The organism is Arsukibacterium sp. UBA5043 (genome assembly GCA_002415085.1).
Classification (GTDB): domain Bacteria; phylum Pseudomonadota; class Gammaproteobacteria; order Enterobacterales; family Alteromonadaceae; genus Alishewanella.
The window spans coordinates 436,355-494,025 of sequence record DIBV01000006.1 but is presented as its reverse complement, the minus strand read 5'-3'; the positions used below and the strand labels follow the sequence as shown (position 1 = coordinate 494,025).

Below are 57,671 nucleotides of genomic sequence, written 5' to 3'. Positions count from 1 at the left end.
TTGTTTGCACCAACTTTAGTTTTTGCAACTGAGTGGCATCGACCCCTAAATTATTTAAAGCGGCCAGTTGCTTTGCATGCTGGGCACTTAAGCTCAGCAGGCTGATACAGAGGCTGACTAAGGCAATGGCGAGAATAAAGCCATTCAATACTTTTGTGACCTTAAACGTGTCGTTAAATAGCCTGTTGGCGATTTCTTTAAAGCGTTTGTTCTCAGTGATATAGCTGCTATCAATCTGGTAATCGTTAATCAGTCGCTCGGTCAGTTGCGCTACTGTGATCTGCTCATTTAACGTGACCGACAAACCATACACTTGCCAGTGCAATGGGCTCGCTCGCAGTGTTTGTTCCTCGGTAATAAGGCTTAAAGCCGTGTTACCATAATCGTAGGCAAAAGCCGAGATCCGACATTCAAAGGTATGCTGGTTTTGGTGAAACGCCACTATGTCACCTACCTGGTGCTTATATTTGATGCGGGCTTGCTCGTTAGCAATACAGCCATTGTTGGCAAAGTGTCCGGCATTAACCGCGTCACCAGAAGTCAGATTAATGTGGGAAAAAGCCTGATATCCTGTACCAAAACTAGCAAGCGTTGCAGGTATTTGATTTACATAACCATCGGCAGCCATATAGATGCCAACCTGCTTGATGACAGGATCTGCCTTCAGACGTGCCCGAAGATCCGGCTGATACTGTTCGACCTGAATATATATGTCTGCGCTTAATTGTTGTTCCAGATGAGCATTAAGGGTGGTACTAAAGCTTTTAACCATAATCTGCATGCCAATGGCACTGCCAAGCGCTACCAAAATGGCCACTATGGCAATCCGCAACTCTTGCAACTGCAATTTACTGTCAGCATACAACCATTGCCACAGCGGATCCCCGAACGGGTTGTTGCAGCTAAGTAAGCGTTGCAGACATGTTGGTGTGATCAGCACAAACAGCAAGATAATAAAGAAACAAAGTAACAGTGCCTCGAATTCCGATTGAGCATTGAAATAAAAGTAGCCAATGGCCGCCATGACAGCAGCTAAAACTGAGTAAAAGACTAAGCGACTGTTATTTTGCAGACTGTTTTTTGGGGTCAGTAGATTTTGGGCTAACAGATTTTGGGTCAGTAGCATTAGTACCATAGTGGCGATATTGACCACAAAACCCAGCGCCAGAGTTTGCCATTGCCAGCTGATAGTAAGCGCTTGTTCCAGTTGATAAAGCCCCACCAGGGTACGGTTGATATCAAGCACCAGGGCATTGGCAATAACAAACCCCAACATGCTGCCCAGTAGCGCCGTTAAAAAGCTCATTAAGGTAAACTCGATAACGATAGCTATGCGAATGGCCTGGGGCGAACAGCCTAAAATAGTAAACTGCGTAAGGAGCTTTTTCCGACCAGCAATAGCAAGCTTAATGGCGTTAAAACTTAAAAAAGCCGCCACAATGTAGCCAAGCAATGCCAGTGCGGCGAGGTTAAAAAAGAAAGCCTCAGATAAGGCATCAAAATCCTGCTCCTGAGCGGCAACTAATCTTGCATCATAAGCCAGAATGGTTTCGATTTTGGGGATTTGCCCGGGCGTCAGGCCAACGAATTCGATAAAGCTGATTTGGCCGTTAGCCTGAAGCAGCATATCCGCATAAGCAATATCGGTAATCGACCAGATGCCAATGTCATCCACCAGACTAAACTTAGGGGTATGCGGGCTATGGGCAAGCTGCAGCGTGTTGCCATTAAGCGCTAATCTGGCGCCCGTTTTGCGGTCTATCATGATGGAGTCAAAAGCAAAACCTGCATCGCTATTATTATCTGATTGAGGGGCGCTTACCGGTACCTGTTGGGTCAGCCAAATCAGGCTATCTATGCCTTGCAGAAACAGGGTTTTGCCGGAAGCCAAGGTTAGCTTGCCGCGTAAAACCGGTTGGGCGTTAGTGATGCCCTGCTGGCGCAGCGCTATCCATACTTTACCGTCGATATATTGCTGGCCCATTGGCGGTTTTGCAATATGACTGACTGCCGCCTCGGTAAGCGCCGAAGACTTCTGGTGACGATTTTTGGCTTCCTGGTTAAGCCCGGCAATGGCGGTAAGTAATGCGCTGCCTAAACTCAAGCCAACGATAAACAATAATAGTAACCAGAGATGACGTCGGAAATAGGCAACATGCGTGGTTAAAATGAGCTTAATTTCAGTCATTAAACTGGCCGTTAGCCAACACTTTTACGCTATCAAAATAGCGGGTTAACTGTTGTGAGTGCGTCACCATAACCAGGTTAATTTGGCGTTCTTTACACAAAGTTGTCAGCATTTCGACGACCTGGTGCGAGCGGGCCTGATCAAGATTGCCGGTGGGTTCATCGGCTAAAATCAGTTTTGGTTGATTAAGCAACGCTCTGGCAATACCAACGCGTTGTTGCTCGCCCCCTGAAAGTTGGCTGGGTAATTTATTTAGCTTGTTGCTTAACCCAAGTTGTTCAACCAGTGTGTCCAGCTCTGCAGGGGTTTGCCGGGGGAAGTTAAGCTTATATTGAAATAAAATGTTTTGTTTAACACTGAGACATTCAAGCAATTGATAATGCTGAAAAATAAGCCCTATTTTACGGCGATAATGGGCGAGCTGTTGCTCGTTGTAAGCAGAAATAAGCTCGCCATTGACCTCAATTTGACCACTATCCGGGCTGAGCTGGCCAGCTAATAAATGCAGTAAGGTCGTCTTACCCGAGCCACTGTCGCCAAGCAAGGCAACTTGCTCTTGCGCTGCGATGTTAAAACTAAAGCCATCAAACAAAGTGTGAACTTGATCGCCATCTTGTCGACGGAAGCATAAATCGGTCACGCTTATCACTGCAAATCCTTGTTGTACCTACTACAACTACTTAGTTAGTCCACTTAATCTGAAACTCAATTTCCTCACTATCACCGTCGCGCTCATGTTCAATACTAAACACGGCGCGTACCGGCACATAAACACGCTCGCCTGCTATCTGGATCTCGAACTTTTCACCCTTTTCAATGGCATCCGCTAAACGCCGCAGCTTTTCTACAAATTCGTTGTTGGGATAGGTTTTTTCGATATCTCGTTCAGCTTTCATGTTCGATCCTTATTAGGGTTACTTCTTTGGGCTGCCTTGGTCAGGCGTTTTCTATTGGTCGACAAATAACAGCATAATCGAAGGGCGAACCAGTTGCTATTATCGTGCCTATTTCTTTCGCGGGGAGATTTTACTGAGGACCAATTTGCATGTGTGCAGATAATAGAATGTTGGTTGCCACTAGGGCGTTGTTAAAGCCAAGCTAACGCTTGCCCAATAAACGCCCCGGCAGCTGGTAGAAAATTATTTTTGTCTTTTACGAGAGCTAAATGCGATACCGGCTAGCGCTAACATAAATAGCGAAAACGTAGCAGGAGCTGATACCTGCAGCGCGTTATTTGCAGTGGTCGAGAACGTTACATTATCAATACCCTGAAAGATTGAAAATTGCTGGTAGCTAATAGTCGTTAACAACGAACCATCAGTTGTGGCAATACCAAAAAATGAACCATTGGCATTTAGGCCACTTTCAAAACCCTGAAGACCGACGTTGCTGGCACTGGCAAAATACGGATCAGCATAGTCGAAACCAAAAGCACTGATACCAAAGTTAAAATTGAAATTGCCACTATTGTAAAGCCATAACCAGTCGTTTCCGCCGCTAACAAATGGATTGCCTGCGCCATAACCGTTACAACCGCTGCTGTTTGGACAGCCGTAGTCACTCATTGTCCAGCTGAAGTCAGGCCGCACGCGGCCGGTAGTGCCCTGGCTTAATCCTTCTAAGTCGTCAATAACAAATTCGGCTACAAACTGTTCAAACAATACACGGTCATTAAACGTAATAATGCTCGCCCAAAGGTTCGTACTAACAAATAACAAAGAGGTTACTACCAGAAATTTTACTGCTAACTGCTTCATTCAAAAATACCTATAGGTTATAGCCGACAATTCGGTTTGCGCTTTCAAGCAATAAATGAGCCATGAAAATATCACTATATAATTCATAATCTTGTAATTGGCCGCACTAACAAGCATTAGATTATGTAAATTTAGCTGACACTTTATTGATTTTTTTGCGAGGCATACCCGGCCCTCTGCATGCATGTCATTGGGTGCAAGAAAAGAAGCCTTGCATAGTGGCCCTGGCGAGTGAGCAAGAGTGTTGTATTCGGCAAAATTATCTGGCAGGGTTTTATCATGACAAAATTGATCCGCCCCGTCCTGCTTACGCTGTCAGCATTGCTTATTGTGGTGGTCGGTTACCTGTGGCTGACCTTTGTCAGCCCCTTTGGTTACCAGCCAACCGTTGAGCTACCTGAAATAGACGACAACGCCAGCTATTCGGTGTTTGTTTACGGTACCCTGAAAAAACCCTGGGTGCGCGCTCTGGTGATGGGCCGCGCCGGCAAAGGCGTGCCGGCAGCCCTGCCCGGCTATCAGCAAGAAGCGCTGGATATAACGCCTGCCCCCGGCGAAGTTACTGAAGGCCTCGTTATTACCGTAAGCGGCACCGAGCTTAGGGCGCTGGACCGCTATGAGCGGCTGGGTGTGCGTTATGAGCGGGTAGAAGTAATCCTGCAAAATGGTGAGACAGTCTGGGTGTACCAACTTATGAACCCGCTGGTGCAGGAGCTGGCAGATGAGCTTGCCAATTAAAACGGCAGGCGCGCTGGCTATACCCGCTGCAATCGGGAGGTTAATCCCAAAGTCAGGCCGGTAGTAAATAAGCCGGCTTCCAGCATGGCGCTGATTACGCCTGCGATACTGAAGCCTTGTGCCGGACTGAAAGCATCCAGCGCCAGCAAGCTACCAGCGGTTGCATTTGGAAATTCTGTCGCCAGTTGCGCCAGACTGCCTGCCAACAATACTCCACCGCCAAGGCTGATTAGTAAACCTGCCAGCAAACCGGGCACCGCGGCCTGAAACACAGCAACACAGTTAAAACGCTGCCGGCTGGCAGCGCGACGCGCAGTTAACAGTAACCAGTAACTTATGCCTGCTGCCAGGCCAATTATTAACCCCTCGGTGGCACCGGTAATATGCGCCGGGCTGCGCCCCAGAAATAACAAAAAGGTTTCCTGCAGCAATAAGCTGACAAAGGCACCGATTAGTAAGCCAGCGGCGCCACCACCAAGTAACAGATAGCCGAGTTTTTTGAGCTGCAGCTGCTTTTGCTGCTGCCCCGATGGCCGGATCAGCCACATTTTCGCCAACGCCAGGCCGGATGACACCGCGGCCCCGGCCAGTATTGCAATCAGCGTGGTAACCGTTAGCATCACCAGCAACACCGAAAGCGCCTGGCTACCGGTTGCCAGCGCCTGTGCTGCGCCAACCAGCCCATACAGCCCGCCGCCAATCAGCCCGGCTACAGCAGCCCCTAATGCCCCCTGCCCGGTTAAATGCCAAAGCAGCTGGCGCCGGCCCGGCTGCCCAGAGGGGTGTTCGACTGCTGCAGCCGGGCTTGAGCAGCTTACCGCGGCAATAAAGCGATAACCATGTTTGGGTACGGTTTCGATAAAACGGGGGGCGGAGGCGCTGTCCTGCAACTGACGGCGTAAATTGCGAATACACTGGGTAAGTGCTTCGTCAGTTACCACCGTGCCCTGCCAGACTTCATCAAAAAACCGCTGTTTGCTGATTAGCTTGCCCGCTTCCTGCACCAGTAATACTAACGCATCCAGATAACGGGCATTCAGCTCCAGTTGCTGGCTACCACACAACAACTGGCGCTGTGCCGGATCCAACACAAAATCGGCAAAATAATAACGCTGTGCCGTCATAAGACAATACTACTCCCGGCTTATGCAGCCCGATGGGCTACATTACAATGGCGTTATTATGCATCAGAAGCCGCGTTTGCGGCGAGTATTGTGCCGGCATTTCGTAATAACCCGGCTGCCAATAACCATAACAGCGCAAAAGCGGCATTGATAACCGGCGCAGCACCCAGCCCACCGACCTGGATTATTGCCTCTACTGCGATTTGCAAACCGGCAGTAAATAGCAACACATAACTCATACCCTTAGCTTTAAAGCGCACCAATAATCCGCCCAGTGGCACTGACGCAAGCACTGCCAGATACAGCAGATTCGCCGGATTATCTTCGCTACCAATTATGCCCACTGCCAGGTTTATCCAGATCAACAGCAACGAGGTTAATACGGCTACTGCCCAACCAGCGCGACCGGCACCACTGCGGTTAAAACGATAGCCAAGTTCAATTAATAAGCCGGTGCCAGCAAGCAGGATTCCGGCGGCCACAAAGTCGAAGCCGGTCCAGTTTACTTGTGCGGTAAATTGCATAGCGATTAGCGGTAGCAGCAACAAGCAGATAATCAGCCCCCAGCCTGCTATACGCCACGGGTTTTGCCAGAATGGTTTTTTAGGTGCAGATGTTTGCATCGCGTATTTCCTGATGATTGCTAAAGCTGCAGCATGACCTGACCAGACTGAAAATACATGAGCAAAAGATGAGGAAGTGCTGAGATTTAAAGGAAAAGTGTTGGATCCGGCAGATATGCTACTTAACCAGAACTAAGAGTTAAGCAACACCCACCAGGTCAGACCTGACACCACCAGCCACAGCAGCGGTATAATGGCGCTTAGCCACAATAGCCAGCCTCTTAGCAGTATCAGCAGCAGGCCCAGGGTGGCGATAGCGGTAGGATCAGCATAAATGCCAAACACCGCTGCCTGATACCAGGAGTCGCCGCTTAACAGGCCAATAAAAGGCCAGCCCACCAGACCGGTTAAGGCTAATATCAAACCGATAATGACCGCTGGCCGTTTGTCGGCTGCTGTTTCAGCAAGGCCTTTACCGCTTAGCGCAATACCCAGCAGCAATACCGCCTCGGCGATAAAAGCATAGCCAATATAGTTACCGGCCCAGTTCAGCTCAGCATAGTGGCGGAGAAAAAACGCCACGCCGACAACCAGCCACAGTGGTGCCAGCAGCATACTGCCGGCTCGGGCTTGATGTCGCAGTGCCAGCAGCAGCACTAATACACCCAGCAACAGCGTCGCAATATGCCAGGGCCAGTAAGTTTCACCAATCCGCTCTAATAGCCGCAGATAAACATCATGGCTAAAGGGGATAAATTGCTGCAACTGGTAGCCTGCACCGCCGCTCATAGCGTCTCCATTTATAAGGCAGCAACGTCGCGCTGCATCCGCTGCCGGCCGCTCGCTGACGGCATCGCTCCGCTACCCGCCCCCATATTTTCCCGCATATGAGCTACTTGCGTTGTGGCCGGAATGGCGCAGGTAATCGCCGGGTGGCTGACAATAAATTTCAGTAGAAAATCGGCCCAGGTAGTGCAACCGCACTCCGCCCGGGCCCAGTCGGGCAAGCGCTCGCCACGGCGTTGAATGCCTTTAATCAAACTGCCGCCATCAAAAGGCCGGTTGGCTATCACCGCTATGCCTTTTTCCTGCGCTAATGGCAGTAAACGCTGCTCCGCTTCGCGGTGCGTTATATTGTACGTCAGCTGGATAAAGTCGATATTCTGCGCTGTCATAATCTGTTCCAGCTCCCGATGGCGACGGCCATGCGAGGTGGTTATACCAATATAGCCAAGCTTACCTTCTGCTTTCATTTGTTGTAATGCGGCCAGATGCTCGCGCCAGTCGGTCAGGTTGTGCACCTGTACCAGATTAAACCGCCCGACCTGCCAGCGGTTTTTCAGCTCAGCCACCTGCTCACGCGCTGAGCCACCCGCCGGGCTCCAGACTTTTTCGGCCGAAAACAGGCTATCGGGTATGCCAAGCTTTTGCAGGGCATAGCCCATAACGTCCGGTGCCGAGCCGTACATTGGTGACGAGTCCACCAGGCCGCCGCCGTGCTCAAAAAAGGCTTTAACAACCTGGGTTCTGGCATCCAGCAACACCGGATCGCTACCAACATTAAAGGTGCGCCAGGTACCCATACCGATAACCGGCAGGGTGGTGTCAGCATTGCCAAGATTTTTTTTCAGCATAGGGTTATTGCCAGACTCAGACGGGTTTGCCAAAACCGGTGCGCCGATAAAAGGCAAAGAGGGCAATAAGCCCGCAGCGACTGCTGCTCCCAGTAATTTTAAGCTTTGCCTGCGGCTTAACCGAGTACGCATCATATGCCCCCTGTCCGATTGTCCCGGGTTGTTAGTGTGAAAATTTCAGTAAAGCATAACAGTCCCTGCGCAATGTCGCCAAACCAGCGGCAGCAAGCAACCGGCGTAGACAGATATTTCTGCGCCAAGTACACTGGGCCGGAATTTGACTAATTTATAAGGCAAGGCACGTGAGTACCGAAACATTAACTGAACAACAACAGGCAGAAATCAGAAGCGAATTTGAGTTTTTTGACCGTGATGGCAATGGTCAGATTGATATCACTGAGTTTATTGAACTGCTGACGGTACTGGCGCCGAAAACCAAAGCCAGCCATGTCGATGAAGGCTTTAAACTTATTGATAAAAACGGCGATGGTTTTATTGATTTCACCGAGTTTCTGCAGTGGTGGCAGCAGTGTTGGTGGGAGTATTAAGCAACCAGCCTGATTTTTCTTTTATAACATTCAGGTAATGCTGATAGCCTGCAGCATTAAAAGCGGCTGATGGCAGGTTCATAAAACCGTGCTGGTAGGCCGTTTTGCAGGCATTAACTGATGGTTTTTGCGACAACAATTGCAGCATGCTATCAACGTTAAAATGCGGCTCACTGGCGCCAAATATAATGCTCGCCGGAATGTCGGGTGTCAGTTTCAGATGATGATGAATTTGCCCCGGATAAAACAGCATCGCCTGTTTGATGTTGGCTGCCGCCGGCGTAGATAACGCCCGCCACAAGGCACTGGCGCCGGCGCTAAAACCAATGGCTAAATCAACCGGCTGCTGGATAGCTCTGGCCACAATACTGGCATAATTATCATGGCCACATTGCTCACTGTAAGCAGCGTAAGCCTGCTGTTCATCGCTAAAACTCTGAGTTTGCTGCTGATAGGGGTCAATAACTGTGATATTTAGTCTGCTGGCTGGCGTCTGATGGTGACCCATTTCTGCTAAATCCTGCAACAGCTGTTCCAGCCCGCGGCAATGGCCAAAAATGTCAGTAACAATCCCTATCTGCTTGCTCACCGCAGCTCCTTACTCAGAAAAACCCCGACAACACCATTCAGAAGAACCTCGACCAGGATAAAAATGCTGACACACCACTGTCACGGTCGGTTAACGGACTGTCGCTGATACTGCTGTCGTACCAGTGATGTTCGACACCCAACCGGGCCATGCCTCCCAACAACGGATTGCTCAGGGAGAGTCCGGCGTTATAGTTAACAGCTGATCCAGCACGATATGCCATGCGTTCAGCGGTCGCTTCATTCAGGCGAACGCCGTAGTAGTAATCCACCAAATTGCTGTCAGCATAGCTGACACCTAGTTTTGGCTCTAGCAGCAACGGGCCAAACCGAACATTATAGCCGACTGCCAGTTTTGATTCCTGACCTTTTGAATTTCCAAGCAGATCGACTACCGTCTCAGCTTCAAATAACCAGGATTGCTGGCGGAACTGCACAGCGATCCCGCCATCAAGCGAACTTTTGCGTTTCGCCATACCGGAAAACACGTTGCTGTCTGATTCGTCAAAACCGGCAAAGCGCGGCGCAAGCTTGGCGCTGACGCTAAAATTGCCTTGTTGTAACAGCTGATAGCTGACAAAAGGGCCATAAACCGACAGTTTCTCACCACGGTACCCAACCAGAGGTAGCGGAATAGTCCGTCTTTTGTAGCCACGATAAATCTCCTGGTTGATGCCGATACCCACGCCGTAAAGAAAGCCCTGTGGCGGTTGTTGCGCCGGTTGCCGCTGGCCTTGCTGAGCCTGAACCACACCACTTGTCAGCACGGTAAAGGCTAAAATCGTCGTTAAAACAAATCTGAATAGATGCATTTGCCAACCTTTAAATATTGGTTTACCTGAACTTGCAGCGAGTAACACTGTCAGGCTTATTACTGTAGCCAGATATACCCCGATCAGCCAGCTCGCTGCAAAGTTCTTCGCTAGTCTGGTATTTTGCCAGAAAAGGCAGCATTTTATAGGGCTGATTTGCGGTTACGCCGTGTAAACTAGGGAGAAATACTGCAATTAAGCCAGCACATTCTGCTACATTTTGATTAGTATGCACGCTTGCTTGCGTGTCATTCCCTGGGCTAGCGTACTTAGGGTCAGCCTCCATTTTGTTAAGGGTGAATTATGTTATTTACTGGTAATTTAACTACCGAATGTCCTATCAGACAGAAAATCCGTGACTACTACCGGATTGATGAAAACCAGATTATCGACATGCTGTTACCGCTGGCTGAAGTGGGCGTGAAAGCCCGCAGCCGGGCCTGGGAACGGGCACGGCAAATTGTTCTGAATATCCGTAAAGATCAGGATGGCCAGGGTGGTATTGATGCCTTGTTAAACGAGTTTTCCCTGTCCAGCGAAGAAGGCGTAGTGCTGATGTGTCTGGCCGAAGCTTTGCTACGGGTACCGGATAAAAAAACCCAGGAAGTGTTGATCCGTGACAAACTGGCTAATGGCGATTGGAGTTCTCATTTAGGTAGCAGCGAATCGCTGTTTGTTAACGCCTCATCCTGGGGTCTGCTCGTTACCGGTAAAATGGTCAACTACTCTGATAATAATAAAGCGGAACAATTTGGTATTCTGAAAAAAACCCTGGGCCGCTTAGGCGAGCCGGTTATCCGCCGCTCGGTTAATTATGCCATGAAAATTATGGGCAAACAGTTTGTCATGGGCACCACCATTGACGATGCCATCGATCGCGCTGCAGACACTGAGAAAAAAGGCTACGTTTATTCTTACGACATGCTGGGTGAAGGTGCCCGTACCATGGCCGATGCCGATCGTTATTATCAAAGTTACTTAACGGCTATTCATGCCATTGGTAAAGCCGCTAAAGGCCGTGGTCCGATTAAAAGCCCGGGTATCTCGGTAAAATTATCAGCGATCCACCCCCGTTATGAATTCAGCCACCGTGATCGGGTGATGTCTGAGCTGGTACCAAAATTAAAAGAATTAGTATTGGTCGCCAAAAGTTATAATATTGGCTTTACAGTCGATGCCGAAGAAGCTGACCGCTTAGATATTTCTCTCGATATTATTGAAGCTGTTTTCAGTGACCCGGATTTAGGTGACTGGACCGGTTTTGGCTTAGCCGTGCAGGCCTACCAGAAACGCGCTATTTTTGTCATTGAATGGCTAACTCAATTAGCCCGTAAAGTGGGCCGCCAGATCATGGTGCGGCTGGTTAAAGGTGCCTACTGGGATACCGAAATTAAAACTACCCAGCAAGACGGCCTGGATCATTTCCCGGTATTTACTCGCAAGGCTTCTACCGACGTGTCATACAAAGCCTGCGCCATTAAAATGCTGGAAGCCCGTGATGCCTTGTATCCCCAGTTCGCCACCCACAATGCGTACACTGCCGCCACCATTTTAGAGGTCGCCAAGGGCGATAACACCGGTTTCGAATTCCAGCGCCTGCACGGTATGGGCGAGTCGCTGTTCGATCAGATTGTTACTGAAGAAAAAATTCAGTGCCGGGTATATGCCCCGGTAGGTGAACACGAAAATCTGTTAGCGTACTTAGTACGGCGCTTACTGGAGAATGGCGCCAACTCGTCTTTCGTCAATGCTATTGTCGATACAACTCAGCCGGTAGAAGCGTTGCTGCCGGATCCGGTAGAAACTCTGCAAAGCCTGCGCAATAAATATAATACGCAAATTAAAATGCCGTTGGATTTGTACGGGGCTGAGCGCGCTAACTCCAGAGGTCTTGATTTGACCGACATTAATACCTTAGTGCCGTTCAAAGCGAACCTGGACCGCTGGCTGGAAGAAAATCTGCTAAGTGAAGATAGCCTGCCAGAGGGCGCTGTTGCGGTAAGAAACCCCGCCAATCATCAGGAGATTATTGGTCACGTTACTATGCACAACAGCGAGCAGATGCAGCAACTGCTAACTAATGCTGATGAAGCATTTAAAAGCTGGTCGGCCACTCCGATTGCGCAGCGCGCCAACCTGCTACGCCGCATCGGCGATATTTTAGAGCGGCACAATGACGAGCTGGTTGCTATATGTATTAAAGAAGCCGGCAAAGTGGCACAGGATGGCATAGATGAAGTACGTGAAGCCGTCGATTTTTGTCGCTATTATGCTGCCAGAGCAGAAGAGCTGGCAAAAGATGAACGTTTTGAGCCGCGCGGCGTGATTTTATGTATCAGCCCGTGGAACTTCCCGCTGGCCATTTTCTTAGGCCAGGTGGCCGCAGCTATTGTTACCGGCAATACGGTTATTGCCAAACCGGCAGAACAAACCAGTTTAATTGCCCTGCGGGCGATTGAGCTGATGGGTATCGTCGGCTTGCCAGAGCATGTAGTGCAGGCCGTGATTGCCCGCGGCAGTGACGTTGGCAAAACCATCGTGCCTGACAAACGGGTTCAGGCGGTGATGTTTACCGGCTCTACTGACACCGGCACCCTGATTTCGCAAACCCTGGCTAATCGCAACGACATTCAGGTACCGCTGATTGCCGAAACCGGTGGCCAGAATTGCATGATTGTTGACTCTACCGCGCTGCCCGAGCAGGTGGTAGACGATGTGATCAGTTCCGGTTTCCAAAGTGCCGGCCAGCGCTGCTCAGCGTTAAGAGTATTATTTATTCAGGAAGATGTTGCCGATGGCATTATCGCCATGCTCAAAGGTGCGTTAAAAGAATTGCATGTTGGCGATCCGGCCCTGCTTAGTACCGATATCGGTCCGGTTATTGATGCAAAAGCACTGAAAAACCTGAATGAGCACGTTGAGTATTTAAAAGACAAAGCCACTTTGCACTATGAATGCAAGATTCCGGACAATAGCAACAATGGCGCGTATTTCTTCGCCCCACGCTTGTATGAAATTAAAGATCTATCGGTGTTAAAGCGGGAAGTGTTTGGCCCGTGCGTGCACATTATTCGCTTTAAAGCCAAAGATTTAGATAAGGTTATTGACCAGATCAACGGCACCGGTTACGGCTTAACCATGGGTATCCATTCCCGGATTGAAGAACGCTGCGAATACCTGGCCAGAATGTCGCGTGCAGGCAACGTATACGTTAACCGCAACATGATTGGCGCTATTGTCGGTGCCCAGCCCTTCGGTGGTCGTGGCTTATCAGGCACCGGACCCAAAGCCGGTGGCCCGAACTATTTGCTGCGTCTGGTAAAAGAGCAAGCCTCGCCAGAAAATGTACAGATGACTAACCTGACACCGGATGAGCTGGATTTACACCATACTGCCGATGCTGACGCTCAGGTACAGCAGCTGATGGAAAATTCACTGCGGGACGAAAAAAAGTGGCGCGCCACCAAGCTGAATGACCGGGTATCAGTGGTTCGCCAGTTGCTGGCAAAAATTGCCACTGTTGATATTATTGACGAGCTGGCTGACGATCTGGGTTCAACGCTCTCTGATGCCCGAGCCCAACTGAACCGGCTGGAAAAACATATGCGTAAAGCCATTGTATTGCCAGGGCCTACCGGCGAATCGAACACCCTGCATTATGAGCCGCGTGGCTGTGTTGTGTGTTATGCCGATAAGAGCACGTCGTTTAATTTCTGGACCTTGTCGATTATTACTGCTTTGGCAGCGGGAAATACGGTTATTACTGTCGCGTCAGAGCTTTTTTATGACGAAGCCCAGGCGTTTCGCGATAAGTTTATTGCAACAGGCGTGGCCAAAGGCGTATTCCAGGTGGCACGGCCGGATCAGTTACAGTCTATTCTGGCCCATCCGCATTTAGCCGGTGCTGTGGTAGCCGCCCGTTCATCGCGGCTGGGTTACTTCAGTCAGCAACTGGCCAAACGTGAGGGGGCGATCCTGCCGGTAATTAGTGCCGAGTATTACGATACCCTGATTAAACGCTTAATCACCGAAAAAACCATCAGTATTGATACGACAGCCTCTGGCGGTAATACCTCACTGATGACCATGGTGGAAGACGACGAGTCATAAGGGGAATCTGCCGCTGATACCCGCTCAGCGGCAATCAGACATACTAGCAAAGCATGGTGGCTGGTGTACTTACGCAATAGCAGCCCAATAGCAGCATAGATGCTGCGCAGGCCGAAGGGGCACAGGGATGTGCTTGTTGAAGCCGGTGCAGTAAGTATTCCCCACTGCCCTGACATCTGCATCCTGTCCTTATCTATGCGTATTACCCTACCTTTATATTTTAACGCTACCGCTGGCTTTTTTATGTGCAAGCTCGATTTGCTGTTGACAAGCGCCAGCCAAGAAAACAAAATGCATCAATATTTAATAAATAGTTAACGATTGCCATATTGGCAGTGAAATAACACAGGCGCCACGGATGGAAACAGAAATCCCTGAAGAGTTAAAACCTCTTTTATTCGACGGTCAGCTGTTTTATGGCAAATGGGGCGAGTTGTTTTTTGCCAGTAAAAATCTGCTTACCTATGCCGATTTAGGTGAGTCCTCTCAGGTAAAGTCGGTACGGGACAATATATACGGCCGCTACTTTTTGTCTGACATAGAGCCAAAGTGGCAACGTGACAGCATCATGCGTGACCTGTACCGCTACGCCAAACCCTGGTTAACCGATTTATCAGGCCTGGACAGCCAGGGCTTAATCAACGAGCTGCTCACCATTTTTCAGCAAGACGCACTGCGGGTATGGCAGCTTACCGATGGTTGGGCTACCCCACCCGAACCTGTAGGCGGCAACGAATACCGCCCGGCAGGCAGCAGTTCAGATGCAGGCAATTTGGGTAGCGCAAGCTCAGGTGGCAGTAATTCAGGTTCTGGCAGCAAAGCCAGTAAGGCCAAAGGTGGTGGGGCCACTACCACTCAGCCGGTAGCCGCAACAACAGCCGGGCATGAGACTGGCAGCAACTCAAATACCAAACCGTTAATTCCGCCGCAAAGCCTCGCAGACTGTGCAGCGTTACTTAAAATCGCGGCTGATGACTTAGCAACCAACGGCTACGTGCCTAAATACTCAGCTGCAGAGCTACGAGCCATGGCAGCAGCCGGCACGCTGCCAAATGACCGCTTTCTTGTTAGGTTCAGTCCGACAGCGGAGTCTGCGGATCAACCTATTGGCCATATGCGGGATTCGGGACGTCACCCTTTGTGGATGTCTACTTTTGATATGCTGGAACGGGCAGATTCAGACCCTGCGCTTATTGCTGATGTATTTGGTACCAAATACGATCCAAATAAACAGTACACGCTATACATCATAGATCGGGGGCAGGATTACCTTACTGACGGTTCAGATACTTTTGTGCCAACGTTCGCTAACATGAGGTCAAAATTAAAAAAAGAGTTCGCCGGAGATATCGAGCCAGGAGTCGTTGATCAGGTAATGACGCCTGAATATGCCGGGGAATTCCGCAGGCATTGGCAAGCTTTTAACGCTGATGTCATTGCCAATGGCAAGAGCTGGCAAGCAACGTTTGACACCGACGAAGCTGAACAATTTGCGGTAAGACACTTTTCTGATACTAATGAACAGGAAAAATTTGTCGCCCGGCAAAAAATTCTCTCGGAAATTGGTGCATGGGAAATATTTACCGGTGATGGTGTAACAGAAATGTACAGTAAAAAAGGTGCACCGGGTGCGTTAGAGGTATTAGACATTCAACACAAGCCAGAGACCCTCAGAATACTAGAGTCTCGCGACACAGTTAAAGCTATCCGCCTCAGCGGGAAATAATGAAACTATGAACAACATGATGCTTTTAAATACGGTTACAGCACAAGCAGCATATCGTCATCTGATGGACGAAAAGCTGGATGACAGCGACAATAAATTGGTTCAGTATTTTGCTGACGATACAATGTTGATTATTTACCGGATCAGCAAAGGCAAGCTGTACGACACGGAAAATCAGCTAGAACTGCCTCTTGCTGCTTTACCCTGGCTTCATGACACCATTATTAACGGCTTTTGGCGTCTGCCTTCAGCAGGCGGCTTGCCGAAGGATCAGCATAGTGTGTCCGCCACTTTTGACGGAGAGGATATCTTGCTGGGCCGCAGCATGAACGCAGGTGACTATGGCAAAACAGGCTTTAAAATTGTAAATAAAAGCCGCAAGTCGCACATTATGACATCGCGACCACAAGAGTTTCAGATAACAGATGACCGGGTCGAGCAAGTACTGCTTCCACTATTTAACCAATTAGGCGTCGGTTAGTGTAGGCCCAACCACAACCAAACGGCTGAAAATACGTCGCAGGCTTCAAGGAGTACATCCTTGTGCCCCTTTAGCGTGCGAAGCACGCCATGCGTTACTTTAATACCTGCAGTAAATTACTGCGCTGATCTGTCCAGCTTACTTCGGGGTTAAGCGGCAGCGGCCAGGAGCTGAGTGCCTGTTGTATGGCCGGTTGCCTGACAAAGCGCTGATTGTTGGTTAGCAATACCCACTCGGCGGCCGGGCTGCTGCCCTCTGCCTTACTGGCAATAAAGTATGCCTGCAAGCCTAGCGTTGCCGCCTGATTACGCAGCAAGCTGGTCAGATCCAGATAATTATTTGATACATGTACCGCCAGCACGCCATCGCTGTGTAAATGCTGCCAATACAGCTGCATGGCTTCGATGGTCAGCAGGTGCTGTGGAATGCTGTCGCTGCTAAAGGCATCCAGTACCAGCACATCAAATTGGGCGCTATTCTGGGTTAACTGCTCTGCCAGGGTAAGACGGGCATCACCGGCGATAACCTGGATCGTTGCCGCACTGTCCCTGAGATAACTGAAATACTCAGTAGCCACTTTAATAACGGCCGGATTAAGCTCGTAAAACTGCATGCTGTCACCTGGCTTACCATACACGGCCAGTGCGCCCGCACCCAGGCCGACCAGGCCAAAATGACGGTGGCGTAACTGATTAATATTACGGGAAGGGGCCGCCGGCAAAAAATACTGCATCGCTAACGCAGCGCCTGTGCCAGGGCGGTAATAACTTTGTGCCACGTTCGACAAAGGCGGCTCCAGGTACTGGGCTCCATGGCTGGTAGTGCCGTCGATTAGCTGACGCTGTTGCTGACCATCAATTGCCAGATCCCGCACCACCAGGCTGCCGTAAAAATTACGTTCGCTGTACACATTATGCTGGCCTAACTGCCATTCAAGACCAACAATACTCAGACTAAAAAGCACGGCGCCACTTAGCCACAACCCTTTTTGCCAGGAGGGCCTGGCCTTGCCGTCAGGCCAGAGCATTAACAGGTATATTGCCAGCAATACCAGTAAAAACTCCCAATACTGAGCAAACAGCAGCGGGGCAGCTAAGTTTACCGCAGCGCTGCCCAACACACCGCCGGTTGCCAGTAACAAATAATAGCCGGTTAAGTATTGTGGTTCAGGTTTTAAGCGCGCCAGCTCGCCATGACATAGCATGCAGCCGCTGAATAAAATGGTCAGGTACAGCAGCAATTGTGAAATAAGATCGAACTGGCGCCCCAGATAAAACAGCAGCAAACCAAATACCATACTAAGACAGAATACATACAGCCAGAGGCTGCGTTGATACCAGGCTGGCTGATTGAATACCACAATATAACTGATTAAATATAAGCAGAGCGGCAGCACCCATAAAAACGGCACCGGCGGCACATTTTGGGTAAGTTGCTGGGTGACGGCCAGCAACACCACCACGCCACAGGCCGACAGGGCCAGCCAGTGCAACGCAAAGCGTTTATTGACCCGGGCACTGACCGCCCGGATAGCCGGCGACAACTGGCCAAGCTCACGCCACATCAGCAGCAAACAGCAACAGGCAAACACGGCAAAGCCCAGCACCCAGTACTGGCGCTGTTCGCTCAGATTGAATAACGGCTCCATGATAAACGGATACGCCAGCAAACCACCCAGCGAGCCGGCATTAGACAACGCGTAGAGCCGGTAGGGTGAGCGTAACGGAAACCGGCCAGCAAACCAATGCTGTAGTAACGGCCCGGTGGCAGACAGCAGCAAATATGGTAGGCCAACCGTCATCGTTAACAGCAGTAAAATGGCAGCCAGGGGACTAACCGCGATCTCAGGGTTGATATTTGCCCGCCACAGCAACGGCAAACAAAGCAGTGCCAGCAGCAATAAACTGCTGTGCACCAGCCTTTGTTGTTTAGGCGTCAGATAACGACTAAGCAAATGCGCATAACCGTAGCCGGCCAGCAACACGCTCTGAAAAAACAGCATACAAGCGGTCCACACCGCCGCACCACCACCAAAATAAGGTAGCAATTGTTTTGCTAGCATCGGCTGCACCAGAAACAGCAACGCGGCACTTATCAGAATCGTCAAAGGAAACAAGGCCAAAGCAGGCTCCACAAAATACAACAGTGTTAAAAGCCGCCAAGCCTATACAAACGCAAGCCCACAGGCAAGTAGCAGCATAGGATGGAGCGTCGCAGCGAAAATTTGTGAGCCGGCCACGCTTGCGGTAGACTCCCGGGTTTTACATCAGAATAACGCTGCGTAAACCGCACATTTAATAAGCAATATTTTAGTTATGGGAATAATAAACCATGGGAAAATTTAAAGTACCTCATACCCTCACCTTGCTGTTTTCGATGATGGTAATCGCGATGATTGCCACCTGGATAGTGCCGCAGGGCTCATTTGAAATGCAAACCCTGGAGTCTGGCCGGCAGGCGGTGGTACCCGGCACGTTTACCCTGGCAGAAGATAAAAACTATCTGACGCCGTGGCAGTTATTGACTGCCATCCCGCGCGCTTTTGCCAGCGCTCAGGATGTTATTTTCTTTGTGATGATCTTAGGCGGCGTATTGTCGATTGCCCGGGCTACCGGCACGGTGGATGCCTTAATTGGCCGGATGCTGGAACGCTTTGGTGAAAAGCCGCAGATCTTAATCTTTATGGTAGTGTTTTGCTTTGCCATGGCGTCCAGTTTTATTGGTACCGCCGGCGAATATATTCCCTTCGTATTAATTCTGGTGGCGTTATGTAAGGCAATGCGGCTGGACGCGATGACAGCTGTAGGTATGACAGTAGCGGGTTATGGTATCGGCTATGGTGTTTCGGCGGTAAACCCTTTTACAGTTTTGATTGCTCAGCAAATCTCTGAGATCCCGCCAATGTCGGGTAATTGGTTGCGCTTTGCTATATTTGTGCCATTTGTACTTATTGGTTTTCACCATGTCTGGAGCTATGCCAAAAAAGTGCTGGCCAACCCGGCAAACTCAATGGTCGCCGATTTACCCTGCCCGCTGGGAGATGCAAAAGCCGTCGATTATCCCAGGTTGGTATTAAAGCACAAACTGATTTTAGCCAGCTTTGTCGCGACCATCGGCCTGGTAGCCTATGGCATAAAAATACATGGCTGGTATTTGTATGAACTTAGCGCCTGCTTTATTGCCTGGGGCCTGGCAACCGTGGTGATCAGCAGACTTGGCGCCGATGTCGCAGCTAAAAAGTTTATAGACGGCGCCATGGAACTGACCACCACCGCTATCCTGATCGGAGTTGCCCGCGGCATATCTCTGGTCATGGAGGATGGTCAGATTTTACACTCGCTGGTGCATGGTATGTCGCTGCCGTTATCTTATGTTGGCGCCGAAATTGCGGTAGTCGGCATGCTGCTGATTCAGACCTTACTTAACTTCTTTATCCCTTCAGGTAGTGGCCAGGCCTTTGTCACCATGCCGTTAATGGTACCGCTGGCAGATTTGCTGGAAATTCCGCGTCAGGTGGCCGTGCTGGCTTATCAGTTTGGTGATGGTTTTTCTAATATGATCATTCCAACCAATGCCATTTTAATGGGGATTATCGGCATTGCCGGTATTCCTTACGGCCACTGGGTGCGCTTTTGTCTGCCGCTTATTGTTAAATTGATGCTGGCGGCATCACTGGTGCTGGTGCTGGCTGTGGTATTTGGTTATGGTGATGACGTCCAGCCACCTACCGCGCAGGTGGTCAGCAGCAACCAACACTAACTGAGTACCGCTATGAGCCAGACCCGGCAAATTGCTGAAATGATCCTGCGGGGCTTTCGCAAACACTTTCAGCTGTTTCAGAAAGTGACAGCCAAAGCTAAGCAACGGTTTGAACAAGCCGACTGGCGAGCTTATCAGCAGGATAGCTCAGAGCGGATTTCGTTTTATGATCAGCGGGTTGCCGAAACGGTAGCTGAACTGAAGCAGGCCATGCCATCGGATTGTCTGAACGAGTCACTTTGGCAGCAGGTGAAACAGCAGTATTTGCAATATCTGCTGTTTCACCCACAAGCAGAACTGGCAGAAACATTTTATAACTCGGTGTTTTGCAGGCTGTTCGCCCGCAAGTACTACCACAATCAGAATATTTTTGTTGAATCAACGCTAAACCAGCAGCATCTGCCAGCGCCGATCTCATCGGTATATCAAAGCTACTTTCCGGCAGAGGATGGCTTAAAACAAAGTATCCGCCGAATTGTCGCCCACTTTGCTTTTACCACCCCTTTTATTAATCTTGAACGTGACATTCGCTACATTGTTAAGAGCTTTATTCATCAGTCAGAGCATGGCCGTTATCCGGTACACCAAATTCGCTTTGATATGCTTAAATCTGTGTTTTTCCGCAATAAAGCGGCTTATATTGTCGGCCGGGTGGTTACCCCCGATGGCCAGCAGCCGTTTATTATTCCGCTGTTGCATCAACAAGGTGCTGGCTTATACCTTGATACCCTGCTGACCGATCCGCAGCATATGAGTATTATATTTGGCTTCTCCCGCGCCTATTTTATGGTGCAATGCCCTGTTCCCTCCGCACTGGTGCATTTTTTACGGGAATTACTGCCACATAAAACCCTGGCCGAACTCTATGCCAGCATTGGCCTGCATAAACAAGGTAAAACCGAGTTCTACCGCGAGCTGTTAAGCCATTTAACCAAAAGCAATGATCAGTTTGTTGCCGCCCCAGGTATTCGCGGCATGGTGATGATGGTGTTTACCCTGCCCTCTTTCCCTTATGTTTTTAAAGTTATCCGCGATAAGTTTGCCCCCAGTAAGGAGTTTGGTCGTGCTACGGTCAAAGCGCGTTATCTGCTGGTTAAAAAGCATGATCGGGTAGGTAGAATGGCAGATACCCTGGAGTATTCTGATGTAGCCTTGCCAAAAAACCGATTTACCCCGGAACTATTGCAGGAGTTAATCGCCACAATTGGTGGATCGCTGCAAATCGATGACGAACTTGTGGTGATTAAACATTTATATATAGAACGGCGGATGGTGCCCCTGAACATTTATCTGGAGCAGGCCAGCGCAGCTGAAAAAGCAACCATCATGGCTGACTACGGCAATGCCATTAAAGAAATGATCGCTGCCAATATTTTCCCGGGCGATATGTTACTGAAGAACTTTGGCGTAACCCGGCATAAACGGGTGGTATTTTATGACTATGACGAAGTACAGTACTTACTGGATGTCAATTTTCGCTCATTACCTAAATCCGATAATTTTGAAGACGCCATTAATGCCGAGGCAAATTGCTGCGCCGCACCAGGCGATGTATTCCCGGAGCAAATGGCCACCTTTGTTACCCCGCAACCAGAAATCCGCCAGCTGCTCTTTGGCAAGCACCCCGAATTATTGGATGCGGCTTACTGGCGGACCAAACAACAGGCTATCAGCAAGGGCATAGTAGAAGATATTTTTCCTTACCCGGATAACCTGCGATTCTGTCTGCGCTATGCTAACGATGATATTACCAGTGAGACAAACAATGCCAGATAATACCTGCACCACTGACTTATTTCCGGTAGACATCCACCAGCAACAAGCGCTGTATACTGCACAAAGTATTGTTAAGGTGGAACAACAGGCGATAACTGAGCTTGGCAATAACGGCGGCTATGTTCTAATGCAACGGGCCGCGGCAGCGTTACTTAAATTGCTGCAGCAACAATGGCCAGCCCCCCGCACCATTCTGGTGTATGCCGGCAGTGGCAATAACGGTGGCGATGGCTACTTACTTGCCGCACTGGCCCGGGCCAGTGGTTACGATATCAGGCTGTTGCAACATGGTGACCATAGCAGGCTTGGCACAACAGCTAAGCAGGCAGCCTCAGCAGCAGCCAAAGCTGGCGTGCCATTGGTAGATGAATTCCCCGACGCGCAGCTGCTAGTTGATGCGTTATTTGGGACGGGCCTGAACCGGCCACTGGATAAGCCAACCCGCGCGCTGATAACGCAAATTAATCAAAGTGGCAAACCGGTGCTGGCTGTGGATATTCCAAGTGGTCTGAGTGCAGATAGCGGCGCCGCCATGCCAGTTGCAGTAAAAGCCAGCACTACCCTGAGTTTTATTGGTATCAAATCCGGCTTACTCATGCAAGATGGCCTGGATCATTGTGGTGAGCTGTGGTTAAGCCCACTGCAACTGGACAGCGCGCTTGCAGGCACTAAGCCAGCATGCCAGAGTATTGCGGCTGGATCATTACGCCACAGACTGCCGCAACGAGCCGCTAACAGCCATAAAGGTCACTTTGGCCACGTCCTGGTAATTGGAGGGGATCACGGTTTTGGCGGTGCGGCAATGATGACGGCGCAGGCCGCGGTGAACTGCGGTGCAGGTATGGTAAGTTTATACAGTCGCAGTGAGCATGCCGGCGCTATGCTGACACGTCAGCCAGAAGTGATGGTAAGCAGCACAGATTGTGCCCGCCTGCTGCAAACAGCCGATGTTATTGCTATTGGCCCTGGTCTTGGCACACAAAGCTGGGGCCAGGCATTAATGGTGCAAGCACTGGCTACCAACAAACCCATGTTGCTGGATGCTGACGCTCTCAACTATATCGCTGGCCTGGCAGAGTCAGAGCTGGCGACGCTAAAACGGCAAAATTGGGTTTTAACTCCCCATCCCGGCGAAGCCGGCCGTTTGCTGAAGTGCAGCGGCCAGGATATTCAGCAAGACCGGCTGGCAGCTATACGTAAGTTGCAACAGCGCTTTGGCGGCGCTATTCTGTTAAAGGGCGCGGGCACCCTGATTTCTGATCAAAGTGGCGACGTAAGGTTGTTGGCTGCGGCCAGCCCTGCTCTGGCCAGCGGCGGCATGGGCGATGTGCTGAGCGGTATTATTGCGGCCCTGTTAGCACAGGGGTTAACTGGTGTGGATGCCTGTCAGCTTGGTGCCTGGTTACACCTGAATACCGCGGTCCGTCTGGCCAGGCAACAACCACATCCCTGGCTGGTGGCCACGGATTTAATACCACAATTAAAACTACAGTTAATTAATTGATTTTTAATAAAAACAGACGTAAATTTAACCTATACCGCTAACACCAAGAGCACTACGCCTTGATCTATCGTTTTCTGACACAATTTGCTCTGGTCCTCCTATTTTGTGTAACCAGCCTGGTTTTACCACTGCCTGCAGCGTTAGCTCAGCACGCTGACAGCGAACAACAGGTCGCGGCCTACTTCCCTCCGGCCAGTGAGTTTTTTGTCAGCATAAGTGACCAGCAGCAAATTCCCGACAATATTGTCACCAAACTGGCGCAGGACAGTTATGGCCGCTTGTGGATTGGCAGTGCCGGCGGTCTTGTCCGCTATGATGGCTACCGTTTTCGCCGTTACTTGCAATCCAGTCCGCTGTCGCTGCAAAATAAAAATCTCATTAACAATAGCATTGCCGGTAATTTTGTCCGGGATTTGCTACATGCCAGTGATGGCACCTTATGGCTGGCCACAGCCCCTGGCGGCATTCAACGCTACGACAGCGGTAATGACAGTTTTTATCAACCCAACATTACCGCACCGGGTATCGCTGATGATTTTGGCTCTCAGGTACAGGCCATAACTGAGGATAGTAATGGCAACATTTGGTTGGCAGGAAACCAGGGCATGGTACTGCTTAATCAAAATGGTCAGGTGATGCAGTTTGTACCACCACAGACAGAGCTACAGGACATAAGAGCGTTATTGACCGATCCGCAGGGGAATTTATGGATTGGCAGTCGGCACGGCTTATTTCTGTTACCCCCTGGCAGCGCCGGGCCGCAACAAATACAAACCTCAGGCATTGAGCTGGGACAGGTATTAGCGCTGGCCCGGGTGGCAAATGAGATCTGGCTGGGCACAGCCGGTGCCGGGGCCTTTGTAATTCAGTCCAATCGAAACCTTAAGCCAGTAACAGAGACCATTGCTGCCGACAATACCCCGGGCCCGGTATACGATATTCTGCAAGTGAGTGACGATGAAGTCTGGCTGGCGGGCTTTGCCGGAATTATGCGTGTTAACCCGACCAATAAAAAGCTGCTGGGTTATTATCAGCATGATATGTCAAATTCCTTCAGCCTGGCCCATCAGGATGTGCGAACCTTGCTGAAGGATCGGGCAGGAAAAATATGGCTTGGTGGCTATGGTGGTGGCTTACAGCGCTTTGACGGCCAGGCTGGCGTTAGTACTCTGCGGCAAAGTCTGGTCGATGATGGCAGTATCAGCAGTGGAAATATCAGCAGTGTACTCGAACTGACTAATGGCAGGATCTGGCTGGGTAGCCGTGGCAAGGGGATTGAGGTCATTGATCCCATTAGCGGCATTGTCGCCCGTCACCAGCCACAAGCAGATACTCCCGGAAAATTAGAGCATGGCTGGATTACCGCAATGGCCGAACAAGCCGATGGCACTATCTGGCTGGGGGTCAACCCGGGGCAACTATATCGCTACACTGCCGGTAGTGGCCAGTTCAGGTTAGTGGGGCCTGAACAAGGGATCTGGCGCACCAATGTTCGTACCCTGTTTATTGATAGCCAGCAACGACTCTGGCTGGGGAGCAGTACCGGGGTGGCGCTATGGCAACCACAGCAACAACGCTTTGTCCGGATCAAACTAAACAACGGTGAACCTTTACAGGATTATATTAATGCCATCGTTGAAGACCATAATGGCAATATCTGGCTGGGTACCGGTGCCAGCGGACTCTATCTGATCGAAGCTGATACTGCTGCTATTCCTACCGGTCAGGAGATAACAAGCGACCAGATCAGCAGCATTCATGGCTTACTGAATGACAGTCAAAACCGGCTGTGGCTGGATACCCCGGTGGGCTTGTATCAGTTTAATTATAGCCAATATCAACAGCGTAAACCGGCGATGCACAAAGTGAGCTTTGCCAATAGCAACTTGTCGGAAGATTTTGGCGCTAATTTACTGGAAGACAGTCTGGGCAATATCTGGTCGGCGAAATACCGGTTTAACCCGGAAACTAACCGCTTGTACCGCCTTACCCCGGCGGATGGTGTCGATATAGGCACCCCCTGGTATCGCGCCTATACCAAAACCCAAAATGGGCTGTTGTTGTATGGTGGCAGTAACGGACTATTGGTGATCGATCCCGCACAATTCAGTCCGTGGCAGTACCAGCCGCAAGTGTTGCTGTCAGAGCTCAAAGTGCATGGGCGCAGCCGACAGCTGGCACCTGAGCAGCGCGCCATTACCCTCGATGCGGACGAGCGCAGTTTCAGCGTCGAATTCAGCGCCATGGATTTATCTGCACCGCAACAGTTAGAGTATCGCTACCGACTGCAGGGCCTTGATCAGGACTGGCAATATTCTGATGCCAGTCAGCGAATTGCCAGTTATACCAACCTGTGGCCAGGCCACTACACGTTACAAGTTCAGGCTACCAACCGCACGGGTCAATGGAGCGAGCAGCAGACCGAGTTGCAACTCACCGTCAAACCGGCGTTCTGGCAACAATGGTGGTTTGCTATGCTACTGACGCTTGGCGTGCCACTTGCGATATACCTGTTGATAAAAGTGCGGACACAGGTGGCAAAATCACAGGCCAGAGAACTAGCCAGACTGGTAGAAGAGCGCAGTCAGCAGCTAAAAATTGCCCAGCAAAGCTTGCTGGAAAATGAAAAAATGGCTGCGCTGGGTCAAACAGTGGCTGGCGTCGCGCACGAAATCAATACCCCGGTTGGGGTCAGCATTACCGCAAGCAGCGCGTTGATGGGAAAACTGGCAGAATTAAAGCAACATTTTGCCAATAAAACCCTGAGCACCAAAGCCTTTAGTCAGTTTGTCAGCGACAGCGAACAACACCTGAATCTGATTAACTATAACTTGCAACGGGCTGCAGATCTTGTTACCCAGTTTAAACAACTGGCCGTAAATGAAACCGCGACGGATACCGTAAACATTAAACTCAAGCCCTGGCTGCAGCATCTGATTGCCAGGCTTAATCCACCCAACGCCGCTGTTGGCATCATTTTGCAGTGTCCGGATAATCTAACGTTGCAACTGCGGGCAAGTGCCCTTGCCACCGTGCTGACCCACCTGCTGGAGAACGCGTTACTGCACGCTTTTGAACCGGATGATCACGGTGAGATACGGCTGGAAATTCAGCGCGGCAAACAGCAATTGCAGATTAAAGTCGTCGATAATGGCAAAGGTATCGATGCCAGTGTTCAGGATATTGTATTTAACCCCTTTGTAACCACCCGTCGGGCTAGTCAGAGCAAAGGACTAGGCCTGCATCTATGTTACAATCTGGTTACTCAGGTTCTAAACGGTAACATTGAAATGAAAACCACAGTGGATAAAGGAACTGAGTTCAGCCTGGCGATCCCCTTGCCACCTAATGACAAACATTAATGAACATTATGAATGAAAAACTAAGTGAGCAACGCAATGAAAATATGGGTTGATGCAGATGCCTGTCCGGTGGTAATTAAAGACATTTTATTCAAGGCTGCCATCAAACGACAAATCAGCACTGTGCTGGTGGCGAATCAATCAATGCGGGTGCCGCCATCACCTTATCTCAGCAGCCTGCAGGTAGCCCATGGTTTTGATGAAGCTGACAACGAGATCGTCCGCCGCTGTCAACCAGGCGATCTGGTGATTACCGCCGATATTCCGCTGGCGGCAGATATCTTAGCCAAAGGTGGCCGGGCGCTGAACCCGCGGGGTGAGCTTTACAGCACTGACACCATTAAACAAAAACTAACCATGCGCGATTTTATGGATACCCTGCGCGGCAGCGGCGTGCATACCGGCGGGCCACCGCCGTTAACCCAGAGCGATCGCCAGGCGTTTGCCAATCAACTGGACAAATTACTGCAGCAGCACCAGCAAAACCGCTAGTCACGCAGCTAAAAAGGCCAGGCGCTAAGTAACTGCTTACTGCAAAAATGATATGGCTGACCACTGACCGGATCGGTAAAGCTTAGTTGTTTTGCTAACAGTTGCAGTGGTGTCGCAAACTGGGGCGGCTGTTTCGGCAATAACTGCGGATAATAGTTATCATATAAAATAGGCATCCCCAGACTTAACATATGCAGCCGCAGCTGATGGGTTTTACCACTTTGCGGCGTTAATTCAAACATGCCCAGCCCGCCGTCTTTCGCTACAAGCGTAATATCAGATACCGCATTAACCTCGCCCGCCACAATGGCGTTGATAAAGCGCGGCTGACTTTTTTCAATCCGGTTTTCAATATGCCAGTGCTGTGGTAAATCTGCCTGCCACAGCGCTGCGGTTAATCTGGCCACTGCTTGATACTGCTTTTCGATAGCGCCGTGACTAAACAACTGATAATACGCCGCCCGGCTATCCGGGTTTACAGAAAATAGCACCAGCCCGGCGGTATCACGGTCCAACCGGTGTACCGGCACTATATCAGCACTACCGGTATCGTGTTGTAAGCGGGCCAGTAAGCACTCATTAACATAGTCGCCGCCCGGGGTAACCGGTAAAAAGTGCGGTTTATCCGCAACAATAATATGCTCATTCTGAAAGATAATATGATGAGTCAACGGAATCACCGGCTCTGCGGCAACTTCGCGGTAATAGCATAGTCTTTTACTTGGCAAGAAGGGCGTTACCGGCGTTACCGTATCGCCACTAAACCAGTACACTTTGCCTGCTGCCATCCGCTCGCGCCACACGGCCTCGCTGATAAACGGAAAACGGCTGCATAAAAACTGCAACACCGTATCCCAGCCATCGTTAATCGCTGGCAAAGTAATTTCAGAGGCCTGGCGGGCTATCGACATAACGTGTTCCGGCAAAAATAAGCGCTAGATTAACACAGCTGCTGAATAAATTGGCTTATTTGCCGGGCCAGCCAGTCGGGGTCATCCAGGGCAATATCATGACCCGCCCAGCTATGCTGCTGATGAGCGGCCTGAAGATAGTCTGCCAGCGCCACTGAGCATTGCGGGTTAACCAGCTTATCGGCCTGACTACTGATAATCAGCGCCGGACAGGTTGGCTTCGCCGTCAGGCTGAACCGACTGGCGGCCAGTAGCTGACGCAAGGCGTTGCCAGCTGACACCGGTCGTTGCTGTTGCCAGGCCTGCCACTGGCTGACAATCTGCAGGTTTTGATACGCCCGGGCGGTAGTCAGCGCTAAAATACGCTGTTCGCGCTTACTGGCTGATAGTAAAAACAAGCCGGCCAGCGCCGGGTAATTCTGCCAGCGTAAGCGCTGATAAAATGGCGCCAGCGGCCTGGCACTGCTGTTAATCAGGGTGATAGAAGCCACTTCTGCAGGGTATGCCAGCGCCCAGTCTGCTGCCAGCATGCCACCTAATGACAACGCTACCAGATGTACTCTACCGGTAAACGCAGAATGGTTCTGCAACTGGCTGCGAACAGACTGGCGCAGGGCGCTGATATCGGCGGGCGATCGTTGCTGATAAAGCTCACCGCTGCCGGCAAAGTCAAAACCCAGTACCGGGTTTGCCAGTTTTTCTGCCAGCATTGCTCTGAACCGGCCCCAATGGCGCTGCTCGCGGGTTAAACCTCGCAGCAGTAATAACGGGGTGTTATCGTTGGTTACGGATACCATAGTCTCAGCGCTGTATTTTCCAGTTGCTGTCGATGGGTTAACGGTAACCAGTTCTGATAAGACAAGGAAGCATTAATCAGAAAATTAATCAGGATCAGATGACTGCGCAGCACCCGTTTTACCCGGTGCGGTTTTACCGGATGAAACATGCCAAGGCTGGATAACAACTGAAACGGATTTTTCCGCACCCAGTTCCACGAGCCCATTTCAAGGGTCAGTGGCAGCATGGTAGTGTGCTGCGCCAACGCCTGATCGTACAAATAATCCCATAAATCGCCATGACACAAATAATGCTGCGACTGTGGTTCAAAAATATAATTCTGATGCGGATAAGTCTGAAAAAACAGCTGCCGCAGGCGATACATTTCAGCCAGATGCGAAATAGGCTGGCGGGCGCTTTTTGCGTAAGGAAACCAGATCCGGTCTGTACGACCAAAGCCGGAATGACAATCCAATACCAGCGAGAACGGCCGGCCAAATAACTCGCGGCAGATATAACTGACCAGGGCCTGGCTTTCTGTTTCCATTTTATCCGCCCGGCCGCGGTGCCAGGGTATGGCCCGGCTGAAGCGCTGGCCGCCGACCAGCCACGCAGCCCTTTCCTGACACTCTACCGGCGCATTACGCATTAAATCAACACAATTGCCGTTCGCCCGCCAGCCATTTGCCATGCCGGCCGGATTGAGCAGCGGCACAAAATAGATGCAGCAATGTTCCAGCGTATGCTGTAAACATTTATCCCAGGGCAGTCGCTGCAGCAGGGTTTGCAGATACGCCAGCACTACCTGGGTACCTATCCGCTCCAGGCCATGGACCCCACCCACCAGCACTACTGCTGGCAACCTTGGATCGGGGTTACCCAACGCTAGCGCATACACCGGCAATTGCTCGGTCATATGAGGTACTGTGGTCAGTATTTCTGAGCGAAGCGCCTGTGGCGCGCTGGCAATTAATTGCTGCAGTTGCTCAAGCTCCGGCAGCATATCCTGCAGTTGCAACTAAACCTCTTATACACAACAGTAATAGTGATAACACAGCATATCTGATGTCTGGCGGCTGAACATGGCAGTTTTATGAAGATTAAAAAATCTGCCTCTGAAATCAGCGCGCAGCTACTGCTAAAAGCCGCTATAATAGCGGCCTTTGTATGGCTGACTGAATTTGACAATGTCGCAACCCCTGACGCCTTCTCGCAATGCAGTGCTGGAACTACGAACTGAGCAACTGGCAAAATCGCAAAGGGTATTTAATGCCAGAGGCAGCAAGGTGATACGTTGCGGGCTTTGCTTATTACCCGTTAGTCAGTGTATCTGCGCGGCTAAGCCTGAAGCAGCAGGTAATTGTGCATTCTGTTTTATTATGTATACCGGCGAATGTTATAAGCCCAGCAATACCGGCAGACTGATATGCGATGTGATTGCCGACAACCATGCCTTTGTCTGGGATCGGACCCGGCCCGATCCGGCGTTGCTGACGCTGCTTAATGATCAGCGCTATGCACCGGTGCTGGTATTTCCGCAGCAATACGCTGCGCCAGAGCGCTGTCTGCAAAACAGCGACCAACTGCGCCATGCGACGCTGGGCAAAATTCCATTATTTGTGATGCTGGATGGCACCTGGCGCGAAGCAAAAAAAATGTTTAAAAGTCCTTATCTGGCAAAATTGCCGGTGCTGGGCATTCAGCCGGAACAGGCGTCACGTTATGCCCTGCGCGAAGCAGCGCATTTGCATCAGCTTTGCACTGCTGAAGTGGCGATAGAGGTACTGATAATGGCTGACGAAGTGAATGCCGCCAACCGGCTGGCTGAGTATTTCAGCCAGTTTCGTCGTGCCTACCTGGTTGGCAAACCACATTTAAATTTAACCGAACCCGTTTAAAATAATGATTATAAGGCTACCAATATGAGCAATAACACCCGTGACGTTATCCTGAGCAAGCAACCGGTAGAACTCTATAAAGTGTTAAAATTTGAAGGTTTATGCAGCAGTGGCGGCGAAGCCAAAGCCGCAGTTGATGCTGGCCTGGTAAAAGTAAATGGGTTGGTAGAAACCCAGAAACGGAAACAGGTTAATGCCGGTGACACCCTGAGCTTTGGCACTGAAACCCTGATCCTGAAATCAGGGAGTTGAGCCAGCAGCTGCACTAACGCCGTTATCGTTATCGCCGCGCTCAGGCTTATCAGTTACTGGTATTAATACAATCGCGGCCGGCTGATTTCGCCCGATATAACGCCGTATCAGCCGCGCACAGCAGCGCCATACTGGTGCGGTACTGGCCACTGAATTCTGTCGCGACGCCCTGGCTTACCGACACACAAGTTGATGCGGGTAAACCCGCATCGCGAAACTGCAGCTGCCGCACCGCTTTTTGCACTTGCCCCGCCACTTTAATCGCGCTGTTCTCATTATGATTCGGCAGGATCAGTGCAAACTCTTCCCCGCCATAACGTGCCGCCAGTTTAGCGTCTTGTGGCATGGCCTGCACTATGGCTGAGGCCACTTTGCGCAAGCAGGCATCGCCCTGAATATGGCCATACTGGTCATTAAATTGTTTAAAAAAGTCGATATCGATAATCACGACACTTAACGGCAATCTTGCTTCAGTGCATTGCTGCCACTGCTTATGAAGTTGCTCGTCAAAACCACGACGATTGGCCAGGCCGGTTAACGCATCGGTAGTAGCTTGCAACCGCAGCTGCTCACACTCTGCTTTATAACGGCTTAAGTCGCGCATCACCAGTACCAGCCTTGCTTGAGGTTCAGGCAAAAAAGACACCGACAGCTCAATGTCCTTTATCACTCCATCGGCACAGCGCAAAGCCATTTCAGTGGGGCCCGCCTGCAAGGATAATATGCGTTTTGCTACCATCTTTACTAAGCCATCGTACTGCTGCTGACAACGGCTGACTAAAAACTGCGGCCACTGCTGGCCAATCAGTGGCTGAGCAATGCAATTTAATAACAACGCGGCTTTGGCATTGGCGCACTCAATAATGCCATCAGGGCTGACAATCAGCACCGCTTCAGCCAGATACTGTATAAAACTGCCGACATCCAGGCCACTGGCCACGCCATTTTCATCTCCCCACAAGCTGTCATCGTTCAGGGCCAAAGGTTGCAGCTGGTTTTTGTTGTATGCAGTTTTCATCAGCGTATCTCACTAAGTTGGCTTAACTGCTGCCAACTTTAGCGTTTTCTATGCATGCAAACCTTCTGACAACCTTCTGAATTAAACCTTTGTTTTATAAAGTTAAAAAATAAAGCGTCTGAGTTATATCAACCTATCTGCCCCCACGTTCTAGATAAAAATAACCATAAATTATTTTTTATAAGCCATATTGTCCGTTAATTTCATTTTGCGTATATTCGTGTTTTTTCTAAGGACAAAATTATGACAACAATACGGATATTAGCTTTACCACTGCTGTTAATAAGTAGTGCCATGTTAACCGCCTGCGGCGGTTCGGATAGCGATACTGCTGACAACACCGGCGGCACAGGAAATGGCGATACAGTAACGCTCAGCGCATCAGTGGTTCAGCCCACGGTGTGCAATACCACGGTTGCGGCGTCAACCGCTGAACTGGTGGTTTACGATAATAACTGGGCGATAAAAAGCCGGCACAAAGCTGATAGTAATGGCAATATAAGCGCCAGGATCCCTAAAACAGAATTGGTAAACCTTAGCTTTATTGGTACTAGCGGCTCGGGAGCCTCACGCCGTATTAGCATTGATACCTTCACCCAGCATCCGGTTGGTGATATCGGGGTTTACACTATTCCGGGCGTTTCAAATCAAGGATGTGAATGTCAGACAACCACTGTTGCGATTATCTCTGATGTCAACACCCTAACTTACGGTGCGCAACTTTCAGGTCATAACGTCTACACCGCAGCATACTATAGCGGAGTGAGCTCCAATGTTGTCCTGTTCAATAATGTCGAAATATGTCGCTCAACAGGCGGGCAATGGCCTGTTCTCTATGCCAATACCCACCGGGATGAACAGTTTGAAGCAGCGGGATATTTATCAGAATACAACCCGGCAGACCCGCTGACATTAGTGCTGGACCAGACGCCTATCTCATACTCGGCAAACTTTGATCCCTCCAGTACCTTCTCCAGCGTCGTCCATAACTTTGCTAATGCCCATATTTCACACAGTCGGGTATCCCCTTCTGCCAATATTCAGCTTTTTGATGATTTACCGGGACTAGCTGCGATTAGTCTCAGAGCCAATGATAGTTATACTGATTACTATGATGACGTTAGAGTCCGCGTTGGCAGGATGCAACGTCACAGTGTTGCCCCGCCCTACAGCACTACCTTAAATGTTGATTTACCGCAGGCAGATGGCCCCCTTCAACTTATGCAGGGAGTGATGAACTGGCTAAACTCAGCTTCAACCAGTTATGATTTGAGCGCTGTCAGTGACTTTGAAACATTTTCAATTGGTCTGCTGACAACTCTGGTTGACGGTAGCATTTATACGCAAACCTTTTATGGCCCTAAGCGCGGTACTATACCCGACAATCCTTTACCTGATGATTATGGGGTCGAAGCTTTATTAGACGAAGAAAACATATCGATTTTTGCCAGTATGTATCGCTATGGTGAGCAACAGACTTACCAGCAATACCTGCAAAGTAAAACTGCTGCCAGCAAAATGCCGTCAAACGAACGACTTTTAGGTAACCGCAGTCAGTTTAATTCAATATTTATTGATATTAACCAGTAGCTGGCAAAAGGATCGGTACCAGATAAGGCGCCGATCCGCTGTTACTACTTTGAAGCAACGACTTTAAACAAATTGGCGTAACGGCTGCCAACGTTAGCCTTTACTACGCCCAGAAACCTGCTGGCAACCATCTGATTTACGTTATTGTAATTAATGAACTTGCCCAAAAGGAGAATTACTAAATACAAAAAGTTCGTCAGCGGGCTTTTGTATTTATCTGCTAATCTCAGCTGTTATTGTGGTGGTACATTTTTAACTTCAGGATCCGGGCTTAAGATCATCAGGCTGTTTGTCGTGTTTGTCAGAACAAACTGAAATTTACTGCTGCCGGCTGTTTGGTCAGTATCAACCATTTGCAGTTGCATGCCATCAGCTGACAGGGTAACACTGTCGATCACACCATCAAAAAGTGTGGTAAAACCGGCACCGGCAAATTTCAGGCCTTTGCCGGTATTATCGACCAGCTGATAAGTTATGGTTTCAGCCTGTGTCACGGTCACATCGCCATCAATTGGCTGACCGCCATTGTCTAAATAGCTGAATTGGGGTTCGCCGTTTACCAGGTTCACCATAACCTGAATTAATTCTGCAGCCTGAGGATTGACCATCTGTTTTTCCTTATTTTAGTGATTTATAGTTAAGCGTTAAAAGTTAAAATTTAGTGCACCATGTTGCTTTAATAGCATTACAACGTCGGACTGATTATTCAATGTCCCCTGACAGTCAAGCGCTTTAACATAGGGAATGGTAAATTCAGGCTCTTTGTTTTTTTTGACGATATCGGCAAGATCGACCAGCGCATTTTGGCAATACGTTTGCGCTTGTTGCCAATCGGTTTTGGCCAGCGCTTTTGCCAACAGCAGATAGCTATTTGATCTGGCGACAATAAAACGAAGATTACTGCTATTTTGTCCGATCAGCTCCTGATACGCGGCAAGCGCTTGCTGGCCAAAACGGATACTTGTTTGAACATCTCCTTTGGCAAGCAGCTGTTCTGCAGCAGTCAGCCATTGCCTGGCCAGCATCAGTCTGTCTGTCAATGCAGACAAATCTGAGCCATCCTGTTGTAACAACTCAGCCAATTTTGCCGGACTTTGTTTAATATGTTGCACAGAGTTATCCGGCGAAAATTTCAGTGACTGATAAAAAGCGTAGTATTTATTGTTTCGCCAGCGACTGCTGTCGGGGTCTTGCGTAAGTGCTCTGTTGATAATCACAGTAGACGCCTTAACATTACTCAGGGCATCCGAATACTGTCCCAGAAAGCCCAGTAAATTTGCAGACAATTGGTAACTACTGACTAATATCTCCAATAAGTAGAGCTCTGCATCATTGCCAGCATTCAACATGGCTTGCTGAATATCATTATGCACAGATACAGCAGCACTGATATCGCCCTGTGCCAGCGCCGCACTGGCCAGCCAGGAGCGGGTATTAGCAATATCTGCCACCAGTTTTTTATTGTCTGGCTGCTGTGCTTGCACTAACAATCTTAACCGCAAAGACTCCTCAAAATTCTGCTGCGCAATATCAAATTGTTGACGCTTCATAGCCAGCGACCCCAAGGAGTTAGTGGCATACGACAACTCCATAATGGCATCTAAATCTTCAGGGGCTAACTGATACATGCGCTCGCTATACTGGTAATAGCGCTGAAACTCCGGCTGGGTAGCCTGCCAGTTACTGGCGTCATACTGAATTTGCCCAAGCCAGAAGGCATTGGCACCCAGGGTTTTTAACAGCTCTAAATTATCCGGCTGCTGCGCCAGTACGGCCTCTAACTGCACCCGGGCGGCTTGTAATGCTGCTACTGCTTCGTCGGTTTTACCGCGCGAATAGGCCACCTCGCCCATCGCTTCCAGCGTTTGGCCATGCTGCAGCCTGGCGGCAATACTTAAACTGCTGTCATCACTGCTGTAGTCGGTAAAATACTCCAGCGCTTTATTGCTGATACCGTCAAGCAAGTCCATCCGGCCGATGCTGCGCAGCTTGTCGGCAAACTCCCCTACCATAAAACCCAGCAGGTTTTCGGCGGCCAGCCTTTTTTGCTGCGCCTGTTGTTCAGCATTAAAACTGCGCACACTCATCGTAACAGCGGTAACGGTAAGCAGGCACAGCACGGCCAGGGTGGCGCGCCGGCTCCAGCGCTTTAACCGCGCTTTGGCGCCTGATGCCTGAATAAACTCGGTTTCCTGTTTATCCAGCTGAAACAGCTGGTTTTGCTGCAGCAGCAGTGCTTCCTGCAGCGGCTTACCCTCGGCCAGTAAGTAAGCACTGTTTTGCTGTTCGCTGCGCCAGCGCTGACTTAAATGCAGCAGCCGGCTTTTTACACTTAAGCTGTCAAAGTGTTCGGCTATCCAGGCGGTGGCGCGCGGCCAGCGGCGTAACAATGCCTCATGAGCAATACTGAAACAGGGTTCGCCATGTTGCAGATGCGAGACAAACAACCGCTGCTCAATCATAGTATTAACCAGTGCCCGCTCAGCATCAGTCTCTAGCTGTTGCAGCCTGGCGCTGCGGCTGGTAATGCTTTGCTCGTCTTCGCGCAAGGTCACCAGTAGTGACAATACCCGCGGCAAGCTGTCTTGTTCGGCTTTACGCAAACGGTTAATTGCCTGCTCGGCATTTTTACCAATAGCGCCTTCAATGCCGCCTAAGGCGTTATACACCGACAACAGTAATTTATTATCCTCGCTGCGCTGCAAATACAACTGCTGCAGGGTATATTGCAGCATTGGCAGTGCATCAGGGTTACTGGCCGCTTCCTGCATCAGTATTTCATCCAGCCCCAGAGCATTAGCCGGATCAGTATCAAAGCTAAGCCCGGCAGCCAGCGCCGGTAAGCGGATCATTTGCAGTAAATCAGCGCGCCCGGGCGCCGCTAAATCAAAATGAGCGCCTTTGGCTTTACCCGCCATTAAACTGGGGTAAGCCACTAGATCGGGATAAAACTCATTGCGACAGGCGCTGATAATCAGCACAGCACCACTGCTGGCCAGCTGCTCCAGCAGCGCGACAAAATCGGTTCGTTGCTGCTCGCTAAATAGCGGTGACGATAACAATACTTCTAAGCGGTCGACAAACAGCGCAAAGCGGCGGGTATGCTGGCGGTTGTTTGCCAGTAAGGTTTTGCAATGCTGACAGACGGCGTCAGTTTGCTGCTGCAGTTTTTCAGCCAGGCTGGCGGCACTGTCACCGGCAAATACCGGGGTCTGCTCCGGGCCCAGCTCCCAGTCCAGCAAGGCACTGGCCAGACTGCTGAATAACTGATCCTGACTGACATCGGCTAAATCCAGGCTGCTGTACGACACTACCTCAACACCATTAAAGCCGCCGGCTTGCAGTAGGTTGGGCATGACCCCGGCATTAATCAGTGACGACTTACCGCTGCCACTTGGCCCAAGCAGCAGACAAAAATCGCGGCCAAATTTTATTTGCTGGGCTATACGGCTCAGTAAGGTATCGATTTGCGCGCCGCGGCCAAAAAACACGCTGGCAAAACGGGCGTCATAGGCCTGCAAGCCTGGAAAGGGCGAGCCCTGCTGCCAGCTTTGCTGACTGACACTCTGCTGTTGACCCAGCGGAAAACGCACCTCGGCCAGGGTGCGATAACCCCGCTTGCGGATAGTTTCAATAAATGTCGGATGAGTAGCATTATCGCCCAGCGCTTTACGCAGCTGGGTAATGGTTTTATGCAGCGGGTTATCACCGGTATCGGTATCCGGCCAGCATTGCCTGACAATATCGTCGCTGCTAAGCACCTCGCCCGGTTTGCTACACAGCAATACCAGCACATCCATGGCTTTGGGTTCCAGCTGCTGCACTTGCTTGCCTTTACGCAAGGTGTTGGCGGCGGCCTCTACCTGCCAGTCGCCGAAAAAAAATGTGTCACTCATGGTTATACTATTTTGCCAGTTATCATCCTGATTTTGCTGAACAACATAGCATGCCAGAACAAATTAGTTTAGCGCTGCTGAGCGAATGATCGCAGCAAGGTAGCAGACCGCCGCAAAACGACCAATAAAAAAGACAGCCTTGCGGCTAAGGCTGTTACAAAAAAGGCAGCCTTACGGCTGCCTGGGGTCAACTGACCACGTAGCGAAACAATTTAACCAGCCAGCCGCTTAAAACTGATTCATGGTGTTATCTTTACCACCGGCTTTTAACGCAGCTTCACCCGAGAAATACTCTTTATGATCATCACCGATATCAGAGCCTGACATATTCTGGTGTTTGACACAGGCAATACCCTCGCGGATCTCCTTACGCTGCACCCCGGCAACGTAGCCCAGCATACCGGCCTCCCCAAAGTACTCTTTGGCCAGATTGTCGGTCGACAACGCCGCAGTATGGTAGGTTGGCAGGGTAATTAAGTGGTGGAAAATACCGGCATCGCGCGCCGCGTCAGCCTGGAAGGTACGAATACGCTCATCCGCCTCCTGCGCCAGTTCAGTGCTGTCATACTCGGCGCTCATCAGCTGAGCACGCTGATAAGCAGTCACATCTTTGCCGGCTGCCTGCCAGGCATCAAATACCTGCTGACGGAAATTTAAGGTCCAGTTAAACGACGGGCTGTTGTTATAAACCAGCTTGGCATTAGGCACCACTTCACGAATACGGTTTACCATCTCAGCGATCTGGCCAACATGCGGCTTTTCGGTTTCAATCCACAGTAAATCGGCACCATTTTGCAGTGAGGTAATACAATCCAGCACTACCCGGTCAATACCGCTGCCCTGTTTAAACTGGAATAAACCACTGGCCAGTCGTTTTGGCTTTAACAGTTTGCCATTGGCTTTGACGACCACATCGCCATTAGCAATATCGTCAGCACCGCTAATCACATCACCATCCAGGAAGCTGTTATATAAGTCACCTAAATCGCCCGGCTCATTGGTAACGGCAATTTGCTTGGTTAAACCGGCACCCAGCGAGTCGGTACGGGCGACAATAATACCGTTATCGATACCTAACTCTAAAAAGGCGTAACGTACGGCGTTAATTTTTGCCAGAAAATCAGCGTGCGGCACGGTAACCTTGCCATCCTGGTGGCCGCATTGTTTTTCATCTGATACCTGGTTTTCAATCTGAATAGCGCAGGCACCGGCTTCAATCATTTTTTTAGCCAGTAAGTAGGTCGCCTCTGCGTTACCAAAACCAGCGTCAATGTCGGCAATAATCGGCACCACATGGGTTTCAAAGTTATCAATTTTTGCCTGAATATCGGCTTTTTTCGCTGCGTCGGTCGCGTCATCTAACTGGCGGAATAAGCCACCCAGCTCGCGGGCGTCGGCCTGGCGTAAAAAGGTGTACAGCTCTTCGATTAAGGCCGGTACTGAGGTTTTCTCATGCATCGACTGATCCGGCAATGGCCCGAACTCAGAGCGCAGCGCGGCAATCATCCAACCCGACAAATACAGGTACTTTTTCTTGGTGGTACCGAAATGTTTCTTGATGGCGATCAGTTTCTGCTGGCCAATAAAACCATGCCAGCAGCCTAATGACTGGGTGTACTGACTGGTATCACCGTCGTAAGCTTCCATGTCAGCGCGCATAATGTCGGCGGTGTACTGGGCGATGTCCAGCCCGGTTTTAAAGCGGTTTTGCAGTTTCATCCGTGCAGCATATTCCGGGCTGATCGCATTCCAGGCAGAACCGGCCTCTTTGCATACGTTGTCGAAGTGTTTGATATCATCTTGATAAGCTGTCATGGCCGTTTCCTCTTGCTAAAACTGTTGTGCGGGTTGTTGTTATTCACTATAGAGAACAAAACAACAATTCATCTAGCTGATTTTTATGATGCTCATCATTTTTTCAGTGAATACCAATTTGCGCTTGACGGCGACAGCTTGGCCAATGCTATGATTCAACTCAGTTATAAATAAAGCCCAAGGTATTTTGCAGATGAATATTAATAAGATGGATTTAAACCTGCTGGTTTATCTGGATGTGTTATTGCGCGAAAAGAACGTGACCCGGGCTGCCAATCAGTTAAATATTACCCAGCCGGCGATGAGCAACGGCTTAAAACGGCTGCGCGATTTATTAAATGATCCTATTCTGGTTCGCACTTCAGATGGCATGGTGCCAACCGAGCGCGCCCGCGAACTGGCACCGGTGGTGCGGGGGGTGCTGCTTACCTTAGAAGAAACGCTGCAACCAAATAAGGACTTTGAGCCACTGCACAGCCAACGGGTATTCCGGATTATGGCCAGCGATTACGCTGCTTCGACGCTGATACCGGCATTATTGAAGAAGATGCGCGTACAGGCACCGTTGACCAGCCTGGATATTATGACGCCGTCAGACGTCACCTTTCATGATGTCGAAAACGGCAAAGTGGATATGGCGATTAACCGCTTTGATCAACTGCCGCAGTCGTTTCACCAGAAAACCGTATGGCGCGACAGCTTTTCCTGCCTTATTAACGCCAGCGATCCTATAGTTAAGCGCTTTAATCTGGACAGTTATTTAAAAGCCCAACATATCTGGGTTAGTAAAACCGGTTTTGGTGTCGGCGTCGGTATGGATCCAAAAGATGTGCAAAAGCTTGGCTGGGTAGATGAGGCCTTAGCCAAGCTGGGCAAGCAGCGCAATATCTCGGTATTTACCCGAAACTACCATGTGGCGATGCACCTGGCGGTGGGTATCGATTTAATTGCCACCCTGCCCAGCCGCGCCGCCAAATTATATGAAAATGACCCAACCATGGCCATTATGGACCCGCCTTTTGCCATTCCGTCGATAGAGCTAAAAATGATCTGGAGCCCGCTATTACACCAGGACGCCAGCCATATCTGGTTCAGACGGCTGATTGTTGAAACGGCAGATGAGTTAAATTAGCTCATTTAGCCAATAGAGGATAGAACCTCTTTTGAAGGAGCCGGGGAGTGTCTGAGCCCCTGCCGCAAGGCAACGGGCGAGTTGCCCCGGCGAGTGAGGAAGAGCGTTGTATCCGGCATGTCGGGAGAACAACTGCAACACCCGCCTTGGCTCGCCACAGCAACTCGCTCGCGCTTACGCACTCACTCAGACACTCTGTGTCGACCAAAACGGGGTTCCAGCCGTTCTCTTTCAAGTATCGGTTTAACGAAAACAAAAAAGGCGCTGTCAGCAATGGCAGCGCCTTTGGTTGGGTTTACTCAGGTTAATCAAGCAGCTGGTAAGCTGGCAGTGTTAAAAACTCTACCAGTTCATCAGCTGTGGTAATGTCCAGCAGCAATTGCTTGGCCCGGTCAAAGTTTTGACTTTGCCAGGTCTCGCTTCCTACTTCCTGCAACACTACTTTTGCCTCTTCCTCTAAAAAGTCGGCAAACAGGGCCTTGGTAATTAACTTACCGTTGCTTAAACTTTTTCCATGCTTAATCCACTGCCAGATTGAGGTGCGTGAAATCTCTGCCGTGGCCGCATCTTCCATTAAGCCGTATATCGGCACACAACCTTTACCGCTGATCCAGGCGGCAATATATTGCAGCGCCACCCGGATGTTAGTGCGCATACCCTCTTCAGTGCGCTCACCCTCGCAAGGCGCTAACAACTGCTCGGCAGTGATCTCAGCATCCTGCTCGCGGCTGACATCCAGCTGATTAACCTTACCACCGGTTAAATATTTAGCAAATACGCCATTGGCGGTAGCTGCCAGGCCCGGATGTGCCACCCAGGTGCCGTCGTGGCCGTTACTGGCTTCCAGCTCTTTATCGGCGGTGACCCGCGCCAGAATTTTTTCGTTTTCGCTGGCATCTTTAGCCGGAATAAAAGCCGCCATACCACCCATTGCCAGCGCGCCGCGTTTATGGCAGGTTTTAATCAGTAACCGCGAGTAAGCGTTTAAAAACGGCTTGGTCATCGTAACCACCTGCCTGTCTGGCAGCACCCGGTCAGCGTGGTTATTTAATGTCTTGATATAGCTGAAAATATAATCCCAACGGCCGCAGTTCAGCGCCACAATATGATCTTTTAAGCTATACAGAATTTCATCCATTTCAAATACCGCAGGCAGCGTTTCAATCAGCACCGTGGCGCGAATAGTACCGGTTGCGACCTTAAATTTTTGCTCGGTAAAGCTGAACACATCATCCCACCACTTGGCTTCCGTGTAGCTTTGCAGTTTTGGCAGATAATAGTAGACACCAGAGCCATTTTTCAGCCGGGTTTGCCAGTTATGATAAAAATACAGGGCAAAATCGACCAGCGAGCCCGGCACCTGAGCACCGTCTACCAGTAAATGCTTTTCCCATAAATGCAGGCCGCGCACCCGGGCAATTAACAGCGCCGGATTATCTTTTAGCGCATAATGCTTACCGCTTTGTGGGTCGGTATAGCTGATGGACCCTAAGTTAGCATCGCGCAGGTTAATCTGGCCTTCTATTACCCCGGCCCAACTCGGTGCCTGCGAGTCTTCAAAATCGGCCATAAACACTTTTACATCGGCGTTTAAGGCATTAATAATCATTTTGCGCTCAACCGGGCCGGTTATTTCTACTCTTCTATCCTGTAAATCAGCCGGGATCGGCGCTATCTGCCAGTCAGAGCCGCGGATAGTCGCGGTTTGCGGCAGAAAATCAGGTAAGGCACCATTATCAAATTGTTGCTGGCGGCTTATTCTGTCGGCCAGTAATTCAGTTAAACGTGGCCGGAACTGCCGCACCAGCTCAGTGACAAAAGCACAGGCTTCTGCCGTTAAAATTTGGTCATAATCGCTGTTTAGCTGGCCCGTTATTGTTAAACCGGCCCGGTTAGATGTATCAGCCATATCCAGCCTCTGTATTGTCGTTACTGTTAGTAGCTTAACTATAAGCCCTTTCCAACTATAAATGCCATTAATGGCTAAAATGCTTAGCATCACTTAAAACAATAGTAATAAAGCTCAGCAATTGGCATTGATGGCACGACTTGTGCTTTAAATCTTTATTATTACTGGGTATGTCAATTTATCGTCGGAGGTGAACATGGAAATTATTATGTTGTTGCTGGTAGCACTGGTGGTGCTGGTAGCTATGGTAGCCAGTCGCTTTATTGATAACAGCAACCCTTTTCAGGTTCAGAAACGCAGCAGTCTGTTTAGCCCGGTTGAGCGCTCCTTTCAGAACTTACTGGAAAAAGCGGTTGAGGGTGAGTATAAAATTTTAAACCGGATTAAACTTGCCGATCTCATTGAGGTAAAAGGCAATGCCAATGAAAAAGCCCGGCGCAGTACTTTGGTAAAGCTTAACGCTAAATATCTGGATTTTGTGCTTTGCTCAACTGATGACCTGCGGGTAATCGCCGTGCTGGACTTAGTAAATAATAGCAACAAAGATGGCCATAAAGCCGCGCCGGATTGGTTTGTCAGCGGCGCATTAGAAGCTGCCGGCGTACCTTATTTACGCATTAAAATTAAAGCCGGTTACACCTCGACCGATTTACAACAGGCATTAGCCCAGCGCTTAGGTAAGCCAGCAGTAAAAGCCGAACCCATGTATAAAGGACTGGTAAAAAAAGGCCCGACCCGACCGGTGCGCTCTTACAAACCAGCACAACCTGCCGGCACCGCCCTAACCCCGGTGTTATCGCACTCCCAGATTAAAGCACAGCAAACCGGACTCATTCAGGCGTCGTAACGCCTGGCTGCAATACTTCAGTTTGCGCTACGTTGCAATGCCGCCCACAGTTTGGGCGGCATTTTTCTAAACTGAAAAGAATACCGAATAGAATATAAAGCGCCAAAAATACCTCAAGTTTGGCAAAGTACGGCCGATAACATGCTGACGTATTGTAAATAGGAGGTACTATGAGTCAATCCGTTGGTGCTCTGGCAACTGCACAGAGCTTTGAAGTACTGGGCGCTGTTATGGCGAAAAAACAGCAAAACCAGCAGGCACAGATGGCGAACATATTGCTGCAAAGTGCTATGCAAACCGTTGAGCAAACGTCTGCGGCGTCGCCGGTAGGTAATATAGGACAAAATATTAATATCAGCGTCTAGCTGGTTTTTATGCTGTTCTAATCAAAGGTCAGCTGGTGCTGGCCTTTATATTATCAGTGTCCCCAAACATCAATAATTTGCATTCACTCTATTTGCATTTAAGCTTTAAAGAGATTAACTCAGTTCAGAGGCAAGACTTTGCTGTCGCTGAAATAACAAAAATTGCCGCTAACATATTACATTTTATCCAGATACGTTAGCGGCTCTTTTACGCGAGGTTCCACTATGTCTGAAAAATCTTCTTTAATCCAAAACCTGAGTGTCCGTGCCAAACTTTTCACGGGTTTTGGCCTGGTCCTGCTCATTTTACTGATCAGTTCAGTGCTTAGTTATAACGCCTTGAGCAGTATGAACAGTCGCTTTCAGATAGTGACCAATGTCAGTGAAACCAACTTGTTAGTCAGTGAAGCGCGTCATCAGGATAAGAACTTTTTTATTCAACGAGACCCATCGTTCCTGCAGCGCGCAATCGAACTCAGTACTCAAGCCAAACAGCTTGGTGAAAAAAGTCTGAACTCATTTACTAATGCAGAAAGTGCCGCTTTAATGCGTGAAATGCTGTCAAATATTGAGAACTATCAGCAACAATTATCGCTGCTTGGCAGAGTCAATGAGCAAACCGATCAGGCGCAACTACAAGCTATAGAACAACAAATGGTTACTGCCGCCCTGGCAGCAGACGACGCCGGCACCCGGTCAGTTGCCAATCAGTTGCAAATTTTAGATCAGGAAACCAACCAGTTGGAGTGGATGATAATCATTGCCGCAATAGTTGCAATTATCATCGGTATAACGGCAGCGATAATTATTACTCAAATGGTGGTGGCGCCGCTGCAACATGTGGTCAGGGTGGCAGATAAAATTGCCTCAGGTGATATTACAGAAGATTTACCAACCGATCGTCAGGATGAACCTGGCCAGCTAATGCAGGCAATGCAAAAAATGAGTATTAGTTTGCGGGCGCTAATCAACAACCTGACTGCCGGCATTGCGCAACTGGCAACAGCCACAGAAGAAATGGCGGCGATATCTGAGCAAAATGCCAATGGCGTTAATCAGCAAAAACAAGAAACCGAGCAAGTTGCCACCGCCATGAATGAAATGGCGGCCACGGTGCAGGAAGTGGCCAGAAGCGCTGAAGATGCTTCTGCTGCGGCCACAGAATCCTCAGCTCAGGCTGATGTTGGTGAGCAGGTGGTGCAAAAAACCATTAAGCAAATTAAAACATTGGCCCACGAAGTAACCACATCTGCTAATTCGCTTGGCGAGCTTAAAGAACAAAGCAATAATATTGGTTCAGTGCTCGATGTTATTAAAAGCATCGCCGACCAGACTAATCTGCTGGCCCTTAACGCTGCTATCGAAGCTGCCCGCGCCGGTGAAGCCGGTCGTGGTTTCTCAGTGGTTGCCGAAGAAGTGAGAGCGTTGGCGTTTCGTACTCAGGAGTCTACCGGTCAGATTGAACAACTGATCAGCACCTTGCAACAGAAAGCTGAAGCAGCAGTGAACAATATGCATAAGAGCTCCGGCCTGGCTGATAGTACCCTGGAAAGTGCTGATGATGCAGGCGATGCGATTAAAGCCATTAACACGGCTGTAACCAGTATTCAGCAGATGAACCAGCAAATTGCCGCTGCAGCGCTGGAGCAAAGTACCGTGGCAGAAGAGATTAACCGCAGTATCTTTAGCATCCGCGATGTTGCTGAACAATCAGCCACCGCCAGTGAAGAAACGGCAGCAGCGAGCAATGATTTAAGCCGGCTGGGTACTGAGCTACAACAACTGGCCAGCCAGTTTAAAGTAGCCTGATTCAGGTTTTACCATGCTTACAGCGGCTCTTATAAAAAAGTTTGAGCCGCTGGGGCGCATGATCAGCTATTATCTTGTTTCTCCAGAAAGTCTCTGAATTCAATGGTGTAAAGTTTAATCAGTACATGGGTTAGTGCGAATATAATGGGACCGTAAATCAGGCCGATTACGCCAAATAACTGCAAACCACCAATCAGCGACAAAAATAGCACCAGAGTACTCATATTTGAGGTGCCCTGCATCAGTACAGGTCGTAAGAAGTTATCAATAGAGCCAACCAGAATAGCGCCCCACAAGGTTAAAAACAGGGCCCAGGGCCAGTCGCCGGTTAGGATCAGATACAAACTGGCCGGGACCCAGATTAATGCCGCACCAACCACCGGTATCAGTGAGGCAAACACCATCATGGTTCCCCAGAATAAGCCCGGCATACCAACGATAGCCATGCCAATGCCCCCGGCAACGCCCTGTGCTAACGCCGTTAGAAACGTACCCATGACCGCCGAGCGAGCAACGGTATTGGCTTCCTTAAGCAGTTTTTCTTCCTGAGACCGGGCCAGCGGTAATACCCAGTACAGACTTTCAATAATTTTTTTATGATCACGCAGTAAAAAAAACAGCACAAATAACATCAGAAAAAAGCTGATAATCATACCGGTCACATCGCCGAGTACTTTAGTGCTGAGATTAAGCAGCTCATTGCTAAAGCCAGACGCGAACTCTGCTAACCGGTCAATCACGCCCTTGATGCTGAAATCACTGGTTGGTAAAAACTCATTAAGTTTGTTAATACTACTTTTAACCAGAGGCTGTTGTAACAGCTGCTCAGCGCCGCCACTCTCTACCCACTGATAACTGTTTTTTGCAAAGGTGATACCTTGCTGAACTATCGCCATGATCACTAAGGTAGCAGGCACCAGTATTACCACAACCAATAGTGAACACGTCAGGGTCGATGCCAGATTGGGTTTGTCGGGAAACTTACGAACAATTCTCTGATGCACCGGAAAACAGAGCAACGACAACACAAATGCTAATACCACGGGCCCCATAAAAGGCTCTATCAGCAGATAGCTGGCATACAACGCTACCAGCAAGAAGACGATCAGCACCCAATGGCCTGGTTCGGTTTTAAATTCGTTACTCACCCGTTAAACTCCTTTTTTATTGCAGCCAGCCTAAGCTTACTAGGGCGCAACCTGCTGCAAAATCAACCCACAAATATAAGCACCATAAGTGCCCAAACCATAACCCAGAACGGCCAACAGCACGCCAACCGGTGCCAGCGACGGATGAAATGCAGCCGCCACAACAGGAGCCGAGGCGGCACCGCCGACATTAGCCTGACTGCCCACGGCCAGATAAAACATCGGAGCCTTAATAGCCCTTGCTACCACCAGTAACAAGATCGCATGCACCAGCATCCAGATGATCCCTACCAGAAACATTAATTTGTTACTGAAAATTGCCGTAACATCCATCTGCATGCCGATGGTCGCTACCAATATATATAAAAATGCTGTACCGACCTTAGATGCGCCTGCTCCCTCGAGTTTACGAGCCGGTGTTAATGACAATAGTAAACCAACGGTGGTGGCAATAACGACCAGCCAGAAAAAGCCGCTGGTTAAGCTGTAATCCGCCAGATGCGGTGCCACCTGCCCTATCCATGGTGCAATGACGTCAGCAAGGGCATGCGCCAGGCCTGTGACCCCAAATGCCACTGCCACGATAAGCATAATATCCTCAATGGTGGGAATACGGGAGTTTTCAGCCTGGTATTGCTCTATTTTCTGTTGTAAATGTCCAATAGCACGGGTATCGGCGCCGTTAGCTGCATCAATTTGCTTAGCCCGGCTGGCCACAAATAACAACACCGCTAACCAGACATTTGCTACCAATACATCAACGGTGATCATAACTGAGAATAAACTGCCGTCTACCTCAAATACTTCTTTCATTGCTGCCTGATTCGCACCGCCGCCAATCCAGCTGCCGGCAACGGTGGCCAAACCGCGCCAGACATCGCCACCCAGCTGTTCCGGAAAAAAATAACCCACGCTGAGTAACGCTATTGGCCCGCCGATAATTATGCCTAAGGTACCGGTAAAAAACATAATCAGTGCCTTGGGTCCCAGGCCCAGAATGGCTTTAAAATCCACACTCAGGGTAAGCAAAATCAGGCTGGCAGGCAGCAGATAACGTGACGCCATTTTGTAGAGTGATGACGCTTCACCATCGATAATATTAAAACTGTTTAATAACGAAGGAATAAAATAGCAAAGCAATAAAGCAGGAATATATTTGTAAAAGCTTCGACAAGCACGGTTGCTACTGTGGCTGGTATAAAATACCAGGCCAAGGATAACCGCCAGCAGGCCGAGCACCACAGCATCATTTGTAAACATGGGTGGTTGAGACATATTGGGTCCTGTGTCATTTTATTATTGTTATGGTAGCGGCAAGACCGCCAGCTTTTTCGTCAACATAGCACAGCGCGGTAGTTGGAGAAAATAGCCTGTTATTAAACAAAGAAAAACGGAACTGCAAGTCATCAGCTGCAGCACAGCAACAAGATCAAAGCGGCGAAAAAGGCGGATGAAAATCAGGTAGCTGACACCAATAAAACAGCAGCCTGAATAAGTTAGCGCAGGAGTGCAGGATGACCTGGAGCCAGGTCATCCTGACAAACAGGAAGTACCGGCATAACGGCGGTGCGTTACTGCTTTAAACTCAATGGTTGCCGCTCAAAGCTCACCCCATCCCAGCCGCTTCGCATAAAGTTACGGATATTCGGATGATCATCACCTTTAGGATCGGCGAGTACTTCCTGGTAATAATCACCAAATAAAAACAGCGTTTGTGGTTCAGACAACTGATGAAGTGAACCAAAGGCAAGTATTTTACAGGCGCCGGTATTCTCACCAGCCGGATTGTGCAACTCACCATTTTTAAAGTCGCATGGCTGAAAATGGTACATCTGGTCAATCATACCAATACTTTGCTGAAAACTAATGGTTTCAGGTTCAGTGCTTAACTGAATAAAAAAGCTTTCTAACATTACAACTCCTGTACTAAACCGGCCTCACTGGCCGCTGTTATGTTGCCCCGACACACTGTCATTGATATTAAGCCGCAGCTTTGCGAACTGCAATACAACTTATCCCGCGAAGGCATTAAATTATCTTTTAGTTCCGGATCCGGCCAGCTTTCACAAAGGTTATTGATATACTCAGGCTATTCCAGAATGAGTAGCTTCAGTTATGTTAAGTCGCGCAATGTGCCAGCAAGCCAGACTTGCCCGTGATGCCAGATTTGATGGCTTGTTTTTTACGGCAGTACGCAGCACCGGAATTTATTGCCGATCTGTTTGTCCAGCCAAAGCGCCCGCTGAATCGCAGGTTAACTACTATGCTTCTGCCGCAGCGGCCAGTCAAGCCGGCTTTCGGCCCTGTTTACGCTGCCGGCCAGACAGCGCGCCGGGTTCGCCAGCATGGCAAGGCACCCAAACCACGTTACAACGAGCGCTGCGTTTAATTGATGAAGGCAGTTTGCAACAGCATACGCAGGCTGATTTAGCGTTACGCCTGGGAATTACCGATCGTTACCTGCGCAAGCTTTTTCAGCAGCAACTGGGAGTAACACCAACTCAGTATGCGTTAAATCAACAAGTGCTGTTTGCCAAAAAGTTGCTACATGAAACTCACCTACCTGTCTCTTGTATTGCTTATCAGGCGGGCTTTAACAGTGTCCGTCGCTTTAACGACGCCTTTGTTAAACAGCTGCGGTTGAATCCGTCAGCCATCCGGCGGCATCATCCAGAACATGCCAATAATGGCCTGAAGCTTGAGTTAAGCTACAGGCCGCCGTTAGCATGGGACAGTATGCTTACGTTCTGGCAGGCACGCACTTTAACCGGTGTGGAATGGGTTGAAGCAGACCGTTACGGCCGGACCTTTAGCTACTTACAACACGCAGGCTGGTTTGAGGTTGCACCTAAAACCGCCAGCAGCCTGACCCTAACCTTGCATTGGTCTGGCAGGCGCGGCCTGAGTTCACTGGTACAAAAGCTACGCCGCCTGCTGGATCTGGACACCAACATGCTGCAAATTGAACAGCAACTGGCCAGTCACCCGTTATTTACTGAGCAGTTGCTTAGCGGCTTGCGCATTCCCGGGCTATGGAATACCTGGGAGGCCGGCGTCAGGGCAATCCTTGGCCAGCAGGTAAGCGTAGCAGGTGCCCGCACCCAGCTTAACCGACTGGTACAAGAACTGGGCACAGCCGTTACTGATGACAAACGGCTATTCCCCACACCCGAAGCAGTATTCGCCAGCCAGTTAGCTATGATTAAAGTGCCGGCATTACGTCGGCAAACTTTACGGGATCTGGCGGCTTTTGTGCTGGCACAGCCAGAGGCTTCACCGGAGCAGTGGCTTGATATCAAAGGGATTGGCCCCTGGACCGTTAGTTACGCTAAAATGCGCGGCCAGAGTGATAGTGATATTTGGCTGGCTGGGGATTTGGGTATTCAAAAGGCCTTAGCCAGAGCCGACAAGCAAACCGTGAATACTGGCACTCTGGCACCATGGCGAAGTTATGCCACCTTTCAGCTCTGGTTGCAAAAAGGAGGATAAAATGTTTCAGCAAACTATCGACAGCCCGCTGGGTGCGGTGCAAATCTTTGCCAACGAGCAGGGCTTACTCAGGATTAATCTTGGCAAAATCGCTGACACTCCTGATGCTTCATCCGCCCTGACCAGACTGACGGCTACACAGCTTCAGCAGTACTTTGCGGGCAACTTAACCACATTTACGCTGCCACTGGCAGCCACTGGCACCCCGTTTCAGCAGCAAGTATGGCAAGCACTGTGTCAGCTGCCCTATGGCACAACCTGCAGCTATGCCAGGCTTGCCAATGATATTGCTAACCCTAAAGCAGTTCGGGCAGTGGGTGCGGCTAATGGCAAGAATCCGCTGGCAATAGTGGTGCCGTGTCATCGGGTAATTGGCGCTAATGGCACCCTCACAGGCTATGCGGGCGGCCTGGACAATAAAGCCTGGTTATTGGACCATGAGCAAAGGGTCAGCGTGCAAGGTTAATCTTCAGTCAGAAAAAAGCCGGGATAAACCCGGCAAACCTGCAAGCAAACTGGAAGGCGATGCTATTGGCAGCGCCTCTGAGCATGGTTAATCAGAACTGGTATGACACACCAAAACGGAACTCATTTTTAGTATCACCGCTATTAAGTGCCAGGTTACCGCGAATGGCCCAGTCCGGACTTAAAAAATAAGCAATGCCGCCAGCCAGACTGCCGTGATCGTCATACACGGTATGATAAGTTGCTTCACTGTATAACTCGACTTGTGGCGTTAGCGGATGGCGAATACCAACACCAGCATAAGCGCCGGTTTCATCAGCATCGCCCGACCAGTTTTCAACACCACCCAGCAGGTAAGTTTGGGTGTTAGGTGAAAAATCCAGAGTTGTACCCATAATGTAATTTAAACCAGCTTTTAACTGATTAGCATCAAAAGGACCATTGGACAGACGGGCGTAACTGGCATCAGCAACCCAGTTGCGATTTAACCGAAAAGAGCCTTCTACGTAAGGGCCATCGCCAGCGGCATCAGTGTAACCGGCACCGACATAATCCCACACCGGGTTAGCCATACTATTTGCGCTTACTGTTGTTGCCACCAGAACTGATGCTAATAATAATTTTTTCATGTTTGTTACTCCATTACTTTTCATGTCTACAACTGAGTGTCGCAAGATGTCTGCCATATTACCCGTCCAGACTTAACAGCTGCTGAACTTAATACCGCCATTGTTAATCTTTCAATTTTTTCGAACAAAGCTCCGGGTAAAATGGCATTTTCTATTCTGATAAGTTGCGCTTTAATAGTTGAAAGACATCTTTTGCCTGGAGCACACCATGATCAATCGCCATTTACAGCAAATAATTCCCGCCACATCGGTATCAGATGGTGCCGGTGTGAAAATTAAACGTAGTCTTGGCTTAAATGCCCAATTACGGTTTGATCCGTTTTTAATGCTTGACTGTTTTGGTTCGGAACAAGCCGGCGATTATATTAAGGGCTTTCCACCCCACCCGCATCGCGGTTTTGAAACAGTTACCTACATGCTCGATGGCCATATGCTGCACGAAGACCATTTAGGCAACAAAGGGCATTTAAAAAGTGGCGGCGTCCAATGGATGACCGCAGGTCGCGGTATTATTCACTCTGAAATGCCGCAGCAGGAACAGGGGTTAATGCGCGGCCTTCAGCTTTGGTTGAACTTACCGGCCAGTGAGAAAATGAAACCAGCGACTTATGCTGATATTCCGCCGCAGAAAATCCCGCTGTGCCGGCCCGCCAACGGCGTCAGTGTTAAAGTTATCGCTGGAAGTTTCCAATATGACGGCAACGAAGTGCAGGGGCCCATTCTGGGGTTAAGCACTGAACCCCAGTTTTATGATATCCGGCTGCAGGCGGGTACCGAGCTGAAGCTAACACTGCCGCAAGACCATCATGCGCTGTTGTATCCTTTTGAAGGCGCAGTTGCGGTAAAAAACGCGGATACCCTGCAGCAATTAAAAGAGCACCATGCAGGCTTATTAAGCCAGGGCAACAGTGTCACCCTGTTTGCCAATGCTGATGTCAGTGTTATTTTGCTGGCAGGTAAGCCAATTAACGAACCGATAGCGCAATATGGTCCCTTTGTCATGAATACCCCGGCAGAAATTGAGCAGGCTATCCGCGATTATCAACAGGGAAAACTTACCGCGGCAGGCCCTGCCGGCCAAATTACGCTCAACACACCAGCATAAACAGAGGATTTTCTGACCCAAGGCCTTTATACTAGCGCTTTTTACTGCAGAGGCCCTGTTATGAAACTATTTGGTATTATCGGTGCAATGGAACCGGAAGTTGCGTTACTAAAACAGCAACTTAGTGAGGTGACAACCGAACAGATTGGCAACTACCTGTTTTATCGCGGTAAGCTCTCAGGCAACGACGCAGTCATTGTGCAATCGGGTATTGGTAAAGTGGCCGCAGCCGTGGCGACGACTTTACTGATCGATCATTTTAAACCGGATTGCATTATCAATACTGGCTCGGCAGGGGGATTTGATCCAGCGCTGAGTGTTGGTGATATCGCCATTGGTACTGAAGTACGCCATCATGATGTTGATGTTACGGCGTTTGGTTACGAGTATGGTCAGGTACCACAAATGCCGGCGGCTTATCTTGCCCACCCACAGCTGGTCAGTGCCGCTGAGCAGACGATTAGCAGTCTGGGCTTTTGTAACACCAAAAGTGGCCTCATCACCACTGGCGACAGTTTTATGTGTGATCCAGAGCGCATAGCGCAAACCCGTGAGCGCTTCCCCACTATGCTGGCGGTCGAAATGGAAGGGGCGGCCATTGCTCAGGTTTGCCATATGCTTAACACCCCTTTTGTGGTGATCAGAAGCCTTAGTGATATTGCCGGTAAAGAATCCCCCGTCTCGTTTGATGCCTATCTGGAAGTGGCCTCTAAAAACAGTTCGGCAATGGTGGTTGCCCTGCTAAATCAACTGAGCAACGTAAGTTTAACATGATGTCATGGCTGGCAGCGGTTCCTGCCTGGCCAGCAATGGCGTTACTGGCGCTGCTGCTCAGCAGGCTGCTGGTTTTGCCTGGTGCCAGGGCACCGTTTAGCGCCTTTGCCGTAATCCTGCAACGTCTGGCTAAAAAAGTGCATCCGGATATCAAGCGCAGCAATTTTCAGCAGCAATTGTCCGGCACCCTGGCACTGCTGCTGGTGGTGCTGGTTCCCCTCGCTATCGTATATGGGGTTTATCTGGTATCAGAACTGCCACTGGTATTAGATGCCATAATGTTGTATTTCTGTTTAGGTAGCCGGCGTTGCCTGCAACAGGGGGCCACCGTGGCGGTTAGTTTGCAACGCCATCAGCTTACCCTGGCCAAAGAGCAAGCGGCCACGTTACTGCTGCGTGACCGGGCGAATTTATCGGCAATGGGCTTAAGTAAAGCCTGTATTGAAAGCCTGTTGCAGCAGCAAGCTGCCAACCAGGTTGCCTCCTTATGCTGGTTTTTAGCCGGTGGTGGCTTACTGGTATTGGCGTATACTTTGTTACAAACGGCCGCCCGCCAGTGGAACAGCAAACTGCCCCACTACCGTTACTTTGGGCGCACCGCAGCGTACTGCTATCAGCTGGCGTTAGCCCCCGGCCTGATTATTTCGGCTCTATTGCTGGCCATTCAAACCGGTATCATTGGCGCATGGCGCTACTTTCGCCTTGCAGGCCCGGGTTATTTACACCGTCCTGCACGTTTGTTGCTGGCTGCAGGAGCCAGTGGCCTTGGCGTTAAGCTCGGTGGCCCGGCTTATTACGCCGCCAATAAAATTTTGCGCCAGCGGCTTGGCGCAGGCTTAGAACCGTCAGACCGAGACATCTTGCGGGCAATCATGCTGATCAACGCTCAGCAAACTGCGTTAATTATCTTGTTTAGCAGTATGTTAGCTTTATATATTGCCAGCATTTTATTGCTGACATGAACAGGATAGGTTATATACTCTGCACCGGGCATTGAGCACTAGACAATGCGGGTGTTGTCGGTATATGGTCTGTCACAGCAAAATGGCTGCAGCACTAATAATAATAATACAATGCTGCCAGGTAGAGGAGATTACGTGAATTTCAGAGTTGATCTGTTGCCTGAACATACCAGATTATTTGCCAGGATCTTAATGTTCGGCTTGCTGTTGATCTTATCTGGCCGCAGCCTGGCCCAAATTCCACTGTTAACCCCTTTAACCCCCGACCAGGGCTTGTCCCAGGGCACCGTTTCTGACCTGATGATCGATAGTAACGGCTTTTTGTGGATTGCGACTGCCGGCGGCCTTAACCGGTTTGATGCTAACAAAGTCTCTAAAATGACTGCCGCCGGGCATAGTTTTGATGATGTGTTCTTCAGCAAGGTGATTGAAGATCAGCAAGGCCGCATCTGGGCCGCGGCTGCTGAAATTGGTGTGTATCTGTACGACAAAAATAAAAGTGTCTTTAATTTATTCTGGGCCATTCCGGTTGCCGCTGAATCAGCAAATTATCCGCATATCGTTGATGTCATTGAGCAGGATGCCAATCATCTGTTATTTGCTCTGGACGACGAAGTATACCGGTTAAATAAAAGCACTGGCCAGAGCAGTCGGCTGTTCAGCCTGCAAGAGTACAACATTACCGACGACTCACTTCGAACTCTGTTATTACACGACAACTTTCTTTATATTGGCGCAGCTGCCAATGGTTTGATTCAATATAATCTGCAAACCAGTCAGCATCACTTTCTGCCTTATCTTAATGACGCAACTGCCAGTGCAGACCAACGAAATGTTAAGCACCTGAGCATGGCCGCAGGTCGCTTATTTATTGGTACTGTCGAGGGGTTATACAGCCTGAATCTGGCTGAACTTGCTCTGATAAATTCAGACCCGGAACTTAGCACTACACCATTGCAACCCCAGCTACATATTGCTGATTATAATATCTGGCAGGTGTTGTGGCAGGGTAGCGAAGCAGTGGTTGCGACCGAGCAAGGGCTGTTTAAGTTTTCCGGCGATGATAACACCCTGGCGTTTTTATCCCGCTTTAGTAACAGCGAATTGGGGCTGTACGATGACAACATTATTGATATTGTAGCCGATGATTTTGGTGGATTTTGGCTGGCCTCCCGTGATGATGGCGCCTTTTACTGGCACCCCCGCTCGCTGGCTTTTACCCATATCAGCCGTCAAACCACTATTGGTAAACAGCTTAGTAATGACAAAATTTTCCAGCTGGTTACTGACAATAAAAACAATTTATGGATAGGCACCAGCAATGGTCTGAACAAACTGGACCTTGCGACAGGGACGACGGCCAGTTATTTCGTGTCAGATGATCCCAAAGCATACTGGCATGCCGGCACTGTTGAACAGCTTTTCTTCGATCCAAATAACCCTCAGTGGTTATGGTTTGTTTCAGAAACCGGTTTAAATCTGTTCGATACTGCCAGCAAAAAATTATTGCCCCTGCCGGCAGCCAGTGCAGAGGAGCGTAAAATATTAACGTACAGCTATTATGACGTTCATAATGAGCAGGGCCAAACTCAATTATATTTTTACCAGGAAGGCAAGATTTACCGCTACACCCCGGCAAACGGGTCCGTAACTGAACTGGAAGTTTTTCAGCAGCTGCCGATGCGATATTACGGTGCTATTATCGGTGCACTGCCCGGTAAGCCTGAGCAATTACTGGTTAGCGCATCAGATCAAATATGGGTGTATCACAGCCAGCTGAATAAAATAACGCTGCTGTATCAGACCACCCCTTACCAACCTGAACTGCAGCGCTATGTTGATAATATGGTTCTGGATGACTATGGCATTTTGTGGCTGGGAATCAATGGTGTTGGCTTGCTGGGCTTTAATAATGAAACGCTGGAACTCAAGCATCATTTTTCCATGACCAATAAGCTCATCACCAACCAGGTTTACGGCTTGCAAAAAGATAATGCCGGAGATATCTGGTTTTCATCGCACAGCGGTTTGAGCAAAATGCAACCAGATACCTTGCAAATTGAACACTTCAGCAAGGCTGATGGGTTACGGGTACATGAATACAATGCGGGCGCATCAGCGCTGTTAGCCGATGGCCAGCTTGTTTTTGGTAGTATGCGCGGCATCACCTTGATAGATCCGGTAAAATTGAGTAGTTCAGAACCCAAACCTACGGTGAATATCACCGATATCGGCGTATTGGCGGGAACGTTCAGCGGGCGCAGTGGCATACTGAATAATCAGGATTTTCAAATGGATCATGATGATTTGGGTATTGAGTTGCAATTTAGTGCCATGCATTTTCGGGACAATCATAAAATGCGTTACCGGTACTGGCTGGAAGGACGTGAAACCCTGCGTTTTCCAGAGCAGCAATCCAATAGCGTGGTGTTTCCGAGGCTACGCAGTGGCAATTATCGGTTTAATGTGGTCGCTATCGCACCTCATACCGGTCGGGAAAGTGATGTCAGTTCAGTTACCTTATCCGTTGCCCCTGCGCCATGGCGCTCGCCCTGGGCCATGGCGTTTTATATCTTAATTAGCCTGGCATTGTTTTACCATCTATATCGGTTACGCCGCGAACAGCAACGTGTTATTGGCGAAGCGCATCAGGAAGTCGCCACCAGTGAGCAACGCTTAAAGCAGGCCCTGGCCTCGGTCGACAGCGGTGCTTTTGAATGGCGTGCTGATAAAAACAGCCTTTATGGTTCCAGAATGCAATTGATGCTGGGTTATGGCGAGCAAATGACCACGATTACCCTGCAGCAGCATCAGTCGCTTATTCATCCGGAAGATCGTGAAAATTATAAGCAACAATGGCAGCGTTTTTTGCAACACCCGGATGGTAGTTTTGATATTACGTACCGTTTAAAGCACAAAGATGGCCAGTGGTTATGGTTTCGCGATCAGGGCAGAGCGACTGCGTTAGATGGTAATGAACAGGTGCTCAAAGTTACCGGAACCTATAGCAATATCACCGAAACCCGCGCCAATATGGAAAAAGCTAAACTGTTCGGCGAAGCATTCCAGCAAACCCGGGACTGGGTCGTGATATTAGATAGCAAGCAACGGGTCATTGCCGCCAACCATTCATTTTCAGTTGCATTTGGCAGTGTGGAGCAATACCTGGAGAACCCGCGAACCCACCATCTGGGAATCAGCCTGGTACGCCGGCGCTTCTACACTAAGTTGCTGCAAGAGCTAAAAGCCGGCGCTCACTGGCAGGGAGAGGAACAGGTTATTACGCCAGATGGTCGTGAGCGCCCTGCTCTGATTAATATTAGTGCCATTGGTGAGCAGCAACATGTCGCGTTTTATGTGCTGGTGTTTACCGATATTACTGCCCAAAAAATGGCAGAAGAAGAGTTACGCTACCTGGCTAATTACGACGTGTTAACGGGGTTGCCAAACCGGGCATTGCTTATGGACCGCATTCTGCATGCCATGGAATATTCCCGGCGCGAGAAAAAGTCACTGGCATTGTGCTTTATCGATTTAGACAAGTTTAAACAGGTAAACGACTCCCTCGGCCATGATGTTGGCGATTTATTATTAAAAGAAGTGGCTCGTCGGCTTGGTTTATCATTGCGCGAGCGTGACACGGTGGCAAGGCTTGGCGGCGACGAGTTTGTCGTGTTGCTCGAAGGCTATCGTCGCGGTGAGAATGTCAGCATGGTGG

46 protein-coding genes (2 of these 46 running past the window's edge) are annotated in these 57,671 nt (G+C 49.6%); 23 read left to right on the top strand and 23 right to left on the bottom strand.

The window, feature by feature from the left end; all coding sequences use genetic code 11:
* The 4 genes from B2Q61_RS08805 to B2Q61_RS08790 form a co-directional block, all read right to left on the bottom strand.
* A protein-coding gene (locus B2Q61_RS08805; RefSeq protein ID WP_290618616.1) for a hypothetical protein crosses the window boundary here: on the bottom strand, positions 1–2,188 show its 5' portion. The gene continues 227 nt to the left of window position 1, outside the view; only the first 2,188 of its 2,415 coding nucleotides appear in the window; the start codon lies at positions 2,186–2,188; its stop codon lies off the left edge, out of view.
* On the bottom strand, positions 2,181–2,837 hold the full coding sequence (locus tag B2Q61_RS08800) for an ABC transporter ATP-binding protein (RefSeq protein WP_290618618.1): 657 nt from the start codon (positions 2,835–2,837) through the stop codon (positions 2,181–2,183). Before B2Q61_RS08800 ends, B2Q61_RS08805 begins: the two co-directional genes overlap by 8 nt.
* A gap of 31 nt (positions 2,838–2,868) precedes the next feature.
* Positions 2,869–3,084: an amphi-Trp domain-containing protein gene (locus tag B2Q61_RS08795; RefSeq protein ID WP_290618620.1), complete on the bottom strand. Its 216-nt coding sequence runs from the start codon at positions 3,082–3,084 to the stop codon at positions 2,869–2,871.
* A gap of 243 nt (positions 3,085–3,327) precedes the next feature.
* Positions 3,328–3,945, bottom strand: coding sequence for a hypothetical protein (locus B2Q61_RS08790; RefSeq protein ID WP_290618622.1), 618 nt, complete (start codon positions 3,943–3,945; stop codon positions 3,328–3,330).
* Positions 3,946–4,224: 279 nt separating this feature from the next.
* On the opposite strand from B2Q61_RS08790, the gene B2Q61_RS08785 reads away from it, so the two are divergent.
* Positions 4,225–4,683 carry a gamma-glutamylcyclotransferase family protein gene (locus B2Q61_RS08785; RefSeq protein ID WP_290618623.1) on the top strand — a complete coding sequence of 153 codons (459 nt, stop codon included), beginning with the start codon at positions 4,225–4,227 and terminating at the stop codon, positions 4,681–4,683.
* A 17-nt stretch (positions 4,684–4,700) separates the two neighbouring features.
* Here B2Q61_RS08785 and B2Q61_RS08780 read toward each other — a convergent pair whose 3' ends face one another.
* The 4 genes from B2Q61_RS08780 to B2Q61_RS08765 all read right to left on the bottom strand — a co-directional run bounded on the left by B2Q61_RS08780 (position 4,701) and on the right by B2Q61_RS08765 (position 8,136).
* Complete coding sequence (locus B2Q61_RS08780) at positions 4,701–5,807, bottom strand: winged helix-turn-helix domain-containing protein (protein ID WP_290618624.1); 1,107 nt, start codon at positions 5,805–5,807, stop codon at positions 4,701–4,703.
* Between the two features lie 56 nt (positions 5,808–5,863).
* On the bottom strand, positions 5,864–6,430 hold the full coding sequence (locus B2Q61_RS08775; protein WP_290618626.1) for a hypothetical protein: 567 nt from the start codon (positions 6,428–6,430) through the stop codon (positions 5,864–5,866).
* A 132-nt stretch (positions 6,431–6,562) separates the two neighbouring features.
* Positions 6,563–7,159 carry a DUF6064 family protein gene (locus B2Q61_RS08770; RefSeq protein ID WP_290618628.1) on the bottom strand — a complete coding sequence of 199 codons (597 nt, stop codon included), beginning with the start codon at positions 7,157–7,159 and terminating at the stop codon, positions 6,563–6,565.
* An 11-nt stretch (positions 7,160–7,170) separates the two neighbouring features.
* On the bottom strand, positions 7,171–8,136 hold the full coding sequence (locus B2Q61_RS08765; RefSeq protein ID WP_290619492.1) for an aldo/keto reductase: 966 nt from the start codon (positions 8,134–8,136) through the stop codon (positions 7,171–7,173).
* Positions 8,137–8,306: 170 nt separating this feature from the next.
* Between B2Q61_RS08765 and B2Q61_RS08760 the strand changes: the two genes are divergently transcribed.
* Positions 8,307–8,552: an EF-hand domain-containing protein gene (locus tag B2Q61_RS08760; protein ID WP_290618630.1), complete on the top strand. Its 246-nt coding sequence runs from the start codon at positions 8,307–8,309 to the stop codon at positions 8,550–8,552.
* Here the strand turns inward: B2Q61_RS08760 and B2Q61_RS08755 are convergent.
* Both B2Q61_RS08755 and B2Q61_RS08750 read right to left on the bottom strand, forming a co-directional pair.
* The gene (locus B2Q61_RS08755) at positions 8,506–9,141 is read right to left on the bottom strand and encodes a hypothetical protein (protein WP_290618632.1); all 636 of its coding nucleotides are present in this window, start codon (positions 9,139–9,141) and stop codon (positions 8,506–8,508) included. The genes B2Q61_RS08760 and B2Q61_RS08755 overlap by 47 nt on opposite strands.
* Before the next feature lie 37 nt (positions 9,142–9,178).
* Positions 9,179–9,952, bottom strand: coding sequence for a MipA/OmpV family protein (locus B2Q61_RS08750; RefSeq protein ID WP_290618634.1), 774 nt, complete (start codon positions 9,950–9,952; stop codon positions 9,179–9,181).
* A gap of 303 nt (positions 9,953–10,255) precedes the next feature.
* Here B2Q61_RS08750 and putA point away from each other — a divergent pair, with 303 nt between their 5' ends.
* From putA to B2Q61_RS08735, 3 genes are all read left to right on the top strand, one after another.
* Entirely contained in the window at positions 10,256–14,062 is a 3,807-nt protein-coding gene (gene putA / locus B2Q61_RS08745) for a bifunctional proline dehydrogenase/L-glutamate gamma-semialdehyde dehydrogenase PutA (RefSeq protein ID WP_290618636.1), read from the top strand.
* Between the two features lie 358 nt (positions 14,063–14,420).
* Positions 14,421–15,788 (top strand): hypothetical protein, encoded by a 1,368-nt coding sequence (locus B2Q61_RS08740; RefSeq protein WP_290618638.1) that lies wholly within the window; start codon positions 14,421–14,423, stop codon positions 15,786–15,788.
* A 7-nt stretch (positions 15,789–15,795) separates the two neighbouring features.
* Positions 15,796–16,269, top strand: a complete 474-nt coding sequence (locus B2Q61_RS08735; protein ID WP_290618640.1) for a hypothetical protein — start codon at positions 15,796–15,798, stop codon at positions 16,267–16,269.
* A gap of 94 nt (positions 16,270–16,363) precedes the next feature.
* On the opposite strand, the gene B2Q61_RS08730 is transcribed toward B2Q61_RS08735, so the two are convergent.
* Positions 16,364–18,391, bottom strand: a complete 2,028-nt coding sequence (locus tag B2Q61_RS08730; RefSeq protein WP_290618642.1) for a spermidine synthase — start codon at positions 18,389–18,391, stop codon at positions 16,364–16,366.
* Positions 18,392–18,600: 209 nt separating this feature from the next.
* On the opposite strand from B2Q61_RS08730, the gene B2Q61_RS08725 reads away from it, so the two are divergent.
* The 5 genes from B2Q61_RS08725 to B2Q61_RS08705 are packed head-to-tail and all read left to right on the top strand — an operon-like array spanning position 18,601 to position 27,162.
* The gene (locus B2Q61_RS08725; protein ID WP_290618644.1) at positions 18,601–20,028 is read left to right on the top strand and encodes a YfcC family protein; all 1,428 of its coding nucleotides are present in this window, start codon (positions 18,601–18,603) and stop codon (positions 20,026–20,028) included.
* A 12-nt stretch (positions 20,029–20,040) separates the two neighbouring features.
* Positions 20,041–21,804: a bifunctional isocitrate dehydrogenase kinase/phosphatase gene (gene aceK, locus B2Q61_RS08720; protein ID WP_290618646.1), complete on the top strand. Its 1,764-nt coding sequence runs from the start codon at positions 20,041–20,043 to the stop codon at positions 21,802–21,804.
* Positions 21,794–23,308 (top strand): NAD(P)H-hydrate dehydratase, encoded by a 1,515-nt coding sequence (locus B2Q61_RS08715; RefSeq protein ID WP_290618648.1) that lies wholly within the window; start codon positions 21,794–21,796, stop codon positions 23,306–23,308. Before aceK ends, B2Q61_RS08715 begins: the two co-directional genes overlap by 11 nt.
* Before the next feature lie 59 nt (positions 23,309–23,367).
* A complete protein-coding gene (locus B2Q61_RS08710) occupies positions 23,368–26,670 on the top strand; it encodes a sensor histidine kinase (RefSeq protein ID WP_290618650.1) in 3,303 nt (1,100 codons plus the stop codon).
* Positions 26,671–26,706: 36 nt separating this feature from the next.
* A complete protein-coding gene (locus B2Q61_RS08705; RefSeq protein ID WP_290618653.1) occupies positions 26,707–27,162 on the top strand; it encodes a YaiI/YqxD family protein in 456 nt (151 codons plus the stop codon).
* An 8-nt stretch (positions 27,163–27,170) separates the two neighbouring features.
* On the opposite strand, the gene B2Q61_RS08700 is transcribed toward B2Q61_RS08705, so the two are convergent.
* The 3 genes from B2Q61_RS08700 to B2Q61_RS08690 are packed head-to-tail and all read right to left on the bottom strand — an operon-like array spanning position 27,171 to position 29,868.
* Positions 27,171–28,073 carry a pseudouridine synthase gene (locus B2Q61_RS08700; protein ID WP_290618655.1) on the bottom strand — a complete coding sequence of 301 codons (903 nt, stop codon included), beginning with the start codon at positions 28,071–28,073 and terminating at the stop codon, positions 27,171–27,173.
* A gap of 29 nt (positions 28,074–28,102) precedes the next feature.
* Positions 28,103–28,870: an alpha/beta fold hydrolase gene (locus B2Q61_RS08695; RefSeq protein WP_290618657.1), complete on the bottom strand. Its 768-nt coding sequence runs from the start codon at positions 28,868–28,870 to the stop codon at positions 28,103–28,105.
* A complete protein-coding gene (locus B2Q61_RS08690) occupies positions 28,858–29,868 on the bottom strand; it encodes a M14 family zinc carboxypeptidase (RefSeq protein WP_290618659.1) in 1,011 nt (336 codons plus the stop codon). Before B2Q61_RS08690 ends, B2Q61_RS08695 begins: the two co-directional genes overlap by 13 nt.
* 169 nt (positions 29,869–30,037) lie before the next feature.
* Between B2Q61_RS08690 and B2Q61_RS08685 the strand changes: the two genes are divergently transcribed.
* Both B2Q61_RS08685 and B2Q61_RS08680 read left to right on the top strand, forming a co-directional pair.
* Positions 30,038–30,748, top strand: a complete 711-nt coding sequence (locus B2Q61_RS08685; protein WP_290618661.1) for a tRNA-uridine aminocarboxypropyltransferase — start codon at positions 30,038–30,040, stop codon at positions 30,746–30,748.
* A gap of 24 nt (positions 30,749–30,772) precedes the next feature.
* The gene (locus B2Q61_RS08680; RefSeq protein WP_290618663.1) at positions 30,773–31,000 is read left to right on the top strand and encodes an RNA-binding S4 domain-containing protein; all 228 of its coding nucleotides are present in this window, start codon (positions 30,773–30,775) and stop codon (positions 30,998–31,000) included.
* A 49-nt stretch (positions 31,001–31,049) separates the two neighbouring features.
* Here B2Q61_RS08680 and B2Q61_RS08675 read toward each other — a convergent pair whose 3' ends face one another.
* Positions 31,050–32,018 carry a sensor domain-containing diguanylate cyclase gene (locus B2Q61_RS08675; RefSeq protein WP_290618665.1) on the bottom strand — a complete coding sequence of 323 codons (969 nt, stop codon included), beginning with the start codon at positions 32,016–32,018 and terminating at the stop codon, positions 31,050–31,052.
* 243 nt (positions 32,019–32,261) lie between these two features.
* On the opposite strand from B2Q61_RS08675, the gene B2Q61_RS08670 reads away from it, so the two are divergent.
* Positions 32,262–33,608 (top strand): hypothetical protein, encoded by a 1,347-nt coding sequence (locus tag B2Q61_RS08670; protein ID WP_290618667.1) that lies wholly within the window; start codon positions 32,262–32,264, stop codon positions 33,606–33,608.
* Between the two features lie 233 nt (positions 33,609–33,841).
* Here B2Q61_RS08670 and B2Q61_RS08665 read toward each other — a convergent pair whose 3' ends face one another.
* From B2Q61_RS08665 to B2Q61_RS08655, 3 genes are all read right to left on the bottom strand, one after another.
* Positions 33,842–34,216, bottom strand: coding sequence for a DP-EP family protein (locus B2Q61_RS08665; protein WP_290618669.1), 375 nt, complete (start codon positions 34,214–34,216; stop codon positions 33,842–33,844).
* 36 nt (positions 34,217–34,252) lie between these two features.
* Complete coding sequence (locus B2Q61_RS08660) at positions 34,253–37,504, bottom strand: winged helix-turn-helix domain-containing protein (RefSeq protein WP_290618671.1); 3,252 nt, start codon at positions 37,502–37,504, stop codon at positions 34,253–34,255.
* Positions 37,505–37,732: 228 nt separating this feature from the next.
* A complete protein-coding gene (locus B2Q61_RS08655) occupies positions 37,733–39,319 on the bottom strand; it encodes an isocitrate lyase (RefSeq protein ID WP_290618673.1) in 1,587 nt (528 codons plus the stop codon).
* A gap of 193 nt (positions 39,320–39,512) precedes the next feature.
* Between B2Q61_RS08655 and B2Q61_RS08650 the strand changes: the two genes are divergently transcribed.
* Positions 39,513–40,451, top strand: coding sequence for a LysR family transcriptional regulator (locus B2Q61_RS08650; RefSeq protein ID WP_290618675.1), 939 nt, complete (start codon positions 39,513–39,515; stop codon positions 40,449–40,451).
* 304 nt (positions 40,452–40,755) lie between these two features.
* Here B2Q61_RS08650 and aceB read toward each other — a convergent pair whose 3' ends face one another.
* Positions 40,756–42,360 carry a malate synthase A gene (gene aceB, locus B2Q61_RS08645; protein WP_290618677.1) on the bottom strand — a complete coding sequence of 535 codons (1,605 nt, stop codon included), beginning with the start codon at positions 42,358–42,360 and terminating at the stop codon, positions 40,756–40,758.
* A 196-nt stretch (positions 42,361–42,556) separates the two neighbouring features.
* On the opposite strand from aceB, the gene B2Q61_RS08640 reads away from it, so the two are divergent.
* The 3 genes from B2Q61_RS08640 to B2Q61_RS08630 all read left to right on the top strand — a co-directional run bounded on the left by B2Q61_RS08640 (position 42,557) and on the right by B2Q61_RS08630 (position 45,381).
* Positions 42,557–43,207, top strand: a complete 651-nt coding sequence (locus B2Q61_RS08640; protein WP_290618680.1) for a DUF2726 domain-containing protein — start codon at positions 42,557–42,559, stop codon at positions 43,205–43,207.
* A 170-nt stretch (positions 43,208–43,377) separates the two neighbouring features.
* Positions 43,378–43,572 (top strand): hypothetical protein, encoded by a 195-nt coding sequence (locus tag B2Q61_RS08635; RefSeq protein WP_290618682.1) that lies wholly within the window; start codon positions 43,378–43,380, stop codon positions 43,570–43,572.
* Between the two features lie 225 nt (positions 43,573–43,797).
* Positions 43,798–45,381, top strand: coding sequence for a methyl-accepting chemotaxis protein (locus tag B2Q61_RS08630; protein ID WP_290618684.1), 1,584 nt, complete (start codon positions 43,798–43,800; stop codon positions 45,379–45,381).
* 62 nt (positions 45,382–45,443) lie between these two features.
* On the opposite strand, the gene B2Q61_RS08625 is transcribed toward B2Q61_RS08630, so the two are convergent.
* The 3 genes from B2Q61_RS08625 to B2Q61_RS08615 all read right to left on the bottom strand — a co-directional run bounded on the left by B2Q61_RS08625 (position 45,444) and on the right by B2Q61_RS08615 (position 48,442).
* Positions 45,444–46,529 carry an AI-2E family transporter gene (locus B2Q61_RS08625; protein WP_290618686.1) on the bottom strand — a complete coding sequence of 362 codons (1,086 nt, stop codon included), beginning with the start codon at positions 46,527–46,529 and terminating at the stop codon, positions 45,444–45,446.
* A gap of 39 nt (positions 46,530–46,568) precedes the next feature.
* Positions 46,569–47,804: a DUF819 domain-containing protein gene (locus B2Q61_RS08620; protein WP_290618688.1), complete on the bottom strand. Its 1,236-nt coding sequence runs from the start codon at positions 47,802–47,804 to the stop codon at positions 46,569–46,571.
* A gap of 296 nt (positions 47,805–48,100) precedes the next feature.
* On the bottom strand, positions 48,101–48,442 hold the full coding sequence (locus B2Q61_RS08615; RefSeq protein WP_290618690.1) for a HopJ type III effector protein: 342 nt from the start codon (positions 48,440–48,442) through the stop codon (positions 48,101–48,103).
* Between the two features lie 202 nt (positions 48,443–48,644).
* On the opposite strand from B2Q61_RS08615, the gene B2Q61_RS08610 reads away from it, so the two are divergent.
* Both B2Q61_RS08610 and B2Q61_RS08605 read left to right on the top strand, forming a co-directional pair.
* Positions 48,645–50,018, top strand: a complete 1,374-nt coding sequence (locus tag B2Q61_RS08610; protein ID WP_290618692.1) for an AlkA N-terminal domain-containing protein — start codon at positions 48,645–48,647, stop codon at positions 50,016–50,018.
* Between the two features lies 1 nt (position 50,019).
* The gene (locus tag B2Q61_RS08605; RefSeq protein WP_290618694.1) at positions 50,020–50,484 is read left to right on the top strand and encodes a methylated-DNA--[protein]-cysteine S-methyltransferase; all 465 of its coding nucleotides are present in this window, start codon (positions 50,020–50,022) and stop codon (positions 50,482–50,484) included.
* Positions 50,485–50,575: 91 nt separating this feature from the next.
* Here the strand turns inward: B2Q61_RS08605 and B2Q61_RS08600 are convergent, their stop codons facing one another.
* A complete protein-coding gene (locus B2Q61_RS08600) occupies positions 50,576–51,112 on the bottom strand; it encodes a hypothetical protein (RefSeq protein WP_290618696.1) in 537 nt (178 codons plus the stop codon).
* 208 nt (positions 51,113–51,320) lie between these two features.
* On the opposite strand from B2Q61_RS08600, the gene B2Q61_RS08595 reads away from it, so the two are divergent.
* The 4 genes from B2Q61_RS08595 to B2Q61_RS08580 all read left to right on the top strand — a co-directional run.
* Positions 51,321–52,217: a pirin family protein gene (locus B2Q61_RS08595; RefSeq protein ID WP_290618698.1), complete on the top strand. Its 897-nt coding sequence runs from the start codon at positions 51,321–51,323 to the stop codon at positions 52,215–52,217.
* Positions 52,218–52,277: 60 nt separating this feature from the next.
* A complete protein-coding gene (mtnN, locus tag B2Q61_RS08590) occupies positions 52,278–52,991 on the top strand; it encodes a 5'-methylthioadenosine/S-adenosylhomocysteine nucleosidase (protein WP_290618700.1) in 714 nt (237 codons plus the stop codon).
* Positions 52,988–53,953 (top strand): cobalamin biosynthesis protein CobD/CbiB, encoded by a 966-nt coding sequence (locus B2Q61_RS08585; protein ID WP_290618702.1) that lies wholly within the window; start codon positions 52,988–52,990, stop codon positions 53,951–53,953. Before mtnN ends, B2Q61_RS08585 begins: the two co-directional genes overlap by 4 nt.
* A gap of 135 nt (positions 53,954–54,088) precedes the next feature.
* Positions 54,089–57,671 carry the 5' portion of an EAL domain-containing protein gene (locus B2Q61_RS08580; RefSeq protein ID WP_290618704.1) on the top strand. Its footprint extends 974 nt past the window's final position, so only the first 3,583 of its 4,557 coding nucleotides appear in the window; its start codon is at positions 54,089–54,091; its stop codon lies off the right edge, out of view.

Bases quoted from the DNA above. Each gene is read 5' to 3' on its own strand.
- B2Q61_RS08605 (WP_290618694.1), top strand. From the start codon at position 50,020: ATGTTTCAGCAAACTATCGACAGCCCGCTGGGTGCGGTGCAAATCTTT.
- B2Q61_RS08670 (WP_290618667.1), top strand. From the start codon at position 32,262: ATGACAACAATACGGATATTAGCTTTACCACTGCTGTTAATAAGTAGT.
- B2Q61_RS08775 (WP_290618626.1), bottom strand. From the start codon at position 6,430: ATGCAAACATCTGCACCTAAAAAACCATTCTGGCAAAACCCGTGGCGT.
- B2Q61_RS08795 (WP_290618620.1), bottom strand. From the start codon at position 3,084: ATGAAAGCTGAACGAGATATCGAAAAAACCTATCCCAACAACGAATTT.
- B2Q61_RS08610 (WP_290618692.1), top strand. From the start codon at position 48,645: ATGTTAAGTCGCGCAATGTGCCAGCAAGCCAGACTTGCCCGTGATGCC.
- B2Q61_RS08650 (WP_290618675.1), top strand. From the start codon at position 39,513: ATGAATATTAATAAGATGGATTTAAACCTGCTGGTTTATCTGGATGTG.
- aceB (WP_290618677.1), bottom strand. From the start codon at position 42,360: ATGGCTGATACATCTAACCGGGCCGGTTTAACAATAACGGGCCAGCTA.
- B2Q61_RS08700 (WP_290618655.1), bottom strand. From the start codon at position 28,073: ATGTCGATAGCCCGCCAGGCCTCTGAAATTACTTTGCCAGCGATTAAC.
- B2Q61_RS08635 (WP_290618682.1), top strand. From the start codon at position 43,378: ATGAGTCAATCCGTTGGTGCTCTGGCAACTGCACAGAGCTTTGAAGTA.
- B2Q61_RS08715 (WP_290618648.1), top strand. From the start codon at position 21,794: ATGCCAGATAATACCTGCACCACTGACTTATTTCCGGTAGACATCCAC.
- B2Q61_RS08790 (WP_290618622.1), bottom strand. From the start codon at position 3,945: ATGAAGCAGTTAGCAGTAAAATTTCTGGTAGTAACCTCTTTGTTATTT.
- B2Q61_RS08685 (WP_290618661.1), top strand. From the start codon at position 30,038: ATGTCGCAACCCCTGACGCCTTCTCGCAATGCAGTGCTGGAACTACGA.
- B2Q61_RS08735 (WP_290618640.1), top strand. From the start codon at position 15,796: ATGAACAACATGATGCTTTTAAATACGGTTACAGCACAAGCAGCATAT.
- mtnN (WP_290618700.1), top strand. From the start codon at position 52,278: ATGAAACTATTTGGTATTATCGGTGCAATGGAACCGGAAGTTGCGTTA.
- B2Q61_RS08585 (WP_290618702.1), top strand. From the start codon at position 52,988: ATGATGTCATGGCTGGCAGCGGTTCCTGCCTGGCCAGCAATGGCGTTA.
- B2Q61_RS08675 (WP_290618665.1), bottom strand. From the start codon at position 32,018: ATGAAAACTGCATACAACAAAAACCAGCTGCAACCTTTGGCCCTGAAC.
- B2Q61_RS08655 (WP_290618673.1), bottom strand. From the start codon at position 39,319: ATGACAGCTTATCAAGATGATATCAAACACTTCGACAACGTATGCAAA.
- B2Q61_RS08750 (WP_290618634.1), bottom strand. From the start codon at position 9,952: ATGCATCTATTCAGATTTGTTTTAACGACGATTTTAGCCTTTACCGTG.
- B2Q61_RS08740 (WP_290618638.1), top strand. From the start codon at position 14,421: ATGGAAACAGAAATCCCTGAAGAGTTAAAACCTCTTTTATTCGACGGT.
- B2Q61_RS08620 (WP_290618688.1), bottom strand. From the start codon at position 47,804: ATGTCTCAACCACCCATGTTTACAAATGATGCTGTGGTGCTCGGCCTG.
- aceK (WP_290618646.1), top strand. From the start codon at position 20,041: ATGAGCCAGACCCGGCAAATTGCTGAAATGATCCTGCGGGGCTTTCGC.
- B2Q61_RS08705 (WP_290618653.1), top strand. From the start codon at position 26,707: ATGAAAATATGGGTTGATGCAGATGCCTGTCCGGTGGTAATTAAAGAC.
- B2Q61_RS08770 (WP_290618628.1), bottom strand. From the start codon at position 7,159: ATGAGCGGCGGTGCAGGCTACCAGTTGCAGCAATTTATCCCCTTTAGC.
- B2Q61_RS08680 (WP_290618663.1), top strand. From the start codon at position 30,773: ATGAGCAATAACACCCGTGACGTTATCCTGAGCAAGCAACCGGTAGAA.
- B2Q61_RS08785 (WP_290618623.1), top strand. From the start codon at position 4,225: ATGACAAAATTGATCCGCCCCGTCCTGCTTACGCTGTCAGCATTGCTT.
- B2Q61_RS08780 (WP_290618624.1), bottom strand. From the start codon at position 5,807: ATGACGGCACAGCGTTATTATTTTGCCGATTTTGTGTTGGATCCGGCA.
- B2Q61_RS08665 (WP_290618669.1), bottom strand. From the start codon at position 34,216: ATGGTCAATCCTCAGGCTGCAGAATTAATTCAGGTTATGGTGAACCTG.
- B2Q61_RS08600 (WP_290618696.1), bottom strand. From the start codon at position 51,112: ATGAAAAAATTATTATTAGCATCAGTTCTGGTGGCAACAACAGTAAGC.
- B2Q61_RS08595 (WP_290618698.1), top strand. From the start codon at position 51,321: ATGATCAATCGCCATTTACAGCAAATAATTCCCGCCACATCGGTATCA.
- putA (WP_290618636.1), top strand. From the start codon at position 10,256: ATGTTATTTACTGGTAATTTAACTACCGAATGTCCTATCAGACAGAAA.
- B2Q61_RS08695 (WP_290618657.1), bottom strand. From the start codon at position 28,870: ATGGTATCCGTAACCAACGATAACACCCCGTTATTACTGCTGCGAGGT.
- B2Q61_RS08660 (WP_290618671.1), bottom strand. From the start codon at position 37,504: ATGAGTGACACATTTTTTTTCGGCGACTGGCAGGTAGAGGCCGCCGCC.
- B2Q61_RS08615 (WP_290618690.1), bottom strand. From the start codon at position 48,442: ATGTTAGAAAGCTTTTTTATTCAGTTAAGCACTGAACCTGAAACCATT.
- B2Q61_RS08640 (WP_290618680.1), top strand. From the start codon at position 42,557: ATGGAAATTATTATGTTGTTGCTGGTAGCACTGGTGGTGCTGGTAGCT.
- B2Q61_RS08630 (WP_290618684.1), top strand. From the start codon at position 43,798: ATGTCTGAAAAATCTTCTTTAATCCAAAACCTGAGTGTCCGTGCCAAA.
- B2Q61_RS08725 (WP_290618644.1), top strand. From the start codon at position 18,601: ATGGGAAAATTTAAAGTACCTCATACCCTCACCTTGCTGTTTTCGATG.
- B2Q61_RS08765 (WP_290619492.1), bottom strand. From the start codon at position 8,136: ATGCGTACTCGGTTAAGCCGCAGGCAAAGCTTAAAATTACTGGGAGCA.